We start from the raw sequence: 57,104 nt of genomic DNA, 5'->3' as shown, positions 1-57,104 counted from the left end.
AATGGCGCGGAACATGTCCAGGCGGAGGTTGCGTGAGAAGCCGCAGGATGCTTTGGCGCATGTAAGACCGGCCGCCGCGCCAAACATGAGCGAGATGATTGCCATGGCGGCGAGCATGCCGCCATAGGTGAGGAGCGTGGGCAGGTCGGCTCCGGCTTTGACGCTGTCGATGAGTGAGGCGGTTCCGAAGGGGATGAGCGCCTCAAAGACGACCTCGCCCGTCACGAGAAGCGACGTTGCGATGGTGGCTTTCTTATATTGGCGAATGGAGCCCGCAAGTGTTTTGAAGATATTATTCATCAAGCTCCTCCCACGTGGTACGGATTTTTTGCAGCATGTCGGCAAGCTGGTCCTGCTCTGCGTCAGTGAGCGCGGTGAACGCCTTGAGACGGAATTCCCGGCGGCGCTCATGCTCACGCTGGGCGATGGCGGCCCCCTGCTCGGTGATGCTCACGAGCAACTGGCGGCGATCTTTGGTGTCGCGTATGCGTTCGATAACCCCAGCGGCCTCCATCTTCGAGAGGATCTCGGAGAGGGAACCGGGTTTGAGCTCAAGACGCGAGCCGAGCTCAAGCTGGGAAAGCTTGCCGCCACTGCGGTCGAGCATGCACAGAATGGGCACCTGGCCCGAACGTCCGCCTCCGTGGAAGTGCATGTAGTGACCGCAAAAACCGAGTCCCTCCAAGATGCGCTTGGCACGCTCGGCTTCGGCGGATTCGCGTTCTTCTTCGCTTGTGATCTGGTCGATGGCCGTGGGCCTGGTCGCAGCCTCAAGAACCTCGAGTTCCGGGCAGGATTCGGGCACGTTTTGCAGGGGCGTTTCCGCAGTGTTCGGCGCGGGTGTGGCATGGCGCTCGTTAGAAGCGCTCACGTCTCCGTGTGTTGTTGCCTTCAACGTGTAGCCCTCCTTTTCATCCGTTTTCTTTTGATGCGAATGAGAATACACAGGTGTAAAAAATAAGTCAAGGTACCGAATAATCAGGAACCTAATAAATATTTCGAGAGCGTTAACCGAGAACGCATCAGGCACGTTGCAGCGTTCATTTTCCTATGCAAACAACCGCCCAGTTTTCCGCTCCAAAGTTGCCGTAATGCAAAATGGATATTATTGAGACGTGCGGAAAAACAGGGGGGCACCTTGCCCCAGTCATGCGGATAGGAGCTTCTGATGCCGAGTAACGTCACGATTTCTCAGGGAACATTGAGCGCCGTTATTTCAACTATGGGCGCCGAGCTGAAAAGCCTTGCGCTGGACGGTCGTGAGTATCTCTGGCAGGGCAATCCGAAGTGGTGGGGCAAGAGCGCTCCGGTGCTCTTTCCGCTGGTAGGTGCCACAGGATACGATGTCTTGCAAACGGCCGCAGGTCCAGCGCCCGTGCCCAAGCACGGCTTTGCCCGCGATGTCGAGTTTCATCTCGTCGAACAATCCGAGGATGGCGCGTCGGTGGCCTTCGAGCTGAGCGAGAGCGAATACACGCTTGCTCGTTATCCGTACCCCTTCTCCCTTCGTATGACCTACGCGATTACGGGACCCGCTACGCTCAAGCAGACTTTCCGTGTTGAGAATGCGGGCGACGTTCCCATGCCGTTCTCGGTGGGAGGCCATCCTGCGTTCAACGTTCCGGTGTCTGGCGTCGAAGGGGAGACCTTCGAGGATTACGAGCTGCGTTTTACCGAGGCGTGGACTGCGGATTCCCCCAAGATTTCCGTGGACGGCATCATGTCTTATGCGGATCCGTTCCATGTGCTTCAGAACGCGGATGCGCTGTCCGTTTCGCGCGATCTGTTCGTTTTTGATACGGTGGTGTTCAGAGATGTTCCCGGGGCGCGCATCGAATTGGTGGGAAAGAAGTCTGGCCACGGTGTGCGCGTGGACTTCCCCGATTTTGACTTCGTGGGCATCTGGTCGGCGGCTCCCGATGCGCCTTTCGTTGCCGTTGAACCTTGGACGGGCCATGCCGCGCTCGACGTCGAAGACGACGTTTTCGAGCACCGCGACAACATCACCATTCTCGCCCCCGGCGAGGTGGACGAGCGCTCGTTCGAGATTACGCTGCTGTAACCCGCGATTTTCAGTTTTTGTTGGCGTGCTTTGTTTGCTCATGCACCTCGGTTGACATTGCTTTTGCACCACTCGCGTCCAAAAATGCGCGAAGTGAGAAGTTTTATCGGGGCATGGTGAGTAGACCGGGGCTTTGCACCAAAGAAACTCCAGGTAGCAGAATCGATGTTTTTCTGTGTACTCGGCATGCCCCCGGCAATCTTCTCACTTCGCGCATTTTGGAGCGGAGCGGGGTCGTGCCCTTATTTTTCCTCGATTTTGATTGTCGGAAGATCAAGTTTTGCGGCATTGCGCATGCTGTCGAGCATATGTTGTGCCGCAAGCAGACGCGGGTCGTCGCCGTCGTCAAGGTGAATGGGCAGGTAGGGTTTAACCGTATCGTAGATGAGCTGCACGTATGCTTGGGCGCCTTCGGAGCTGAGGTGTGTGCCGTCTCCGTCGAACAGCGCGTTGTTATTTGCGCTGTAGTTGTACCAGTCGATGAGGATGACGTTCTTATAGCGCTCGGCGGCACGTGCGAACACCTCGTTATTGGGGGCAATCCAGGGCTGCGGGCAGCGGTTGTTCACAAACACGGCGATGCGCTTTTCTCCCACAAGCCCCATGAGCTCGTCGATTTGTGCATCGCTGATGGGGCCGTTTGTGCCAAGCGCAAACACCGCAACACGCCCGCACATGTTCTGGTCGAGCATTGAACGGTAGATTTCCGTACCAGTGGTGAACTGGCGGTTCATTTGGGCGTCGATGTAGCCGTGTTCAAAGGTTTGCTGGAATACGTCGACCGCGCGCAAGGATACGGAGTCGCCGAGCATCGTGACATCGTAGGCGTTCTCGGGGAATCCCGACGAATCAACGGCAGACCCATCGTCCGCGCTACCGTCTTTGATGACGACTTCCGAGCCGCCCTGCTCTCCGGAGTCGCCGCCTTGAAGCATCACGGCACCTTCTTCGCTTAGCGCAGAGGTGTCGGGCACAAAGACAAGTCCGCCGATGGCGACTAGGGTTACCGCGCAGCAGGCTGCCAGCAAGATGGCATTGCGCTTCATCCAAGCTCCAAGCTCGTGCCGGTTGCCGGAGACGCGCTGGAGGAACGAGCTCAAAGCCCCGTGACGGAACGGCGTTTCGATCACGCGATACGAGATGGCGGCAACTGCAACGACGATTGCGATTTGAATCAGATAGACCCACCAAGGCTTCTCGGAGATATCGCTCACAGGGTTCATGAGCAGCAGCAACGGATAATGCCACAGGTAAATGCCATAGGAGCGCTGGCCCAGCCATGCGAGCGGTTTGAGGCCGAAGAGCCTGGCAAGGTTGCTTTCGGGGTGCGCGCAGGCAGCGACGAGCATGACGGCGAACAGCGATGCCAACAGGATGCCGCCGCGATAGGGGAACGCCGTGTAGCCGTTGGTGAAGAGCACGAGCAGGAACGTGCCGAGCAATCCAAGGGCACCAAGCACGTCGAGCAGATTGGCGCTTGGAATACGCGGCGTGTTCGCAGGCTGGGTCTTGCGCATCGTGGGCGCTGGCTGCTTGGTGCGCGCAGCCCGCAGACCGTGCGTTACATGGCCCAGCTGCTTACCGCTCGTCTGCTTGAAGTGCGCGGCGGCAAGCTCGAGGCGCTCGGGAACAGCCTGCAACGGGATGAATGCAAGCCATGCGCCCAGCAACAGGGAGAAGACGCGCGTGTCGGTGCCGTAGTACACGCGACTCGGGTCGGCTGCGGGGTTGTACAGGATTGCCATTTCGAGAGCGGAAATCGCGGCAAGTGCGAGTGCGACGCGGCGGATAGAGGTGCGCGACTTGCCGCTACGCAAGATGAGGAGCAGTAGACCGGGCCAAACCAGGTAAAACTGCGCTTCGATGGCGAGTGACCAGAAATGCGTGAGCGGCGAGGGATCGCCCACCGCGCTGAAGTAGCTCATGTTGTTGAAGATCTGCCACCAATTGTTCAGATAGAGCAGCGACGGAATGATGTCGGGGCGCATCTTGGTGAGCATCACGTGATTGAGCAGCGTGCAAAGCGCAGCGGTTACCACAACCACGACAACAGTAGCAGGGACGAGGCGACGCAGGCGTCGTTTCCAGAAATCTTTAAGGTCGATGCGGCCCGTTCCGTCAAATTCGGTGAGCAGCAGATGTGTGATGAGATATCCCGAAAGTACGAAGAAGATGGTCACGCCCTGCATACCGCCGGGGGCGAACACCGGGTTGATGTGGTAGAGCACAACAAAGGCAACCGCCAGCGTGCGGATGCCGTCGAGCGCGGGGATATAACGGGAGCGGGGTCGCCGCTCTGGACGCTGGAAGCGCGCGCCGTCGGACGCGTCGGCCGCGGTGCGGTCGCCAACGCCGACCTGCTCGCCCTTTACGCCGCCATCAGCAACGCCGCCCTGAACGGCTCGCATATTCTGTTCGTTTTGGCCGAATGGCGACGGAGCAGAGGGCATTAGAACTTGACCTGCGGGACCTCTCGCGCCGCCTCGGCAGCCTCAAAGCCGGTGCGCGGCTTGAACTGGAAAATGCCGGCAAAGATGTTTCCGGGGAACGTCTGAATACCGTTGTTATAGTTCAGCACGCAGTCGTTGTAGCTCTGACGTGCGTAGGAAATCTTGTTCTCAGTTTCCTCGAGCGAGGCCTGGAGCTGCATGAAGTTCGAATTTGCCTTGAGGTCGGGATATGCCTCGGCAACGGCGAAGAGCTGACGTAGGGCTCCGGAGAGCACGTTGTCGGCGGCCATCTTCTCGTCGGGCGTCGTGGCAGAAGCAGCGGCGTTGCGCGCGGAGACAACGGCGGCAAGCGTCTCCTTCTCGTGCGCGGCGTAGCCCTTGACTGTCTCGACCAGGTTGGGAATCATGTCGCTGCGGCGCTGCAGCTGCGTGTCGATGTTTTGCCACGCGTTGTCAACGCGGTTGCGGAGGGTGACGAGGTTGTTGTAAATGCCGGCGATGGCCATGATGATGCCGACAACGATGATGATGCCGATAATCATAGAAATCAAAATAGCTCCGTTCTACAGGAATCTCGGCGTTCCCACGTGTTCGGGCTCTCGAGACTCGCGGACATACTAAATATACCCTCTAAAAGATGCCCAATGATATCTCAATTTGGGATGCATACTCTTCTTCGTCAATCGTCCAGACGCTGTCGATGTTGTTGAGGGCAAAGTGCGCGTAGGAATTGTGGTCGAGGTCCGTTTTAGCGAGCACGTCACCAAAGATTTCTCGTATCTCGGCCTTTTGCCCTTCGGACAGGGCGGCTTGATGATTTGGGTCTGTTGAAATTCCCTCGTCGGAAAAATACTCGACAAGCTCGTCCATCAAGTCGTTCTCTACCTCATAGGATGCGGGGCACCATATGTCGCAGTAGAGGCTCGCCGTGCCATCATCAAAGGTATAAACCGAGGAAACCTTGTACGAGCAGTTTGTGAGCAGCCAGCCGGCGTAGCCGTTGGCGTCGAGGCCCAGCTCTTCGGCGGAGTAGCCGAGTGAATCGGAGAGATTTTTGTCAAAGGCGTCCGCGACTGTGGACCTCTCGGGCCCTTCTGCTGAGGTCAGCTGGTCGAGGCGGGCGCTCACGATATCGACGCACGCCTGTTCATCTTCGTCGTAGACCACGGGATCTGTGCTGTAGTCCTCTTCCATTGCAGGCTCATCGAAAAAGAAAGCAGGAATGATCTGATCGAACACGAGGTCGAAAAGTGCCCCCACAACGTTGACCAGGATAAAGATGATGAGGACCGTCCTAATGACATGAACCGGCTTGTCCGCCGTTTTGCTCGCATGGGCGCGTGCCTGTTTTGCAGCGGCTTTTGCCGCCTTACGAGCCGCTTTGCTGGTTTGACGGTCTTCGGTTTTTACCCGTGCACCAGTGGATTTCGAGATGGGCGCGTCGTAATTGTCACGGGTTTTGACGGGGCTCTTGTACGGGGCATCGCCAAAGGCGCAATCGTCGCCTTCGTTGCCGATATACGCGTCAGGTTCATCCCACGGTAACGTTGGTTCGCCTGCGTTGAATGGATCGACCTCAACGTCGTGCTTCCTGCGCGTTGCCATGGCGAACCTCCCGATATGTTGACCCGTTGGTTAAGTATACCGCCTTCCTGAATGGACTCGACAGGCAGGCGGTCGGTTGGCCGGCAACTCATGGGGGCGAACGACGTTTCGATATTGCATTCGTTGTGGGTGCGCACTTCTTGCTGCGAAACGACCCACGGCGTTGTCCGCCGATCGACGAGCTGCACGATGTCCGTCTGCGGGAACCGCGCGGCCTCTCTGCACGAAGTGCGTGACAAACGGGTATCATTTCTCCATGTGTATTCCTCGTTCTAAGGACAGAACATGCTCTTTGCCATCACTCAGCTTATTAGCGGGCTGATAGGTATCGCCATTTTGGTGCTGTTTGTTGGTGCGGTTACCGGAAACCTCTTTTTCGTGGTCAAACAGCAGCACGCTGTGATTATCGAGCGCCTGGGCAAATTCAAGCGGATCGTTGGTGCGGGCTTCCACGCCAAAATCCCGTTTATCGATCGCAAGGCAGCCACGGTGAGTCTGCGCACCATGAAGAACGGCTTTGACATCGACGTTAAAACCCAGGACAACGTGACCATCGGCCTCGAGGTGTCCGCGCAGTATCACGTGAGCTACGAGATGGGCACGCGCCCCTCGGAGTCCGGTGTGTACAAGAGCTACTACATGCTGCAGCAGCCCGTTGCCCAGATGCGCGACTTCATCACCGACGCGTTGCGCTCTTCCATCCCCGTGTACACGCTCGATGAGGTCTTTGCCAAGAAAGATGACATCGCCAAGGACGTGAACGCCACCGTGTCCGAGCAGATGGACGCCTATGGCTTTACGCTCGTGAGCACGCTGATTACCAAGATCGCGCTGCCGTCCGAGGTCGAGGATTCCATGAACCAAATCAATGCTGCGCAGCGCACCAAGGCGGCGGCGCAGGACTTGGCCGAAGCGGACCGTATCCGTCGCGTGACCGAGGCAAAAGCCGAGGCAGAGGCGATGGAGAAAGCGGGCGAGGGTATCGCCAATCAGCGCAAGGCGATCGCCTTGGGCATCAAGGATTCGCTCGAGATCATTCAAGAGACGGGCGTGGGAAACGACGAGGCTAACCAGCTGTTTATGTTCACGCAGTGGACCGAGATGATGAACGAGTTCGCTAAGAGCGGTCGTGCGAGCACCGTGGTGCTGCCCGCCGATTTCACGCAGTCCGCGAGCATATTCGAGCAGATGGTCACTGCCTCGCAGGCCAACGATTCCGCCCCGGTACCGCCGGTTCCTGCTCCGCCTGCGCCTCAAAAGAAGTAAGGCTACGCGGGCAATGTCGTTGCCTGCATACCGTTTCTTGAAAGGAAAGAGATGAGTTCTTCTCGCAAGTATCTCAAAATCGTTTCGATGGTTACGCTTCTCGCGGCGGTGCTCTGCATCGTTGTCGTCGTTTTGGGTTTTGGCGACCCGCGTGTCGCGTTGGAGAACGCGCCGTTTGAGATGTCTGCCGACACTGCCCGCATCGTACTGTCGCTCGCCGCCGGCTTCGGCGCGGGCATCAACCTGGTGCTCGGCCTTGCCGGTATGCGCGCGGCCAACGTGCCGTCCAGGGTTGGCTCCGCCTGCACGCTTGCCCTTATCGGCTTGGTGGTTGCGCTCGTCAATGTGGTGCTCTGCGTCTTCCAGGGCTTTGGCGTCGACATGGTGCGCACGATCAGCGCGGTGCTCAGCCTGGCGTGCACGGCCGGCGCGTTTGTCTTTGCGAACAGCGTCAAGAAGGAATATGAGGCCTGGCACTAGGCTTGGCGCCTGGCATCTGGATTATCCTGACGCCCCTGAGCGACGCGCTCCCTGCCGCTGGCCAATCCACTGTATTTTGAGGAGCCGCGAGGGGGGCCTCTCAAAAACAGAGATGGTGCAGCATGCTGCGATGGCAAACGATAGCGCAAGAGCGACCAGCGTTTCAGCTACAGGGTCGTCCATGAACGGGAAGGTGTAAAGCGGCGTGTGGAAGGTGAGCCATGCGCGGATAAGGCGATGCAGAATGTACACTTGGAGCGTGCGTCTTCCCAGCGTGGTGAGCATGTTTGTTCGGGATGGGGTAAGCCTCAGGCAGGCAAGCGAGCATATGACGGCGATGCAGAATGTACAGGCGCGTTGTAGCACGCCAATGACCGGTCCCGCTTGGTAGGGGTTGTCGCCATAGACCAAGGGGAAGAACCATCCATATGCGTTGGCGTTGCAGAGGCGCGCAAGCACGATGAGCCCTGCGACGAACACTGCCGCGTATGCGGCGCGCGTATGTCGCACTGCCGGAACGCTTCGGAGATCGAGGTAATAGCCCAGCGCGAAATAGGGCAGGAATGCGGCTGCTCGCCCGATGGCAAGAAAACCATCCGAAAAATCGACAAAGCCGCTCAACAGAGAGATGACAACCGAAAGCGCGATGCCTTTCCGCGCTTTCAACACGCAGAGCAGAGGTATGAGCGCATACCAATAGGCCATGGCGAGCAGATACCAGGGTGCCGAGGTGAAGGCGCAGATGCGCGCGAGCGTAAATCGTGCACCGTTGACATATGCAAGGGCGAGTTGGAAGGCGAAGCCCAGCACCAGGAAGCTGATGATCCGGTTGACGTTGAGTTTGCCGTCGCGGTACGCCCCTTTGGCGAACATGCCGGATACAAATACGAACAGCGGCATGTGGAACAGGTAGATAACGTCGAAACAGGCGCTCAGTACGGGGTTGGAGTTGTGGACGGGGTGTGCGACGTGCCCGAACACCACAAGGAGCATGAGCACTCCCTTGATGTTGTCGTACAGAGCTATGCGTTCATGGGAGATGCCGGTGTTCGTTGTTCCAGCTTGCGTATTAGCTCGACGTCCGGGCAGGGAGATAGGGGTGTTTGCCGCTCTTTCCAGCAACTCGCTCACCGGTTGACCCCTCCAATCGCCTGTTCCTCGCGTCGTCGCGTCGTGCATTCTACTGCGCATTGCGTGCAGTTGCCGCGGTCATGTGTGGGGGCGAACAAGATTCTCGTAAAATAGCAGCGAATAGAGAGTGCGACATGGTGCGCGCTGGAATGCGGAAAGGTGGCTCACATGGAGCTGAAGGACGTCAAAATCGGTTTTATCGGATTTGGCAATATGGCGAGCGCCATGGCGGACGGCTGGTTGGCATCGAACGAGATCGCCGGCGAGCAGATGTATGCATGCTCGGGCTCGTACGAGCGCCTACTGGAGCGCACGGAGTGGCGCAACATGCACGCGTGCAAGGATGCCGCCGAGCTGGTGGGCAAAGTCGACCTGGTGGTAGTTGCCATCAAACCGTACATGATCGAGCCCGTGCTCACGCCCATTGCCGATGCGCTTGCCAACGTTCCGTTCATCTCCGTGGCCGCGGGTTGGGATTGTGCGGAATTCGATAAGGTCTTGCCCGGCACGCGTCACGTGTCGACGATCCCGAACACGCCGGTGTCAATTGATGAGGGCGTGATCGCCTGCGAAAACATCTCGACGCTCGGTGAGGACGAGCGCGTATTGGTGCACGAGCTGCTGGGCTTGCTCGGCACGGTGGTCGAGGTTGAGACGAAGTTGCTTTCGGTGGCGGGGACGGTGGGCGGTTGCTCGCCTGCGTTTATCGCCATGGTGATCGAGGCATTGGGGGACGCGGCGGTGAAATACGGCATTCCGCGCGCCCAGGCATACAAGATGGTGAGCCAGATGGTTGCCGGTACGGCAAAGCTGCAGCTTGCAAGCGGTGTGCATCCGGGCGTGATGAAGGACGCCGTGTGCTCGCCCGGTGGTACGACCATCAAGGGCGTCGCGGAGCTCGAGGCCGCCGGCATGCGTTCGGCCTTCATTCGCGCGATTGACGTGATCGAGGGCTAGAGTCGAGGTTTTACCGTGCCCGGCTGCCTATGGCGTCATAGGACATGGAATTTGGCGGAGCGGCAAAAGGGAACCGCGCTTTTACCTGCCTAAATGTGCGGCAGAGGGGCTAGAACCAGGAGTCCTCGTCGTCTTTTTTGGGGCCGCGGTCGACATAGATCTTGCTCGTGCGTTTTTCGAGCACAGCCGCCGCGATGCCAAAGATTACAAGGCCCGAAAAGAACAGGACTGCCACGCCCTCGCGGGTGCCGAAAAGGAAATTGAAGATCTGATCCATGGTTACGTCCTGCTTTCTTGGCTGAACCGTGTTCGCAAATTTGCCCACCAGTATATACTTGCACTGCACAACCGTCAGTCATGCGCATGCATATACGCCAGAAATTGAACACGGAGGCATCATGCTCGACATCAAATTCGTCCGCGAGAATCCCGAGGTGCTTGACACCGCCATGGCAAATCGCCAGGGCAGCTGGGATCGCGAGAAGTTCTTCCAGCTGGATGAGGAGCGCCGCTCTGTCATCGCCCAAGTGGAGGAGCTCCAGGCCACGCGCAACGCCGAATCCAAGAAGATCGGCGTCCTCATGAAAGAGGGCAAAAAGGACGAGGCAGAGGCCGCCAAGGAAGCGGTGCGCCAGGTCAACGACCAGATCGAGGGCCTGGCCGATCGCCGCAGCGCCCTGGATTCAGAACTTGCCGACTTCATGTGCCGTATCCCCAACATTCCGTGCGATGCCACTCCGGTGGGCGTGGACGAGAACGAGAACCCCGAGCGTCGCCGCTGGGGTGTCCCGCGCGATTTCGCTGCCGAGGGCTTTGAGGCCAAGGCGCACTGGGACCTGGGCACCGACACGGGCATCCTCGACTTCGATCGCGGTGCCAAGCTGTCTGGCGCGCGCTTTACCGTGCTTGCCGGCGCGGGTGCCACGCTCGATCGCGCGCTGCAGAGCTTCTTCCTCAACACGCACATCTCCCGCGGGTTCACCGAGTTCATCCCGCCGGTGATTGTCAATCGCGAAATCATGTACGGCACGGGCCAGCTGCCCAAGTTCGAGGAAGACGCCTATCACACGGGCGTCGACCAGTTCCTGATCCCCACCGCCGAGGTTGCGCTGACCAATCTCCATGCTGGTGAGGTCCTCGACGGTGCCCAACTGCCGCTGCGCTACACCGCCGGCACGCCTTGCTTCCGCGAGGAGGCGGGCTCGGCCGGCCGCGACACGCGCGGCATCATTCGCCAGCACCAGTTCACCAAGGTCGAGATGGTCAAGTTTGCCAAGCCGGAGGAGTCCGATGCCGAGCTCGAGAGCATGGTTGCCGAGGCTGAGTACCTCCTGCAGCAGCTCGAGCTTCCGTATCGCGTGATCTCCCTGTGCACGGGCGATCTGGGCTTCTCCGCACGTCAGACCTACGATATCGAGGTGTGGCTGCCGAGCTACAACGCCTACAAGGAGATCTCCTCCTGTTCGAACTGCGGCGACTTCCAGGCGCGTCGTGCCAACATCAAGTACCGCGACCCCGAGAACTTCAAGGGCACGCGCTTCGTGCACACGCTGAACGGCTCCGGCCTGCCCACGGGCCGCACTATGGCTGCCATCATGGAGAACTACCAAAACGCCGACGGTTCTATCACGGTGCCCGAGGTCCTGCGTCCCTACATGGGCGGCATTGAGAAAATCGAGCCGCTGGCGTAGAAAGCCGCATCGAAAATCAAAGCGCTTACAAGGGCGGTCGCGTTATGCGGCCGCCCTTTCGTCTTCGCTAGCACTTCAATTGGACAAATTCCCTTTCCGAAAACGTCATGTTCATATTGAATACACGAACATATGTTCTATTTTTTGGGTATACTCTTGATACGGGCAGACGGCAGAAGAGGGGAGCAGTTTATGGATGTATTCGATTGCGGAGCGGTATTGTTCGAGAGTGCAGACGATGAGGAGGCGATGCGCATAGAGTGTGCGGTGGCGAGCGATGGATCCCTAAGGGTTATGCAAGAGAGCGACGGCCCGCTTACCGATTGGTGTTTTGAGGAAACGCCCCATCGCATTGAGGTGGAGGTTTCGCCGGAGGGCGTCGGAGAATTGCTTTCCTATTTTCACGTGGATGAGGCGCGCATGCTGCCCGCCGTATTGCGTATGGAGTTCACGGGCTACAACTGTTTTCGTCGCTTGCGTCGGCTGATGAAGGATCTCGAGATTCCCTACTCCGTTTACGAGCATGCAATTGCGCGATAGCGCCGTTGTTCAGATGGGTTAACAAACAGACAGCTTGGTTTTACGACGACGAGATCGGCTGTTTGCCCGTGTGCAGGCAGACATAACCAGTTTGTTTACCTGCGAGTTCTTTGACAATAGCATAGAGGGTGTCCAAATTATAGAGCGTCCTTTGCTCCGTTGTTTTCGATATGGAAGACAGGTGTTTGGAAACGGACTTGAAACTTTACATTTTTCTGAGAAATACCCTTGACTCTCATGGGGTCGTGTGCGAATATACTCCTTGCGTTGCGGCGTTACCTCAGCTGGATAGAGGGTCTGACTACGAATCAGAACGTCACAGGTTCGAATCCTGTACGCCGCACCAGTCGAATTTTAGGGCGCTCTTCGGAGCGCCTTTTTTGTTAGGTTATGCAACATTGGTAAGAGTCGGCAATATTTGTGCAGGTCGGCCTTCTAGGCTTATAGTTGGGGACGTGTTATTACACAAACCTAGGGTCAGTAGCTGTTGTCCCTCGCGGTCGTTATGCCACAAGGAGCAAACATGGACATTTCTCGCAAAACCGATTATGCCCTTCGCTTACTCTCCATGCTCGCCAGCGGTCAGGATGGACTTATGTCCGTCCGCTCGGCTGCTGATCAGGTCGACGTGCCTTATTCGTTTGCGCGCTCCATTCAGCATGGGCTTGTTCAGGCGGGGATTATCGAAAGCCTGCGCGGCGTTCGCGGCGGCATGCGCCTGAAAGTTGACCCCAAAGAGGTGACGATTCGCCAAATTGTCGAGGCAGTTCAAGGTCCGCTCGTCATGAACGATTGCACGGCCGAAGGCGGTGTGTGTGGGCGTATGGAGGGCTGTTGCTATCATCCCATTTGGGTGGGTGCACAGGCGCTTCTCCGGAGCTATTTGGATTCCGTTACCCTCGATGATGTGGTGAACTGCCGTGCGTTCCCTGCGGTCGATCCCAAGTTTGCAAACAGGGACTGCTTCGCTGAATACGCCGGTTGTGCAAATGCTCCTCGCATTTTCAACAACGTCGAGTAGTCTCTCTTTATTTCGTAAGCACCCATAGCAGGAGATCTTATGACGAATGAACCCTTCCGAACGTTGGTCCGTGCGGAGGGAGCTCGTCTCTATCGCGATTTACCGTGGCGTCGGACGCGCGACCCGTACGAGATTTGGCTCTCGGAGGTCATGCTGCAGCAGACGCAGGTGGCTCGTGTACAGACGCGTTGGGCTGAATGGCTCGATCGCTTTCCAAGTGTTTTTTCGCTTGCGGAAGCAAGTACGGCTGACGTTCTAGCCGCATGGCAGGGCATGGGCTACAACCGTCGTGCGCTTGCTCTCAAGGCGGCGGCGGAGGCGATCGTTCGGGATTTTGATGGGGAGTTCCTCCGAGACACGCGCGATCTGGTGTCTCTCCCGGGCATCGGTCCCGCGACGGCTCAGGGTATTCGCTCATTTGCCTTTGATCTGCCTGGTGTGTATCTCGAGACCAATGTGCGCACGGTCTTTTTGCACCATTTCTTCCCGGATGTCCCGGCTGTGCCTGACAAGGAGCTGATTCCGCTGATTGAGGCTGCGTGTCCTCTGCCTGCGGGCTTGGCGAGCGTAGATGATGGAGTTGACGGTGCGGCTAATGCGGGAAATGTGGTTGAAGTTGACGGCCTGCGCTTTGCTCCACCGCAAGATGACGACGATACACCTCGTTCGTGGTACTACGCACTGCTCGACTACGGCGCATATCTCAAGAAGACTGTGCCCAATCCGTCTCGACGCTCCAAGACCTATGCGAGGCAGTCCAAGTTCGAAGGCTCGCGCCGTCAGAAACGCGCGGAAATCGTCAGAATCCTGCTCGATGCTCAGACGCATGGAGAGATGCTTGAGACGCATGCGGTGTGCATACTGCTTAACGAGCAGGAGCTAAAGGCCACGCGTCCTGCGGTTGAGGACGATGTGGTGCTTTCAATTCTGGCCGATCTCAAACGTGAGGGATTTTGCACCGATCGAGATGGTTTGTGGCAGATTTGCTAGGTGTCTGAAGGCCGTTTGGTATCGGGTTGCCTCAAAAGATTTTACCGGCGAGATGTCACGCAATTTGGATTTGAAAAGAATCGTACTTCTGAGTTATGAGTTCCAAAATTCGGGTACACCTTTCTCAGTAAGATGGCGTTAACTTGGCGCCACCGAGTAAGGACGAGTAGATACGGTGCGTCTATTCAGCTAAGTCCCGCGCACCAAAGAAGGAGGCACCAATGGATTTCGAGAACTCTCAGACTAAGAAGAACCTTGAGGCTGCGTTTGCTGGCGAGTCCCAGGCCCACACTAAGTATCGTTACTATGCATCCAAGGCCAAGAAGGACGGCTATGTTCAGATCTCCAACATCTTCATGGAGACCGCCCAGAACGAGTCCGAGCATGCCAAGCTGTGGTTCAAGGAGCTGCATGGTGGCGCTGTTCCCGGTACGCTGGACAACCTGCGCGACGCCGCTGCTGGTGAGAACTATGAGTGGACCACCATGTACGACGAGTTCGCCAAGACCGCCGAGGAAGAGGGCTTCACTGCTATTGCCGCTAAGTTCCGTGGTGTCGGCGCCGTTGAGAAGGCTCATGAGGAGCGCTACAACAAGCTCGCCGAGCGCGTCGAGCGCGGCGAGGTCTTTGATCGCCCGGGCGTGAAGGTGTGGAAGTGCCTCAACTGCGGCCATCTGCATGTTGGCCCGACCGCCCCTGAGATGTGCCCGGTGTGCGCTCATCCGCAGGCTCACTTCGAGGAGCATGTCGTCAACTACTAATTGGTAGTTTTCGGTAACCGAGAAAGCCATATGACCGATTGACCCCCAGCTTGACAAGCGTCATGCTGGGGGTCTTCCTCTATGCGCGCCCCCGCTTGAAGGAGGCTTTTGCATGGAGCTTTTCATTGAGTCACCTCGGCGCGCAAGAGAGCGCGAGGAGTGGAAACGTCGCGCAGGCACAGCACGACAGGCGGCGATTTCCGACTGCATGGATTTGGATGAACCGAATATGCATGCATCCACTGGGGATGATGCTGCAGCCGCTTTGAAAGGGCATGTCGGACGACGCGGTTTTGCATGGAGCCGATCAGGGCGGGATGGCGCGTATTCCGAATCGACGGAAACGGATTCATATGCGTCTTGCGCGGCGGACGCATACCGCGCCGAGCTCGCTTACGACAAGAAGCGAGTTTTCCACTCCAAGCTCGGACATGCTTTGCGTTTGTTGGCACTTGTTGTAGCGGTGCCGTTAGCGGTGATTGCGGTATTTGTTGCTTCCTATGCGCTGACGTTTATTCTCAACGGTGCAAGTCCCGAGGAGGTTATGCTCGCTCTGCAGGGCCTATTTGCCAACGGACGGGACGTGCTCGCCAACGCATTTGCCTCGTGAGCATGGTGCGTTTCGCTTTCCGCTAAGATGGGGACACCGTGCAGGCGCGTATTAAACGCGTTTGCCGTTGGACGCTTGATGCGGAGGGAGAGGCAATATGCCGCGCGAATCGAATGCTGTGAAACGTGAGCGGGCTATTGAGGTGTGCAAGCGCCTGAACGATCGATACGGTCCCGTTGAGTGTTTCCTCGACCATGAGAATCCGTTTAGGCTGGTCATCGCGGTACTGCTTTCGGCTCAGACGACCGATGCCCAGGTCAACAAAGTGACACCTGAGCTGTTCCGGCGTTGGCCTACGCCCGAGGCGATGGCGAGCGCAACGTATGAGGAGCTTTCGGGCGTGATCAGGTCGCTTGGTTTTTACAAAACCAAGGCGAAGCATTGCATTGAATGCGCTCAGATGATCGTTGCCGATTATGACGGCGTGGTCCCCGCTGACATGAAGGAGCTCGTAAAGCTACCGGGTGTTGGACGCAAAACGGCGAACATCGTGCTCAACGTGGGTTATGGCATCGTAGAGGGCATTGCGGTTGATACGCATGTGAACCGTATCGCGCATCGTTTGGCACTTTCTCCCAAAACGCATGAGAAGGAGCCGCTTAAAACCGAGCAGGATCTGCTCAAGATTTTGCCGCGCGAGTATTGGAACGACGTGAACCATCAGTGGATCATGCTTGGTCGTGAGATTTGCGACGCGCGAAAACCCCTGTGCGGGGAATGCCCTCTTGCCGATATCTGCCCGAGCGCACGGTGACGTTTGCGAGGGGCGACACGATGCGACGTGGAGCCTACGATGTTGGAGGCCAAAGCATAGGATCGCGCTGCGTGGGGTTCTACCATGTAGGACCCTAATTACAAGGTTGATTCTGCGGTAGAATAACCGACACAACGAAACGAAATCACCCGCCCAAAAGTATTTTTGGGCGGGTTTTGGCGCTCGATTGCCGATTAAATTTGCCGAGCGTGCACCAGACGAATTGGGAAGTCAAAGAAACGGGAGCGACATGCTGATTCATCGTATCGCTGCGCAACTCTATACCGACGAGTCGATGCAAACAATCGAGTCTGTGCTTGCGGCGGGTGATGACGCGACGCTTGCGGTGTCGCAGTCTGGGCGCACACTTATGGTCGCCGCCCAGTTTGCACGCAATCCTCGCCCGACGGTGTACATCGTTTCGGGGGAGGAGACTGCCGACCGTGCCGCCCGAGCGCTTGCCGCGTACGTAGGATTGGAGCGCGTCGCACGCTTCCCTGAGCGTAAAGATTATCCCTGGAAAAGCACGCAGCCTGATGACGTAATAGTTGCCGCTCGTTGTGCCGCTTTGTCGCGTATTGCCCGGGGCGAATCGTGCATCATGGTGACATCTGCCCGCGCGCTTTTGCGCTGCGTGCCTCCCGTCTCGAGTCGTTATTGGGCTTCGTCCACGTTTGCCGTGGGGCAAGAAGTGCCGTTTGAGAACGTGCCTGAATGTCTGGTGGGCATGGGGTATACGCGAGCCGAGGCGGCGGACGCCCCCGGCCTGTTCAACGTACATGGCGACACGGTTGATATTTGGGCGGCGCAGGCAACGGCGCCGGTGCGCATGGAATTCTTCGGCGATGAGATTGACCGCATCCGCCTCATGGTTCCCTCGACTGGTCAGACCATCGGCGACGAACGGCAAGTTGAAATCAGCCCCGTGCGTGAGCTTGCGCTCACCGATGACGCGGTAAAGCGCATCTCGGCGGCGCTGTACCTGCCCGCCCAGGACGATACGGAGCTTGCCGCCCTGCTCGAGCTTGTCCAGGCACGCGTGGTCACTCCCGAACTTGAACGGTTCTTACCGCTTATGTACGAGAACACGGTGAGTCCGCTGGTGCATGTGCATAAGGACGCGTTGGTGATCCTATCCGAGCCGCGTTCGTTGTTTGACGATTGCGCGCGTGCGTATGAGGATCTTGAACGTCGTGCGGGCGAGGCGAGAATCACGCGCCTTGATGGGTTGTACGTGCGCCCGCAAGAGCTCGACTTCGGTCGTCAACAGCGTTTGAACTATGTGAGCCTTATCCGCGCGGGCGGTTCCGTTACGGCGGAGCTCAAGATTGAGCAGCCTGCACTCGCCGGATCCGACAATCGGTTTATCAGCCGCATTCAGGAGGTGGTCAACAATCGGTTTGCCTGCGTATTCGCCATTCCCGACCGCGGTGCTCGCGAGTCGATGGAACTTACGTTTACCGACGAGTTGATTCCATTTGAGGAGTCGCTGCAGGCCGCACCTGAAAATTCGGGTGTGGTTGGAAAGGGCGAGGTTTCTGTTGCACTGCTCAAGCGCGATGCCGACAAGATCAACGCGCGCGATATCGAAGACGGTTCCCGCATCACCGTGCCCACCATTACGCGCGGGCGCGTGACCTTTATCGATCTGCCCATTCCCTCAGGCGTGGTGATTCCCAGCGCTCACCTGGCCGTTTTTTCCGTTGCCGACCTCAACGCGCGTATGAGCGCCCATCGCGGGCGTGCGCGCAGACGGGTGGATATCACTGAGGTGACGTTTCCCTTCAAGCCGGGCGATTACGTGGTGCACAGCACGCATGGCGTGGCATTGTTTTCCGAAATCGTGCGTCAGGAAGTCGCGGGCAAAGAGCGCGATTACTTCCTGCTGGAGTATGCGGGCGGGGACAAGCTTTATGTTCCGCTCGAGCAGGTCGACCGCATCTCGCGCTACGTGGGCCCGGACGGCGACAGTCCGCGTCTTACGCGCTTGAACACCGCCGACTGGAGCCGCGCGACCACCAAGGCGCGCAAGAGCGCGAAGAAACTCGCATTTGACCTGGTGGATCTTTATACGCGCCGCAGCTCTATCACTGGTTTTTCGTTCGGGCCGGACAGTCCCGCGCAAATCGAGATGGAGGAGAGCTTCCCCTACGAGGAAACGCGCGATCAGCTCGACGCCATCACCGACATCAAGGCTGATATGGAGTCAAGCAAGCCGATGGATCGCCTGCTCTGCGGCGATGTGGGCTTTGGCAAGACGGAGGTTGCTTTGCGCGCCGCGTTCAAATGCGTGGATGGCGGACGTCAGGTCATGGTGCTTTGCCCCACGACGATTTTGGCTCAACAGCATTTCGAGACTTTCTTCGAGCGCTTCGCACCGTTTGGCGTAGAGGTCGAGGTGCTCTCTCGCTTCCGCACACCTGCGCAGCAGCGCAAGGCCCTTGCGGCGTTTGCAGAGGGACGTGTGGACGTGCTCATCGGCACACATCGCCTGCTCTCTGCGGATGTGAATCCGCACGACCTCGGCCTGGTCATCATCGACGAGGAGCAGCGGTTCGGCGTTCAACACAAGGAGCAGCTCAAGAACCTGCGTGAGCAGATTGACGTGCTCACGCTTTCGGCAACGCCTATCCCGCGCACCATGCAGATGGCGATGAGCGGCGTTCGCGATATGAGCCTCATTACCACGCCGCCCACGGGCAGACGTCCCGTTGCGGTGCATGTGGGTGAGTACGATCCCGATGTGGTTTCGGCTGCGATTCGCTTGGAAATCGGACGCGGCGGCCAGGTGTATTACGTTTCGAACCGCGTGAAGACCATCGACGACGCTGTTGAGCGCGTGCTTGAGGCGGCACCTGAGGCGCGCATCGGTGTGGCGCACGGTAAGATGAGCCCGCGCGAGGTCGAAGACGTGATGGTGCAGTTCGCCACCAAGAAAATCGACGTGCTTATCGCGACCACGATTGTGGAAAGCGGCATCGACAACTCGCGTGCTAACACACTGATCATCGAGGACTCGCAACGTTTGGGTTTGGCGCAGCTTTACCAGTTGAAGGGACGTGTGGGCCGTTCGGCAACGCAGGCGTACGCGTACTTTATGTTCCCCGGCGAGATTCCGCTTACCGAAGAAGCGACGGCTCGTTTGACCGCGCTTTCAGAGTTCCAGGATCTGGGCAGCGGTATGCGTATCGCCATGCGCGACCTTGAGATTCGCGGTGCGGGCTCGCTCATGGGCGCCGAACAGCATGGCAATTTGTCGAGCGTGGGCTTCGATTTATTTACGCAGATGCTCGGTCAGGCAGTGGCAGAGGCACGCGGCGAGGTTGGTACGGATGTGGAGCAGGCGAGCGTGGGCATCAACCTGCCGGCTGATTTCTACTTAGCGGAGGACTATGTGCCCGCTGTTGACCAGCGCGTTTTGATGTACCGCAAACTTGCTGCGGCCGATTTGCTCGAAACCGTGGACGAGTTGCAGGAGGAGTGCGAGGAGACGTTTGGAGCGTTGCCCGAGGCCGCCCAAAACCTGTTAGACCGCACGCGCATCCGCATTCGCGCGGACAGGCTGGGGCTCGAGAGCGTGATGCTTTCGGCGGGCAAGCTCACCTACCAGGGCGTTGATGTACCCAAGGACGTTGCTTTCGAGCTGCGGACCAAGCTGGGGGCGGTGAACTTTCCCAAGTCGCGTAAGTTCTCGGTGCCGTATCGCGTGGGCGTGGGCAACGGATCGGGCATTGGGCGCGGTATCAACGCCGATACCGCGAACGGCGGCATGGGACCGGTTCAGGCGGCACTTGCCATCCTCATCCAGCTCGGTGCAAGCGGGGACGACGATTAGGGGCTTGGCGTAAGGTGCTCAGGCGACGGTCGTAGTCGTACGGGCGGTACGTCACGTCGCTAGGCTACTGCGCTTCAAAAAATGAGAGTGTGTGTCTTGATAGCGTGGCACAGTGCCGGAGTCAATCTGGAAGAAATCGTCCAGCATGTACCCAGACTCCAGCACGTTACGTCATCGGATTAATTGTTTTGTTCGGGCGCTACGACTCGAGAGCAATGCCGCAATCGGCCACCCCGACGCGTCGGGTTTCCTGATCCAGGAGCGTTTCCTGATAGAAACCGTAGCCACCTGCGATGTTGGTGCACGCAAAACCGTGCTGCATGAGAATGCGGCAGGCAACGTAGCTGCGTAGACCGCTTTGACAGTAGGTGAGCAGACGCGTGTTGCGCGGCAGTTCGTCCAAGCGATCGCGCAGGTCATCGAGGGGGATGTGCAACGCGTGCGCGATGTGCCCGGCGTCGAACTCATAGGTCGTGCGCGTATCGAGGAAGACCGTTGGGAGGACGGTGTCGGCGTGTTTGGCAATGTCGGCTGCAGCGCTCTCGGCATCTTCGGTTGTGGTGTCGTTCGGGGTGGCGGCGTTCTGGGTGCCGTCCCCATTTCCAGCGGCGTGCAGCGCAAGTGCCTCTTCCCAGGTGAGCTGGTCAACGCGCCCTTCGCGGATGTTCTCAATCACAAAGCCTGCCATGTTCACCGGGTCTTTGGCGGACGAGTAGGGCGGCGCATAGGCGAGGTCGAGTTCGGCGAGATCAGCGGCAGTCATGTTGGCGTGGATGGCGGTTGCCACCACGTCGACGCGCTTGTCCACGCCGTCGGTGCCGATGATCTGCGCACCCAGAATACGACCCGTTGCAGGTTCATATACGACCTTCATGGTCATGTTGCCAAAGCCGGGATAGTACGTGGCGTGGCTGGCAGGCGAGAGGATCACGTGTGCAGCGTCGATACCTGCGGCTTGGGCCGCGCGTCGCGTGAGGCCGGTTGTCGCAACGGTGAGGTCGAACAACTTGAGGACCGATGAGCCCTGGCTACCCATGAAGGTGCTCGCGATGCCGCAGATGTTGTCGGCGGCAATGCGGCCCTGCTTGTTGGCGGGGCCGGCAAGCGCGATGAGCGCGTCGTCGCCCGTTACGTAGTGCTTGACCTGCACGGCGTCGCCCACGGCGTAGATGTCGGGATCGCTCGTGAGCATGTGCTCGTCAACGCGGATGGCCCCGCGGACGCCGAGTTCAAGGCCGGCGTCGCGCGCCAGCGTGCTTTCGGGTGTGACGCCGATGGAGAGAATGAGCATGTCCGCTGCGAGCTCACCGCCGCCCACCAGCTGCGCGCGAGCAGGGCCGCCTTCGCTCTCGATGCGCTCGACCTGCGTGTTAAGCAACAGGCGTACGCCATGCGAGCGCAGGTGATTGTGGGCGATGGCGGCCATGTCCTCATCGAGGGTGGGCATGACGTGGCCGCTGCGTTGGACTACGGTGACGTCCACGCCGCGATCACGCAGGTTCTCGGCCATTTCGAGCCCGATAAACCCGGCGCCGATCACGATGGCGGAGCGCGGCTGCTCGCTTGTTACAAAGTCATGGATGCGGAAGGTGTCTTCGACGGTGCGCAAGGTAAATACACGTTCGCCGTCGACGCCGGGGGTGTTGGGGATCGTGGCGTGTGCGCCGGGTGAGAGGATGAGTTTGTCGTAGCTTTCCGTATAGGTTTCGCCTGTGTCAAGGCGGTGCACCGTGACGGTTTTGGCCGCGCGGTCAATTGCGGTTGCTTCTTGGTTCACGCGCACGTCGATGCGGAAGCGGCTGCGGAAACTTTCGGGCGTTTGCAGCGTGAGCTTGCGGCGGTCGGTGATGGTGCCGCCCACGTAATAGGGCAGGCCGCAGTTGGCGTAGCTGACGTATCCGGTGCGTTCGATGATGACGATTTCCGCCTGCTCGTCCAAACGTCTGAGACGCGCGGCTGCAGTGGCTCCACCTGCGACGCCTCCAATGATGACAACCTTCATGTTCAAGCTCCTTAGTGTGCTGATGGCCCGCTGGAGGGGCGGCGTCCTTGCGTAACGTATGGGTTTCGTATACCCACGCGATGACATTTCATGTCGCAGACGGAGGTGATTTGGCGCTAGAGCGATTGGGCGCACAAGAGCAGCCGGCTGCGTAAGGGCGATTGGGTTCACAAGAGTAATTAGCTACGCAAGGGCGATTTGCCATGTAGGTACGCGAAACGTCTCTGCAACGTGCGCTCATCTCGACCCAGGCACCATTCGTTTCGAAAATCTGAAGATAAAGCAGGAGAGGTGAAGTACACTTTAGCCAGATAAAGCAGTTATCTGGTCAAACATTGTCGCATGAGTGTCGAAAACAGGCGGCTACTCCAGGGGTTTTGATATAGCTTCCGAATTTCGAAACGAATGGCGCTCCGTGTTGAAGTCCTGCAACTCGAGGTGTCTTTCCGAGCATAAAATGGCCCGGCTTCGTAGGAGTCGGGCCTTCTGCACTTTATCGAAACGTGAGAGAAGAGCCTGGTTATTTCTCGATGGGAACGAATTCCCCTGTTGACATGTTCAAGTTCCGGTCGATTTGGCCCTGGACGTTCGAGTAGCGCAGCACGTGTTCACGGGCCTCTTTGCTGCTTGCGTGAATAAACAGGAAGAGAATCTCAATGATGAAGTTGACCGAGTTATGTGAGAACGGAACTCCATATGCGAACAAACGATCACGTTGTGTTGACATAACGAGATAGTTTGCTGTGCCGATGAGGGGTGACTCAGGATTTGAGGTTATGAGCGCAATGGGGACAGAGAGCTCTGTTGCCAGTTTGGTAAGCACGTTAAGTCTGCGCGAAATGCCGGACGAGCTGATAATGACCAAGATGTCTTCTTTTGTCATTGTCGGGATGAATGCAATAGCGTCAGATGCGCTTGAAAACGAGATTCCTGGAAGTCCGATATGCCTCAGCTTGAAAGCCATATTGTCAGCCAACGTTTTAGTGTTTCCAACGCCTGTAACCACAATTGTGCCTGCATTTTTTAGATTTTCTACAAGGTGAACGATTGTTTTTTCGTCAATTTGTGCAACGGTATCAGCGAGCTCAGCAGTTTTACACGTCAGGATGTAATGCAACGACTCCTGAAAACGGTCGAGCGAAATGGTGCCGGTGCTTTTGCCGACTAGGGATGGCGCCGCGGCGTCGCCGTTCGAGCTCCGTGCGAGATTAAGCCGTAAGTCATTAAAGTCTGCATAGCCAAGCCGTTTGATGAAACGTGAGATTGTGGGGCTCGAAATACCGCATTGCTGGGCAATTTCACGCATCGCCATGTGAGGAACATTATTTCGGTTATCAAGAATGAACGCGGCAATTTTCTGATCGGTTTTTGAGAGATTGTCATATGAGGTGCAGAGGGCCTCGATAACGTCACGATTAGTTCCCATATATCGACCTTTCTAAAACGCTCGCCGCCAATTTCCTACCGTTTGCGGAAGGAATGAACTGTTGTTTCATCTGTAGAATACCATATGAAACACAGTTTAGTAGAAACTGATTTGAATGAAACAATGGTACACCAAGATTAAGGGAGGGATTGCATGAGTGCAGGTCAGCATAATAATCCAGCAGTTCTGCATCCTTCCAGTCTGAAGGCGGACACGCGGGGGGAGGGGTCTCCTAGAACAGCCCTTCGTTTTCTTGCCGCGAATGTCTCATATTGGATGGTGGCGGGAGCATACTCTCCATTCCTGAGCTCGTACTTTACGTCGATTGGGCTATCTGCGACCCAAATCGGAGCGCTTCTCATCATCCAGCCCGTCGCTGTTATCGCCATTCAGCCGCTTTGGGCCCGCCTCAGCGATAGGACGGGAAAACGCAAAGCGGTTTTGGCCCTGCTGTCTGCGCTCTCGGCTCTTACGGTCTGGGCGTATTACGCCGGGACCGGCTATTCGGTCGTCCTTATTGCGACCATCGCGTTTGCGTCGTTCTTCTCCGCGCTCCTTCCCCTGTGCGACGCCCTGGTAATAGAGGGATGTTCCGAGCGGGGCATCGAGTTCGCCCGTATCCGCATGGGCGGAACACTCGGCTACGCATTCGTCGTTTTCGTCATCGGTATGTATCTTGAGGGACATCCCGAAGTCCAGTTTGTAATCGTCTCCCTGTTGTGCATCGCATTCCTGGGTGCCATAGTCCTGTTGCCCGCGAAGCCGGGCGCGCCGCACTCGCAGGACCGGGGCGCTGAAGCCTCATGTGCGTCGGCGGCCTGTTCCGATAAGCAGCGGATATCCCAACGGTCCGTGCGCCCTATTTTCGGAGTTTTTCGCACGCGCGAAGTCATCTACGTGCTGCTTTTTGCCCTGGTCAGTCAAATTGGTCTGGGTTTTGCAGGGAGCTTTTTGGGTCGCTACGTCGTGGAGCTTGGATATGGCCAAGGCCTCGTGGGCACGCTCAGCATGATCTCCGCCTTGAGCGAGCTTCCCATCCTGTTGTTCGCCGATGCGATCGTCCGTCGTTTTGGCGAGGTCAAGCTGCTCATCGCCTCGTGTTTCTTCATGGTGGTGCGCGTTGTCCTCATCGGGCTCGGCGTAATCCCGTCCATGGTCGCGGGGCAGCTGATGCAAAGCATCACGTACATGACCGTCTACTATTCCTGCACCCAATACGTCTCAAAAGAAGCGCTTTTCGGTCATCAGTCGCAGGCGCAGGGCATTCTCGTCATGGTCCAAAGCGGCGTCGCCATGCTCGTCGCCAATTTGGTGGGTGGGGTGATTGGAGACGCGTTCGGCATGCGGGCGGCGTTTTTCCTCATTGCCGGTCTGGTTCTTGCTGGAACGCTTGTCGTGTTCTGCGCATATCGGATGAGCGGGGTCGACCGTCAATCGATGGCGACAGGTTGAGTGGGAACAACCGGTCCTGTTGGACAAATCGGCTCTATTGGGCCGTCTGTCAATAGTCGTAGGTGGCAAAAGATCGCAACTGGAAAGGAGATTGCAATGGCGCTTGTAAAGGTAAACGAGCTGCTCAAAGATGCCACGGAGCATCACTATGGCGTGCCGGCGATCAACACATTCAACTTCGAGACGATCAAGTATATCGTCGCGGGTGCCGAGCAGGAACACATGCCGGTGATCGTTCAGTACTATCCGGGATTCAAGGACTACGTCCCGCTTGCACTCGTCTCCGCCATCGCCCGCCATTATGCGGAGCGCGCGTCGGTTCCCGTGGCAGTCCATCTCGACCACTCCGCCGGCTATGACATCGCAGTGGGCGGCATCCGTGACGGATTCCCCTCGGTCATGGTTGACGGCTCCTCCCTCCCGTACGAGGAGAACGTGGCGTTGACCCGCGCGGTCGCAGAAGTCGGCAAGGTCTTCGACGTCGACATAGAAGCCGAGCTCGGGCATGTCGGCGATGGCTCCAACGCAGATGACTTCATCGGCTCTGACATGTACACCGACCCGGATCAGGCGGCGGAGTTCGTCGAGCGCACGGGCTGCGGTTCGCTCGCTATCGCCGTGGGAAACGCCCATGGCCCGTACGTCAAGACCCCGAACTTGGATATGCAGCGCATCAAGGATGTCCGTGCTGCGGTCGAGGTCCCGTTGGTCATGCACGGCTGTTCCGATATTCCCGATGAGCAGCTCCAGGAGACCGTGAACCTGGGCATGAGCAAGTACAACATCGCAACGGAGTACTTCCGCGCCATGTACCGCTCGCTTGAGAAGAACATCGACAGCCAGGTATATGACGGCAACGGCTTCGGGCTTTTCAACGAGATTGGTGCCGACATGACGGCATTCGTTGCGAGCAAGATTCGCCTGCTCAATCCCAACGGCTATTCGCTGTAAAGGGGTGCGGCATGAAAAAGATCCTTGTGGCGTCCCACGGCTATCTTGCCGACGGCATCAAGAGCTCGGTGGGCATCCTCACGGGCAACCAAGACCTCATCACGGCGGTCAACGCCTATGTGGACGAGAGCGATTACACGCCGCGCATCCAGGAGTTCATCGACTCGGTCGCCCCTGAAGACGACGCGGTCATCTTCACCGATATCTACGGTGGCAGCGTGTTTCAAAAGGTAGCGCTGCTCGAGCCCGAAAAGAAGGGCATCGTCCACGTGACGGGCGTGAATTTAGCGGCGGTCATCGAGGCCCTCATTCGCACCGACCCGCTTACGCCCGAGGTGATGGACGAGATCGTGTCTGGCGCCTCGGCTCTCATGCAGCGCGTCAAGCCGGTTTCAGAGCTTGCCGCTGCTGATGAGGACTCCTCGTCCGACGATGGGTTTTTCGAGTAGCACGCTTACAAGTCCCAGAACGAATACGGCGCCAATAAGGCGTATGGAAAGGAGAAATGCATGATTGTCCAAGTTCGAGTCGATGACCGCTTGATCCATGGGCAGGTTGCGTTGGTGTGGAGCAAGGAGCTCAATACCCGACACATCATCGTGGCGAATGATGCGGCGGTGGCAAATGACGCCCTTCGCATGACGCTGCAGATGGCGACGCCTGCGGGGCAGAAGCTTTTGGTGAAGACCGTTGAGGATGCAGCGCGCGTGGCGAGCGATCCCCGCGCGAAGGACATGCGCATCTTCGCGCTCACCAACTGCATGAGGGATGTCCTCGCGCTCGTCAAGGGTGCCCCGGGTTGTGTCGCCGAGGTGAACGTGGCGAACGTCGGCCGGTTCGACAAGTCCGATCCTGCACTCAAAGTACAGCTCAACGACACCATCATGCTCAACCCCGATGAGCTTGCGGCCACCAAGGAGCTTTGCGAGCAGGGTATCCCCGTGTTCCACCAGCTCATCCCTCAGCATGGGAAGACGCCGATTGCGAATCTCATCAAAGCCGCCGAGAAATAGGTCTGGTATTCAGAAGCGGCCCATTCGATACGTGTGTAAGGCCCCACTGGGGCAAAGAGAAAGGGAAAGGAAGCTGAAATGATCGGTTTGGCATGTATGGCTTGGCTGACCGTAGTGATTTGCTACGGCGGCAACTGGCTGCTCGGCCAGTGCATGATTGAGAGGCCCCTGGTGGTCGGCCTCATCGCGGGCATACTTATGGGAGACGTCAAGACCGGCGTCGTCATCGGAGCCTCGCTCGAGGCCATCTTCATGGGTTCGGTGAACATCGGCGGTGCCATCTCCGCCGAGCCCGTTACCGCGACTGCCCTCGCGGTTGCATTCACCGTCGGCGCGGGCATCGACCAGGGCGCATCGATCACGCTCGCCGTTCCCGTGGGCGTTGTGACCGCGTTCGCGTCCATCTTCTTGAATAACATCGTCCTGGCTCTGTTCACCGCGAGCTTTGACAAGCTCGCCGCCGAGGGCAACGAACGCGGCTTGGCGGTCCAGCACTACGTTTTGTGGTTCCTGAAGTACGCCCTCTTCGGCCTGATCGCGTTCCTGGGCGTTTACCTTGGTGCCGAGCCCGTTGCCGCCATCGTCGACCAGATCCCGGCAAATGTCATGGCCGGTCTCAACGCGGTGGGCGCTTTGCTCCCTGCGGTCGGTATGGCCCTGCTGCTTAAGATGCTCTGGAGCAAGGAGCTCGCTGTCTATTTCTTCCTGGGCTTTGTCCTCTACATCTATCTGGGTATGCCCATGATTGCCATTGCGGTTATCGGCGTGGTCTTCGCCGTAATCCAAGCGCTCCGCGACAAAGAGCTGTTCGATCTGGAGCACAAGGGCGTCGCCGTTGTCGCCGCAGGTTCCGATAAGTCCGATGAGGAGGATTTCTTCGCATGAGCACTATGACCAAAACCACGAGCGCCGAAGATAAGAAGATGCTCAACAAGATCTTCCTGCGCTCCTTCTCCGTGTTTGCATCCTGCGCCGGCGGCTCGGTCAAGGGCGGTGCCGACGGTTGGCTCTACTCCATCCAACCCGCGCTCAACCGCTATTACAAGGACGATCCGGAAAAGCTCGCCGATGCGATGCGTCGTCATACCACGTGGTACAACATCACCCAGAACGTCGGCACGTTCGCCATGGGCCTCGTTGCCTCCATGGAGCACGAGAACTCCGAGCATGATGACTTCGATACCGAATCCATCGATGGCATCAAGGTTTCGCTCATGGGGCCCATGTCCGGCATCGGCGATGCCATCTTCTGGGGCGTTCTGCGCGTCATCGCTGCGGGCATCGGCATCAACCTTGCCATGAGCGGCTCACCGCTCGGCGCGATTATGTTCCTGCTCATCTACAACATCCCTTCCATTCTGTGCCGTTATTTCATGACTTACCTTGGCTTCCAGATGGGAACGAACTTCATCTCCCAGCTCTATGAGGGCGGTCTCATGAAGCTCATCACCAAGGCGACCTCGACTGTTGGCCTTGTGATGATTGGAGCCATGACGGCGGCGAACGTCAGCTTCAACACCATTCTGTCCATCCCCGTCCAAGACGCCGATCCCATCATGGTCCAAACGTATCTGGATTCGATTTTCAAGGGCATTATTCCCCTGGGCCTTACTCTGTTCTGCCTTTGGCTGCTCAAGAAGAACGTCAACGTCAACTGGATTCTCGTCGGTGTGATGGTTGCCGCCCTCATCATGGGCTTCGTTGGCATCGTGTAAGTGCGCCAGCACGGTATCATAGGTTATCTCGCAACAGCCGGTTGCCGCTTGGGGAGTCGGCTGTTGTCAGTTGCCGCAATTCCCATATACGAAAGGGGCGTCTATGCGCTACAAGCATTTCGTCAACGCAGATGTCGATGTTTCCGAGGTTGCCGTTGGCACATGGGCGATCGGCGGAGACAATTACGGACCAGTTGATTACGGGGCCTCCGTCGAGGCGATTCGCCGCATGATTGACAATGGCGTCAACCTGGTCGATACGGCACCGTGTTACGGAAACGGCTACGCGGAAAAAGTCGTCGGCGATGCGCTTGCGGGCGGCTATCGCGACCGCGTTCTTCTGTCCACGAAGTTCGGCCTCGTGACCAGCGCGAACGGCTACGATCGCGATTCGAGCTTCAAGAATGTCATGCGCGAGGTCGAAAGTTCTCTCTACAACCTCAAGACCGACCATATCGACTTCTATTTCATCCACTGGCCGGATATGAACACGCCGTTCGCCGAGACCATGACCGCCCTGGAGCTACTTCGCAAGCAGGGCAAGATTCGCTTCATCGGCGTGTCGAACTTCACCGTCGAGATGATTGAAGAATGCAATAAGTACGGCAAAGTCGATGTGCAGCAGCCACCGTTTTCCATGGTCGATCGCCAGTTCACCGACCTTATGAAGTGGGGTGTGGAGCGCGGAATCGATTCGATGACCTATGGCTCCATGGGTGCGGGCATTTTGTCTGGCAAGTTCCGCACAACCCCGGATTTCCCCGAGGGCGATACACGTCTCACGTTCTACGACTACTTCCGTGAACCCAAGTTCTCCAAGGTGCAGGAGCTGCTCAAGGTCATGGACGTCATTGCGGACAAGCACAACGCCCCCGTTTCTCAGGTGGCGCTCAACTGGAGCTGCCAGAAGGACTATGTGGGGACTTCGCTCGTCGGCGTGCGCACCATTCAGCACGCGGATGAAAACTGCGCGGCGTTCGACTGGAAGCTGGATGATGGCGACATCGCCGCGCTCGACGCCGAACTCGATCGTTTGGAACTCTGACATGTCGCGCGAATACACGTCCGATTTGATTGACGTTTTGCAGAACGACTGCCGACGTGTCAACGTCGATGGGCTTGAGGTTGTTGTCAAGCCGGTTCCCGATGACGAACGGGAAGGCGTTGTGGACCCCCGCGTCTTTGCGAGCGCGCAAAAGACCGCGGCGGGCACAGCTGCCTCAATGCCACCCTCGTTGACGAGCCTGCTCGGTATGCGTCGTCGTCCACTTAAAGCGGATAATGATTTAGTATCGAGCGATATCGTTTTTAACGAGTTTTTAGTAGATGCTGACGATCATCTGATTAACGTGTATACATGGGAACCCGCTACACGGACGCGCCCTTCTGCTGTGTTGTTCTATCTCCACGGTGGCGGTTTTACGTCGGGTGACGTTACGCAATATCGTCGTGCCTTGGCGTATATTGCCGAGCAGGCAGATGCGCTTGTGGTTTTTCCTGAGTACCGCCTGTCACCCGAGGCGCGCTTTCCACTTGCTATCGAGGACTGCCTGACGTGTATCCGCCATATCTCTTCCCATGCGGGAGAATATGGTATAGACCTTGCGCGCTTGGTTGTGGCGGGTGACAGTGCGGGTGGAAGCCTGACGAACGCATGCATTCTTGAGCTACCTAAGGGTGCGTTTGCTGCAGCGGTTGAGTTGTATCCGTTAACGGATGCTGGTTCTGAGAGCGAATCATGGAGTTACGATCGATACTTTGCTATTCCCGAGCACGCCGAAGTTGCGCGCGGACGCGTTGATCGCCTGCGCGGCTCTCAGGACATGCTTGGCGTTATGTACACCGCGGACGCAGACAAGCTCTTGGATCCAAAGATTTCTGCTATGTACGCGACGACCGAACAGCTTGCGGCGTTCCCGCCGACAACTGTCGTGAGTGCGGAATACGATTACCTGCGTATCCAAGATGAGCAATTTGCGAAGAAGCTGCAGGATGCTGGTGCGACGGTGACCGCGATTCGCTATGCGGGGTGTGATCACGGTTTCTTTGAGTGGCCTGGCGTGCGACCGCAAACCGAGGACGTTGCGCTTGAGATAGCGAAGATCATCAGAGCCACTGCATAGGCACGTTAGGTTTTGCACATCGTTTGGCGTTACGTTGGAAACAGCGTTTTTCAGCACAGGGTTCCAATTGATCTGACCACAATTCGAGGCGCTCCGTCGCGCAAAGAAAAAGCCCGGCTCCGCGTGGAGTCGGGCTTTCTGCGCTTCAGGAAAACGCGAGGGAAGACGAGTTAGTCCTCGGCGATCTCGGTGATGGCGCCGGCAGGGCAGGCGTCAAGGCAAGCGCCGCAAGCCACGCAGGCGTCACCGTCGGCGACGGTGGCAACGTCCTCGAGCTCGAGAACGCCGGACGGGCAGGAGTCGACGCAAACGCCGCAAGCGATGCACTCGTCAGCATCAATAATAGGATGAGCCATAATAAACCTCCTCAGTTATGCCCGATGCCAAAACCGAAGAGGCAACGGGTCTGTATGTTCAGTAAGGTACCACGCGCCGCGTTTGACGCAACCCCTCACCGCCGTTTTCTCGCTACCGTTCACCGACTTGCTCAATGGCGCCGTTGTTTCTTCGATAAACGACTGTATTTATATGCGCGTTGATACGTTATGGAGATTTTTCCATCGCGGCGCACGAAGCTGAACGTACTTTTGCGCGAAAATCGCAGGTAAACCACCATATCAATATGAACAGCAGAAAATCTTATATGGATTGACTTAGATTTTGTATATTTGTCCGCTTAAGGGGATAAACTATGCCGTGAACAAACGCCGAAGCGCCGCGTGCATCCGCGAGCGAGCGCCACGCAAAACCCAACGAAAGGGATGTAACTATGAGCAAGATTCTCGGTATCGACCTGGGCACGACCAACTCCGCCATGGCGGTTCTCGAGGGCGGCACCCCCACCACCATCGTGAACGCCGAGGGCGACCGCACCACGCCGTCCGTCGTCGGCTTCCGTGCCGAGGGCGACCGCATCGTCGGCAAGGCAGCTAAGAACCAGGCCGTCACCAACCCCAAGAACACCGTCTTCTCCATCAAGCGCTTCATGGGCCGTAAGTTCTCCGAGGTCCAGGATGAGCTCAAGACCGTGCCCTACGAGGTCAAGGAGGGCAGCAACGGCCGTTGCGTCGTCATGATCGACGGTGAGGAGTACACGCCCGAGCAGATTTCCGCTATGACGCTCGCCAAGATGAAGGCCGACGCCGAGAAGTACCTTGGCGAGACCATCACCGAGGCAGTCATCACCGTCCCCGCCTACTTCAACGACGCTCAGCGTCAGGCTACCAAGGACGCCGGCCGCATTGCCGGCCTCGAGGTCAAGCGTATCGTCAACGAGCCTACGGCTTCTGCACTCGCCTATGGCCTCGACAAGCAGGACAAGGAGCAGAAGGTCCTCGTCTTCGACTTGGGCGGTGGCACCTTCGACGTGTCCCTGCTCGACCTCGCTGACGGCGTGTTCGAGGTTCTGGCCACCAACGGCGACAACCACCTGGGCGGCGACGACTGGGATCAGCGCGTCATCGACTGGATGGCCGACAAGTTCCAGTCCGAGAACGGCGTCGACCTCCGCAAGGACCCCATGGCCCTGCAGCGCCTGAAGGAGGGCGCGGAGAACGCCAAGAAGGAGCTTTCCGCTGCTCAGCAGGCCGTTATCAATCTGCCGTTCATCACCATGAACCAGACTGGCCCGCTGCACCTCAACTACACGCTCACTCGCGCCGAGTTCGAGAAGATCACCCGCGACCTGCTCGAGCGCTGCAAGGCGCCTGTGACCAAGGCCCTGAAGGATGCTGGTGTGTCTCTGTCCGAGGTTGACGAGGTCATCCTCGTGGGCGGCTCCACCCGTATGCCCGCCGTGCAGGAGCTCGTCAAGAACATGACCGGCAAGCAGCCCAACATGTCCGTGAACCCCGACGAGGTCGTTGCCAACGGCGCGGCTGTCCAGGGCGGCGTGCTTACCGGCGACGTCGAGGGCATCCTGCTGCTCGACGTGACACCGCTGTCCCTCGGCGTCGAGACCATGGGCGGCATCATGACCAAGATGATCGACCGCAACACCACGATCCCGACCTCCAAGACCGAGATCTACTCCACCGCGGCCGACAACCAGACTTCCGTTGAGATCAACGTGCTACAGGGCGAGCGCGAGCTTGCACGCGACAACAAGTCCCTCGGCAAGTTCCAGCTCTCCGGCATCCCGGCTGCTCGTCGCGGTGTCCCGCAGATCGAAGTCACCTTCGACATCGACGCCAACGGCATCGTGAAGGTCTCCGCTAAGGACAAGGGCACCGGCAAGGAGCAGTCCATCACCATCTCCGGCTCCACTGCGCTTTCCGACGAGGAAGTCGATCGCATGGTCAAGGACGCCGAGTCCCACGCCGAGGAGGACAAGAAGCAGAAGGAGGAAGTCGAGGCTCGCAACCAGACCGACTCCCTGTGCTACTCCACCGAGCAGACCCTGAACGAGCTGGGCGACAAGGTTTCCGCCGACCTCAAGAGCAAGGCCGAGTCTGCAATCGCCGACGCCAAGAAGGCGCTTGAGGGTTCCGACATCGAGGCTATCAAGGCCGCCGGTGACAGCCTGCAGTCCGTCGCCTACGAGCTTGCGCAGATGGTCTACGCCGACGCTCAGGCCGCCACTGCCACGGACGCTCCTGCTGGCAATGACGACGTGGTCGACGCTGAATACGAGGTTGTTGACGACGAGGAGTAAGCGCTCGCTTGCGCGTATGAGTTGGGGCGGTTGGGTTGCCGGCCGCCCCGTTTTTTCAAGGAGACGGACATGAAGATTCCCGTTGAGAACCCTATGGAGGCTTCAGAGCCCGACTTCGAGGTTGTTGAGGATGCTGAGGCTGCAGAGGCCGATGGCGCGGAAGCAGAAGCCACAGAGGCTGCCGACGTTGTCGACGATGCGGATGCCCCGGCAGAGAAAGAGATGGAGGCTGACGTCATGACAGAAGAAGAGATGGTCGAGGCCGCCATTCGCGCGGGCGAGGAAGCCGCCGATAACGATTTCAAGCTCAAGTTTGAGAAGGCGCAAGACGAGCTCACCGAGGTGCGCACGCAGCTTGAGAAGGCTGCGGAGGCGCAGAAGGCCGCCGAGGAAAAGGCTGCTGACGCGGTGAATCGCCATGCACGCCTGCAGGCCGACTGGGAGAATTACCGTCGCCGTACTGCGCAGGAGCGCTTGGACGAGCGTGCCCGTGCAACCGAGAAGCTCGTCGAGGCGTTGCTTCCCGTGGTGGACGATATGGAGCGCGCGCTCGACCATGCGCGCAGCCAGGAGCTCGCCGATGACTTCCGCCAGTTCGTGGATGGCGTCGATGCTGTACGCGAGAAGCTTCTCACGGTGTTCAACCACGAGGGCGTGGAGCCCATCGACCCCAGGGGCGATGCTTTCGACCCCAATATTCACCAGGCAGTGGGTCGTGTTGAGGACGCGTCCCAGTACGACGAGACGGTGAACGACGTGTATCAGAAGGGCTATCGCATGGGCGGCAAGGTCCTGCGCCCCGCCATGGTCACGGTGACCTACGGTGGCGACAAGCGCCCTGCTCCCGAACCTGAGGAAGCATCTAAGGCGGCTTCCGACGAGGCTGCGGAGTAGCCCTGCGCGCACCGTGCGGCACACCGCAAACGTGCGCAGGTAGGTTGAGATAACGCGGGGCCCTGTTCGGTTACGATCGGGGCCCGTTTTACGAAAGGAGGCAGATCTTATGCCTGCAGGCAAGAACTTCTACGATGTCCTTGGCGTGTCGAAGAACGCCTCCGACAAAGAGATCAAATCGGCATTCCGTAAGCTGGCCCAGAAATACCACCCCGACCGCGGTGGTGACGAGGCCAAGTTCAAGGAGATTTCCGAGGCATACGAAACGCTGTCCAATCCGGATAAGCGCAAAGAATACGACATGATGCTGCAGTTCGGCGGCATTCCCGGCACTGGCGGTGCGGGCGGATACGCATACGGCGGCGGTGCCGGTGGTCCGTCTATGGCGGACATCTTCGGCAGCATGTTCCGCGGTGAAGGCGTGGGTGGTGCCTACAGCTCGTACGGCGGCGACTCCGCGGGCTTCGACTTCGGCGACATGTTCGGCGGCGGGGCGCGTCGCGCTCGTAAGGGCAGCGACCTCAAGGCCGTCATCGACGTTTCGTTTGAAGAATCGCTCCATGGCGCCAAGCGCAACATCACGCATCGCATTCCGTCCACCGGCGAACAGGACACCCTCGAGGTGACCATTCCCGCAGGTTGCTATGACGGCATGAAGCTGCGTTTCAAGAACCATGGCGAATACGGTGTCAACGGCGGTCCGCGCGGCAACATGCTCGTGGAGTTCCGCGTAGCCGAGCATCCGCTGTTTAAGCGCAAGGGCAAGACTGCTGACGTGACCATTGACGTGCCGATTTCCATATACGAGGCGGCGCTAGGGTGCACAGTCGACGTGCCAACGCCCAGCGGCAAAAAGCTGCGTCTCAAGGTGCCCGCGGGCACGCAAGAGGGCAAGAGCTTCCGCTTCAAGGACATGGGCATGCCCGATGCCAAGCGCAAGGACCACATGGGTGCTCTGCTGGCGACGATTTCTGTGCAGGTTCCCACGAGTCTCACGGACAAGGAGCGTGCCGCCCTGGAAAAGCTGCGCGAAGCAGACGAGCGTCCGTATCGCGCGAAGTTGTAGCGTGTAGAGTGCTGCCTACTGCATCCTACATAAGCTCGGGCCTCACACAAAGATTGGGCTGTTTTTAGGTATTTGAGACACATTTTCGGGCGCCAAATGCCGAAAAACGACCCAAGATTCGAGAGGGGAGCTCGAGTCGCGGATTCGAGAGGGGACCTCGGATCGCGTCAAGATGCGAGAGGATAACTCGAACTGCTTGCCCGCGTTCGCGCGGTAGGGGATGTGTAGGAGGCCCCGAAGCCTTATCATGGTGAATGGGTTTTGATCGAAGGGGATGACATGGCAGACGAATCGGCTCGCACAAAACCGCTGTATATGATTTCTGTTGCGGCGGAGCTTACGGGCATGCACCCTCAGACGCTGCGTGTATATGAGTCCAAGGGCCTTGTGAACCCCAAGCGTTCGGGTGGCAATACGCGCCTGTATTCGCAGGCCGACATCGAGCGGCTGGAGCTCATCAATCAGCTTACCGATGAGGGCATCAATCTGGCGGGTGTGGTTCGCATCCTCGACATGAAGGAGCGAGCGGAGGAGCGCGAGCGCGAGAATGAGCAGATGCGCGTTCGCATGCGTCAGCTTGAGGAAGAGCTACATGAGCTCAAGATGCAGAAGCGCATTACCGCATTAGCCCCGCGCGACGGCAGCGCCGATCCGGAGAAGGTACTGCGTGGTTTGCTTTCCGGCGGAGAGCTGTAAGGGTCGCTTCCAATCCTTTACCGGCTCCTATTGTTTGCGGCCCCCGTCCGTCCCCTATGGTTTTCTGCGTTTTTGGGGACTCTAAAAGGCACTTGTCCATAGGTAATAGCAGGTGGTTGCAGACAACCGAAAACAGGATGTAAGCGCATAAGGGCGAACGGCGACTGAAATGCCGTTCGTCTGTTCTTTTTGACCGTTTATCTTTCGGTAAAACATCTCGGTATCTACAACAAAACAAATTGTCTATACAACTCAATAAATTGCCATCTACCTGCGGAAATAATAAACCGTACAGCACGCAGGTAATAATAAATTATGTAGTGCCAAAAATAAATTATGTGAACGTTAAACTTCGCATATACGAAATTTTGCTTGTACAAAAAAATAAATGAGCTTAGACTGAAGCCATCGGATGCGCGCATTGTCCAACATTCGAGCAAGGAGCCATCATGGAATCGATCCTCTTTTACGTTCCTCTTGCGATTGGTGTTCTGGGAAACATCCTGTACAACATCTTTGCCAAATCCACGCCCGAAAATGCCAATACGTTCGCATCGCTGACGCTCACGTACGCGGCGGGCATGGCAGCGACATTCATCCTTTATATGGTCACGTCGGGCGGCGGCAACATCGTTGCCGAGTTCGCGAAGGCAAATTGGGCATCCTACGCCCTCGGCCTGTGCATCGTCGGTTGCGACGTGGCAATCATCCTGCTGTACCGTGCGGGCTGGGATCTTAGCGTCGGCACGCTGGTGGGCAATATTTCGCTGTCGCTTTGCCTGGCAGTTATCGGCGTCATCTTCTGGCACGAGTCCCTGGGTCCCATCAAGATCGTGGGCATTCTCGTCTGCATCGCCGGCCTTTATATCGTGAATCGTCCGGAAAAGACTACGGTCGGCTCCGCGGAGCAAGCTCAGCCTCAGAGTGCCGAATCGGAAGTTTAAGACACCAACCGGTCTCAGTGGCGGCATGACGGCAGGCGTTACGGCTTAGGGAACCACGCGTGTTTTGACGGCATCGCAGTTCAAGTCGCAACGCAACCCCATCTCCGTGCAAGTTAAAACGCGCGGCGCTTGTCGTCCGCCACTCCAACGGGCGTCGCATCCATATCCAGATTAAACATCCGTCAAAACATCTTGCGCAATTCCATAACGTGTACGTAAGGAGACGTCATGTCAGTCACACCTGCAGATATCGTCATTATTGCCAATGCCATGTTCCGCGCCACGAGCCGCGATGAAACGCCTGCACCCGGTGGCATCGCCATTGCCGGCGACACGATCGTCGCCGTGGGCACTCCCGAGGAAATAGAGCCGTTCATCGGTCCGGATACCGACGTTCGCCGCTTCGGCGAGGACAAGCTGCTCATGCCCGCGCTCTGCGATGCGCACCTGCACTTGGAGAACACCATCCTGTGCGAATGCGGACCCGTGCTGCGCTTTGTGACCTCCGAGGAGGAGTGCGTTGCAAACGTCAAGAAGTGGCACGAGGACAACCCCGACTCCCACTGGGTCATCGGCTTCGGCTGGCATCAGGCCAACTGGCCGGGCGGCCAGGTCCCCAACAAGGCGAAGCTCACCGAGGCTTTGCCCGACAACCCGGCGTTCCTCATGGACATCGACACGCACTGCGCGTGGGTCAACCAGAAGTTCCTCGACGAGCTGGAAATCACGGCCGAGACCCCCGATCCGGACGGCGGCAAGATCTGGCGCGATGAAAACGGGGAGCCCACGGGATACCTGGAGGAGCAGGCCGCCATCGGCATCGAGCCGACCGTGCTCAAGATGGCCATCTCCGACTCCGAGGTGCGCAAGCAGAAGCTCGCCGAGACCATCGCCCTGCTCAACCGCCGCGGCGTCACCGAGACCTGGGATGCGTTCGACACGCCTGCGACTTGGTATGAGGCGCTCGAGGGTCTTGAGGCAGATGGCGATCTCAATCTCAGGGTGAACACTTGCGTGCTGATCAACGAGGGCGATGACTTTGTGGAGAAGGCGCAGAAGCTCGCCGAGCGCTACGGCGACAAAGAGCGCTTCATCACGTTCTGGGGCTACAAGGTCATCGGCGATGGCGTGGGTGGCGCCCACACTGCCTGGATGGTCGAGCCGTATGCCGACGACCCCACGTGCACCGGTGGCTGCCTGCTCGATCCCGAGGATATGAAGCGCCGGATTCTCGAGTGCGAGCGTTCCGGATTCCCCGTCCACATCCACGCGTGCGGCACCGCGACGGTGCGTCACGGCCTCGACTGCTTTGAGGCCGCGCTCGATCAGGGGCTTTGCGACAAGAGCCGCCGCAATGTCATCACGCACTGCGACACCGTGTGCGCCGAGGATTTCCCGCGCTTCCGCGAGCTGGGGATCGTTGCCGCGCTGCAGCCCGACATGATGGCCCCCACGCCCACCTATGAGACCGACTTCTACCGCCCGTTCTTTGGCGACGAGGTGTACAAGCTCGCATGGGCGAACCGAACGATGTTCGACAACTGCGATTACATCTCGTTCAGCAGCGACTCTCCCGTGGGCTTTGCGGGAACGCTCGACCAGGTGTTCCGCTCCACGCAGCGCGTGTTCAACGACGGCAAGCCCGAAGGCGGCATCAACCCCGAGCAGAAGATCAGCGTGTCCGAGGCGCTGTGGGCATTCACCTGGGGCGGCGCTTACCAGCTGGGCAAGGAAGAGCTCAAGGGCTCGCTCGAGGTGGGCAAGCGCGCGGATATCGCGGTGTTTGAGCACGACCTGTTTACCTGCGACCCGGGCTTGATCCAAAAGACCGAATCGGAGCTCACGCTCATCGACGGCCGCATCGTGTACGACAAGACCGCATAGAGACCGCATAGAGACTGCATTGAGAGGAAACTATCATGTCTGAAGCTGCAAAGAAGCACGGGTTCGCGTATTTCTTCCCCGTCATCCTGATGATCGTGGTCAACGTCGCCTACAACATCGTCGCCAAGCTCACGCCCGAGAACATCAACGCGCTCGCGTCTGTCTTCTTGACCTATACCGTGTGCTGCGTCTTCTCGTTCATTGCGTTTTTCGCCACGGCGAAAGACAAGTCGTACCCGCGCGCTCTTAAAGAGTGCAACTGGTCGGCTCCCGCCATGGGCCTCTCTCTCGTGCTCATGGAGGTTGCGATCCTGCTCCAGTACCGTGCGGGCTGGGACATCAGCATCGCCTGTCTAGTCCTGTACGTGATTCTGGCCGTGTGCCTGCTTGTCATCGGCGCCGTGTTCTATAAGGAGCGTGTGAGCTTTACCCGCATCATCGGCTGCGCGGTTTGCGCCGCTGGTATCGCGCTCGTTATGATGTTCTAAGGTAAGGCGCGCCTCGCGGTATTTGCGATGCCTTTGCAATCAACGTTTGATAGGATGGGGTGCCGAGGACAACGGTGCCCCATCTGCATGTTGGGCGTGCGGGTTTAGCGCGGGGCGCATGAAGGGGGAGGGCCATGGGCACCTATGCCGCTGGCGACGCAACGAAGGAGCGCATCAAGGACGCTGCGCGCAATCTCTTTTTCGAGCAAGGGGTGACGGCGGTCTCCGATGCCGCGATTTGCCGTGCCGCGGAGGTTCAGCGCGGGCTTGTCTCGTATCACTTTGGCAGCCATGCCAATTTGGTCGCCATCATTTACCAGGAGTTTGTCGAGCAGCTTCGCGCAACGGTGAGCAGGCGTTTTCCGGTGGAGGACCCCATGCTCTCATATTGCATCCTTGAGCATCTGCTGCTTGAGGTTCTGTACCGCAACGATGCGTTTCGCCGATTCTATGTGGGCATCATTCAGTATCCGGAGGTTTCGGACGAAGAGGTGCGCGTGCAGCACGAGCAGTTCGTCGAGATCTTGAAGAGCCGCAGCATTCCGGAGGAGTCGGAGCGCTTGAAGATCGCCGTGACGATGTCGCAGGGCATGTTCAACGAGACCGTGCGCTGCATCGATACGGGGTACCTCTCGGGCGATATCAACGAGATCATCGATATCGACCTGATGCTATCCATGTCGCTCATGAACTTTGCAAGCGAATATGCCGAGCAGATGGTCGGGAAGACGCGGGAGATCGTGCGCGGGTATCGCTTGGCGGTGGGGTGTTCCATGCGCCCGCGTATCATCACGGCGAAGTAGGGCGCGCCGATGGGTGATGTGCCTGAGAACGGGGTTGCGGCGGAGCCGGGTGCGGTTGCATTAGGGTTGGGCGCGGCCGTGGCGGAGCCGGGTGCGGTTGCGTCGGAGTTGGGTGCGGTTGCGGTGGAGTTGCGTGGGCGTGGGCCGATGGGCGGGGCGCCTGGACCCGCATCGGTACCGCGTGAATCCGAACTGCGACAGTATCGGTTTTTCAACCATGCCGCGTGTGAGTTCTATCCTTGCCACGATATGCCCGCCGACCAGCTCAACTGTCTGTTTTGCTATTGCCCGCTTTACGCGTTGGGCGAGGGGTGCGGCGGAAACTTCACCTATATAGTCGGTGCGGACGGCGGGCGCATTAAGGACTGCAGCGCCTGCACGCTGCCACATCGCGTGGAAAACTACGATTACATCACGAAGCTCCTGGGTGAGAAGCGCGTTTAGGCAGTGCTGCCGCTTGGGCGAGAAGCGTGTTTAGGCAGTGCGGCCACTCGGCTGTTTGGGTTGTTGCAACCGACTGAATATAACCGCCCGATTGCAATTGCCTGATTACAACCGTCTGACGAACGAAATGGCATCTCAGCGAAAACTATGGTGAAATGAGGGCAATGCAGAGGCGCTCTCGATAGGAGGCATTGCATGCAGCGTGTTACGAGAAAAGTAACGTACAACACCATGGATAAAGCGCATCCGCCGGCGGCGATTGTCGCCTCAGGCGAGACGGTTGAGATTGAGACCGAATTAAACGGCGGTTCCTGGCTTCAAAGTCCTGAGGACCGCTGGGATCCATCGAAGAGCAAGGGGCCGAACCTCTGCACCGTCGTGGCGGTAGAGGGGGCGCAGCCTGGCGATACGCTTGAGGTGGAGATTCTAAACATAGAGCCCGAGGGGGTTGGTTACACCGGCTTTGCAGGGTGGCGGACGAAGTTGAGTCAGCAAATCTGGCCTAATGATTGGGACGTCGTAACGCGGACCGTGACAATCGACGAAGACGGTGTTAATTGGAGTAACCGACTACAGTTGCCCATAAAGCCTATGATCGGCACGATGGGTACGGCACCCGCCGGAGAAGGGCTAACGAATGCATACGCCTACCACACCGGCGGGAATATGGATGTTCAGGAAATCTGTCCTGGCACAACGCTCTATCTGCCCGTTTGTGTGGAGGGGGCGCTCCTACATGTGGGCGATGCTCACGCCATTATGGGTGACGGAGAGATTCCTCATGGCGGCGGAATCGAGTGTCGATCGACGGTCACGTTGCGGTTAACGGTGAAAAAGGGATATCAAGCTCACGAATGGTTGCGGGCTGAGAACGACGAATACATCATGACAATCGCCAACGAGGACAAGATGAAGGATTCTTTCTGCGGGGCAGCCAGAGAGTTGATTGCTTGGATGTGCGACGACTACGGCTTTGAGCCGCAGGAGGCATACCTGCTATTGGGGCAGGTAATGGAGGCTCGCTGCACAATGCTTCACGGGGACGATGGACCTTTTAGTCCTTATATCTGCAAAATCGCAAAAAAGTATTTACACCCGGAGGGATAACAATGCCGAAGACAGCAATTACCATGGGGGATGCCGCGGGCGTAGGGCCGGAGATTATCTTAAAGGCAATGAAGGCACGGCCCGAATATCAGGAACAATGCATCGTATATGGTGCATTTGACGTGCTTCGCCACTATAACGAGAAATGGAACATGGGCCTTACGCTTCAGAAGGTTTCATCCGCTTCGCAATGTGTGGATGGAGTTGTCAACGTTGTTGATCCTTGCCCCATTACGATGAAGGACTTTACCGTTGGCCAACTGAGCGCTCGCTGCGGCGATGGGGCCTATCGTTACCTGGAGGCTGCTGTGCGTGCGGCGCAGTCCGGCGAGGTGATGGCGGTGGTTACAGCCCCCTTGAACAAAGAGGCACTTCACATGGGCGGGCATCTGTATGCAGGGCACACGGAAATCTTGGCGGATTTAACTGGTGCAAAGGATTACGCCATGCTCCTGTGGAGCGACGCGCTCAAGGTAATCCATGTAAGCACTCATGTATCCCTGCGACAGGCTTGCGACCTTGCAACAAGAGAGCGGGTTGCCACAGTCATCCGCTTGGGAGACCAGGTCTTAAAGAGGGCCGGCATCGAAAGGCCTCGTATTGCAGTAGCTGGGCTGAACCCTCACGCCGGAGAACATGGGCTGTTCGGTGACGAAGAACAGACGCAACTGATTCCTGCAATCAACGAGTGCCAGGCCGAGGGAATCGACGTGGTGGGTCCGGAGCCACCGGATACGGTCTTTTTTAAGGGGAGCCAAGGACAATACGATCTCGTGGTGGCCATGTACCATGACCAGGGTCATATCCCGTTAAAGGTTCTTGATTTCAAGAAGGGTGTCAACATGACGGTGGGTCTGCCCGTGATCCGCACGTCGGTTGACCATGGGACCGCCTTTGACATAGCGGGGACAGGCGTGGCCGATGAAGCCAGCCTGCTTGAGGCGTTGAGGATTGCCCTGGCTTTGGCATAGGCGCTGAATTGCGATTCCGCCCTTTATCGAGGTGCCGGTGCCGAAATGGGCGCGCGGTTGAGGCCAGACCGTTGTTGCAAATAGAGGCCCATTTCTGCAACAACCGTCTGGTTTCAACTCTGGATGCGTCGCAATGGTCTGGTTTCAGTCTGCGGTTTGCAACATTCGTCCGGTCTCAAATCTGCAATGAATCAAACTGGACGTGCAACATGTTCAGGTTCAAATTTGACCATACGACAGCTGCTTGCCCCACCTACTGCATCATTTCGCACAGCCGCGCGATGAATTGCTGATAGTCATCGATGCCGGCAAGTAGGGAAATCTGCTCCCGATCGGAGAGAATCGACACCAACGGATCAAATACCTCGTAAAACACCTCTTGGTCGGTTTTGCTAAACGACAGGAGGAAGATAAGGTCAACCTTGTCATCTCCCCAAAAGATGGGTGTCGTGGAAATCATGACCGAAATCGAAGAGCGAGGGCTGGTCTGACGGAGGCTGTGGGGAAGCGCGACGGTACCATACGCAGTGCTCGAAAGCGCCTCGCGCTCAAAGACCTGTTGCTCAAAGTCGGCATTGGCATAGCCCCGCTGAATAAGCCGGTCCGCCATGCAGTGAATGACTTGGTCGCGTGTCGTGAGCGTTGCATTGACGGAAAAGAGTTCGGGCAGGATGAGCCGTTCAAGATGTGCCTTGAGAACAGAGCGACGCTTCTCATGGTGGATATCGTCGACGACATGCTGCAAGTTCGCACGGTCAGACTCTTTGGGGATGATGCCGAGCAGGTGTGTGGGAATCCCATAGTACGAGGTGAGGGGCACTGTGGTTATAAGAAGGTCCGCGCCATGCAGGTGTTCGAGATCGACCTTGTCGGTCACAACGTTGGTGACGATGAGGTCATTTTCAAAATAGCGCTCAAGGAATAGCAGAATCTTCGCATCGACGTTGTAGTACGAAGGGCAAAACAGCACCGCCTTGATTTTATTGGTGAGCTGCTTTTGAGTCTCAAGAGTGCTTCCAAGATGAAAGGCAATATAGGCGATCTCATCGTCGTTGATATACACATTCAGCCGGCGTTGCAAGATGCCGGCCTGTATGACGGCAGTGTCGTACAGAAGGGGGCAGCTGCTTTTTATCTGGCTTGTGAAGGGATTTTTCGACAGGCTACCCGTTCGTGCCCGTGTGATCAGATTTTTGATATGCAATGCAAAGCGAACGAAGAACTCATGGTCGGAAAGGTCGATGCCGGCATTTTCCCGGAGTGCCCCAATCATCTCATTGACTACTTCGAGGCATTCGCCTCCTACAAAGCGCTCGATGTTGTCCCGACTTGCCATGCGATAGTCGAGCATAGTGGTACGTGAGGCAAGCAACAGCGCGAGCTCAGATACCTCCGTCTTGTTGAACTCGACGTCGCCAGCGCTTTCAAGTGCATGCGTAATCGCCCTTGCCATTTCGAGATCCTGTGGGCTTATCGCAGCGTCGAGCATTTGAGTTGATGGAGAATCGACTTGGCCTCTGCCGTTGCGGATGCGGTCGATGGTGATAGCAATATGCAGAATGAGGTTGACGAGAGAATAGTCGTTCGCGAAGCATTGGTTTTCGTCCAGCGCTTCGCGAATGCATACCTCGATACGGGGAACATCGATGTCTGGGAATGCATGCTGAATTATCGTGAGATCGAGGAATCCCATGGCCGTTTCGTTGTACAGAAGATCGGACAGCAGGCGGCGTTTGTCACGCTCGCTGCCAACGAGAAGGAGCTGGTTGTTCTCCATTTTGAGCTCCAGGTGAAGCGGGGCGATTTTCTTGCGGATATCGGCGATGACGTTCTTCACCGTGGAATAGCTCACGTACAAGTGCTCGCAAACATCGAACGTGTCAAGCGCTTCGGGCGCAGCAAGCATAAGATGCAACAGATATGCCACACGTTCTTCGTTGGTTTGGGGGACGTCGCCGGGGATGCCCTGTTGATCAAGCAGCTCTTTGGCGGCTTTGGCGTCAGCGCGATATCCACGCTGGCTGGAGCTTACAGTTTCGGGATTCTCACAATTGATGCGTTGGATGTAGGACTCAACCGTACGGATGGAGATGCCGAGTTTGGCGGACAATTCGCGCGCTGTCACCGGGGCTGTGCTTTGTGCGAGCTGCTGAAGGAGTTGCAGTTCCTTTTCGTTCAACATGACCGTATCCGTTTCGCTGAGGTCTCGCTACAAGATGTCCGTTCGGCTGTTTCAAGCGAGTCGTCTTCGAGCCGATTGCCATACTGAGGTGAGTATCAAACCCCAGTATACCGAGTCTTACAGGGCGACAGAGCACTTCTTCGGTGCAACAAAATGCACCGAACCCGTGCAAACGCTAAGTTTTTTGGTTGCACGCAAGCGGTGCAAAACCTTCGTTGAGCCCGAACTGCCTTATTTGCGAGTATAAGGCCACCGATCGGAAGGGCAGTGCGGACTCGCGTGAGGGTCCTGAGGTTTGAAAGCACGTGGGAGGAGGTTTCGATGCAGGTTTTTGAGTACACGATTACCGACCCCGTTGGACTGCACGCACGTCCAGCGGCAAACCTCTCGCGTATGGCGGCATCTTTGGAATCTGATGTCCGCGTGAAAAAGTCGGGAGGCGAAAAGGACGCGGATGCGAAAAGCATGCTCGCCGTCATGTCGCTGGGGGTTCGTTCGGGCGATATTGCCGTGTTCACGGTTTCCGGCGAGCGCGAGGGACAAGATGCCACGGCCCTGCGGGAGTTCTGCAACGCAGAGCTCTAGGCCGCGCCGGGCTCGTGGGCGAAACGCCGAGCGAGTGCGGATTTTGCATATTCACCTCAGACGCTCGAGATATTGAGAAAGAAGGTCGAAATGGCAGATAAGACTATTTTTCTCTGCTGTTCAACAGGAGCAAGCAGCGGTTTTATGGCAAAGAACATTCGACAGGCAGCGAAGGCGCGCGGAATCGAGGTCAATGTAATTGCCCGTTCTGATTCGGTTATCGAGGATTACATCGAGGACGTTGACGTTATCCTGATCGCCCCACACCTCAGTTACCTCATGGATGATCTTGAAGAGCTCGTCGATGAGTATGACGTTCCCATCGCAATGATTCCCAAGAAAGCCTATGGGGATATGGATGGCGACGTCATTTTGGACCTTGCCCTTGAAGAGATGAAATAGTTCTCGTCTAGATGAACCAACTAGATTAGGGAGTACCTAATGGAAAAGTTTATGGCGTGGATGGAAGAATCCTTCGCACCCAAGATGAACAAGTTGGCCCACAATCCGTGGATCGCCGCAGTTCAACAGGCAATTCTCACGGCGATGCCCATGATTTTCATCGGCTCGTTCGTTACTGTGCTTACCGCTTTCGGCGAGCTCGTCCCTGGGTTCCCGGATTTCTCTCCGCTCAACACCTTCTCAATCGGTCTGCTTTCTATTTTCCTTTCTTATCTTGTTCCTTTCCTCATCATGGAGAAGAAGCGCAACAACAAGACTAAGAAGGAAGCTGGACTTGCCGGCATTGCTCTTTATCTGATTATTTGCGGCCCGGTCATCGATGCGGACGCGTGGACCATCGAGTTCTCGCTGTCCTCCCTGGGCAACGGCGGCATGATCGCCGCTCTTATGGCAGGCCTTTTCACGGGCTTTGTTATGAACGCGTTTGCCAAGCACTCCTTCTTCAAGGAGGACACCGCCCTCCCCGACTTCATCACCGTTTGGTTTGATACGCTCATTCCGATTCTGATCATCATCGCCTGTGGTTGGCTGTTCACCTTCCAGCTTGGCATCAACATTTCCGACGTCATCTATACGATCTTCAGCCCGGTAATTGCCGTTGGTGACAGCTTCTTGGGTTATACGCTGTTCTTTGGCTTTGAGTACGCGTTCCTGTACACCTTCGGTATCTCCACATGGGTCCTGTATCCCATTGAGGTGGCCATTATCATGAACGCTCTCGACGTCAACCAGGCAGCCGTTGCCGCCGGTCAGGTGGCGACCATGGTGAGCGCCTATGGCTCCTCGTACTATTGGTGCATCGGCGGTGGCGGCTGCACGCTCGCTCTCGGCATTCTGATGCTCTTCTTCGCCAAGTCTCAGAAGCTCAAAGTCATCGGCCGCACGACCATTATCCCGTCTCTGTGCAATATCAACGAGCCCTTGGTTTTCGGTGCCCCGATTGCCTTTAACCCGCTGCTCATGGTTCCGATGTGGATTATCGGTTTCGCTGGCCCGGCCATTACGTGGATTGCGCTTCACTTTGGCCTGGTTCCGTGCCCGACGATGCTCTTCTCGTTCTGGTACCTGCCCGACTTCATCCCCGCGTTCGCTGTTGGCGGAATTCGCGGCGTGCTGCTCTTCCTGGTGATCTTTGCCCTTAGCTTTGTGGTCTACTACCCCTTCTTCAAGGTGTATGACAAGCAGTGCTTGGCAGAGGAAGAGGCGGAACGCGAGGAGAAGGAAGCGCTTGCCGCCAAGAAGGCCGCTCGCAAGGCAAAGCGTGCCGCCATCGAAGAGGCATAATCCTATCCGGACGTCAATGGCCGGCGCTCCTGTCCGACAGGGCGCTGGCCTTCTAATTCAGGAGGTTGAAAGATGCACAGTGCAGATGAGCTCAATCAGGCGGCGATGCAGATTATTCTGAGCGCCGGCGATTGCCGCGAGATGCTCAACGAGGTTATCGACATGCTGACCTCAGGCGCAACGGACGATGACGTGGACGTCAAGTTGCGCGATGCCAAAAAGGAGATCGCGAGGGCACACGTTATCCAGACCGACATGATTCAGGAGTCGATCGAGACTGATATCCTCAACACGACTCTGCTGTTCACCCATGCTCAGGATACGCTGATGACCATTAACAGCGAGGTCAACATGGTGACGAACATGATTAAAATGTATCGCGCACTGCGCGCGGGCAGGGAGGGATAGCCGATGGAGAATGCTGCCATGATGCCTGCTAAGGGGTTCCCCGGGTCGTTCCTTTGGGGCGGTGCGATTGCGGCTAACCAGTCGGAAGGTGCGTGGAACGAGGGGGGCAAGGGACCTTCGATCGCCGATATCGAGATCCTTCCGGAGGAGTATAGCCGCCTGGGCTTCCTTGGATTCTCGCATACGGCTGACGAGGTGAATGCCGCCATCGTTGATGAAACGGGCTATTATCCGCGTCGTTATGGAATCGATTTCTATCACACGTATGCCGAAGACCTCAAACTCATGCAGGAGATGGGTTTCAAGTGCTTCCGCACATCGTTCAACTGGGCGCGAATCTTCCCGAACGGCGATGATCCGGAGCCTTGCGAGGAGGGCCTGGCGTTTTACGATCGCATGATCGACACCATGCTTTCGTATGGAATCGAGCCGGTCATGACCATCTCTCATTATGAGATGCCCACCCGTCTTGTGACGGAATACGATGGCTGGGCAGACCGTCGCGTTCTCGAGCATTTCCTGCGGTATTGCCGTGTATTGTTCGAGCGTTTCCATGATCGCGTTCGCTATTGGATTCCGTTCAATCAGATCAACAGCTTGGGCGGATGGGGTGAGTTTGCAAGTCTCGGGTTGGTGAACGACCGTTTTGAGGATCGTCGCCAGGCAACTTATCAGGCGCTGCACAACCAATTTGTCGCGAATGCCAAGGCGGTGTGCATCGCCCACGAGATCGACCCGTCGCTCATGGTGGGCATGATGCTCGGCGACGATCGCAGGTACGCCAAGACATGCGACCCCTCCGACCAGCTGTGTGCTTATCAGCACATGCAGATGAACAACTACTTCTACTGTGATGTTCTTGCTCGCGGTGGTTATCCCGGCTATGCAAAGCGCTTCTTTGAGGAACGCGGGATCTCGTTTGAGGTCACGGAGGAGGACGAGCGGGTCCTGCGGGAGAACCCTGTCGACTTCTTGTCGTTTTCCTATTATTCAACACGCGTTGCCGACCCGCAGGATTTCGAAGTCGGTGCGGACAACCCGCATCTCGAGAAGTCGATATGGGGCTGGGCGATCGATCCCACGGGATTCCGCATCTCGCTGAACGATTACTGGGATCGCTATCGCAAACCGCTGTTCATTGCGGAAAACGGCCTTGGCGCTCTCGACGAGGTGACTTCAGATGGCCATATCCACGACCAATACCGTATTGAGTATCTACGCGCGCACGTCGAAGCGATGCGCGAGGCGATTAAAGACGGCGTGAATGTGTTCGGCTACGCCTCATGGGGTCCCATCGACATCGTGAGTTGCTCGCAAGGCGAGATGAGCAAGCGTTACGGATACGTGTACGTCGATCGTGACGACCGCGGTAACGGTACAGGGAAGCGCATCAAAAAGGATAGTTTCTTCTGGTATCAGAACGTGATTTCTTCCAACGGCGAAGACTTGGGCTAGGTGGAGCGATGAAGAGAGTTCCAGAAGGGTTCCCTGAGGGCTTTTTCTGGGGTGGCGCGCTTGCCGCCAACCAGTGCGAGGGTGCATGGGACGAGGGTGGCAAAGGCCCGTGCGTTGCGGATATTCTGCGCGTGCAGGACACCGGCGACCCCAAGAAAAAGTCGAACAAGGAGACGGCGACCGCCGACATCGACTTTGCCCTTGCCGATACAGGGGGCTGCTACCCCAAGCGTTTCGGTATTGATTTCTATCATACGCACCCCGAGGATCTAAAGCTGCTCGCGGGAACGGGCATGAACAGTCTGCGCATCTCCATCAACTGGGCGCGCATTTTTCCCAACGGGGATGATGCGGAGCCAAACGAGGAAGGTCTTGCCTTCTACGAGCGGCTGATCGACGAAATGCGCAGCAACGGTCTTGAACCGCTGGTGACCCTTTCGCATTATGAGATGCCTCTGCATTTGGCAAAAGCGTATTGCGGCTGGTATGGCCGAGAGACCATGGATTGCTTTGTGCGGTATTGCACGACGGTCATGGAACGCTTGCGTGAGAAGGTGACCTGGTGGATTGTGGTCAACCAGATTAACCTCATTCATCATGAGTCGTTCAATCATCTGGGCATTCCTTCGGACAGTGTTGATAATCTTTGGGAAGCCAAGTATCAGGCCTTGCTGAACGAGTGCGTTGCATCCGCTCGCGTGGTGGCTGCCGGCCATGCCATCAATCCCGATTTCAAGATCGGCATGATGGTATACGATGCCCTCACGGCTTCTGAGACTTGCAAGCCGGCAGATGTCGCCGCCAACTATCAGCACAATCAGATGGAGTGCTTTGCGAGCGACGTCCTTATGCGCGGCGTTGTTCCGGGATATGCATGGCGCTTCTTCGAGGAGCACGGTCTTGATATTGACCTTTCGCTCGAAGATGAAGCGGACTTGCTGGGGGGAACGTCGGACTTCTTCTCGCTCTCGTATTACTACTCCGCGATTTGCTCAGCTGAGAGCTGGAGTAAGGTTGCGGTAAACGAGGATGGGTCGATTCCCAATCCGCATCTAGAGGCAAACGCATGGGGATGGGCGGTCGATTCTCTGGGGTTGCGGACGGCGCTTAACATGTTTTACGACCGTTATCAAAAGCCGATCATCATCGCCGAAAACGGATTTGGCAGTGAAGATGTGCTTGAGGAAGACGGCACGGTCCACGATCTATACCGCATCGAGTACCTGCGCGCTCACGTTGAAGCGACGCGCGAGGCGATTCGCGACGGCGTGGACGTGGTCGGATACTATCCATGGGGTCCGATCGACATCATCTCTTGCTCGTCCAGTGAGATGAAGAAACGCTACGGATTCATTTACGTTGATCAAGACGACTACGGCAACGGAACCAAGCGCCGATACAAGAAAGATTCCTACTATTGGTATCAGCGCGTTACGGCAAGCAACGGAAACGAATTGGCGTAACGGAAACGCAAGTACGGGAGGGCCCTTAATTGTGCCCTCTCGTTTTGTCGTTGGACAAAGGGCTTGCGTGATTCTGGGGCTTGTTGGACAGAATGCGTGTCCGATTCAACTCTGTATCTGCAAACGGACGTGTTAACGCCGGCCCGCGTTGTCCGGGCGCGTATTTTACCCATGAACCAGGTTTTCTGGCAACTTTTGTCAGATTATAAGGTCTGACGTTCATCCCGAGGATGTCTCCGTGCGCGTTCGCGCCGTTTCGCTCGATTTCGATTCGGCGAAACTGCAGGTCGCCGCGATTCGATGCATTGTCTGGATTCGCGTGTGTTCCGCTTTTCGCCCTTGTCCAGTTGTCGGGGCCCTACAATCTGGCAAAAGTTGCCATTTTGGGCCCGATTCCGCGAAAAAATGAGGGGGCGAGTTCATTTCCGGCTTCCGTTTCGAACCGTCGTGTCGTTATTTTGCATGTTAGCCGTCCAGCAACGGATACACATTGTGTCTTGTGAGCCGATCCTGGGCGCGAGTGCTGCGCTTCTGGTGCTTGCTGCTGCGCGCTTTGCGCGTACGCTTCGTGGGTAGCTTCTTGTCCCTCAATCCGATTACTCAGAAAATCTTATATAGAGAGACTTAGATTTTGTATAAAGCTGTCGATTATCGGCAACAATACCTTTTGAGTAAACCATGTCGGCCGCCCCGTAGGGTGGCCGCTCGGGTGTAAGCGCGCAGTTTTGCGGGAGCGTTCCTGCGAGTGAGCATCCGAAACGAGAGAGGTGGAACACCTATGAGAATCGACAAACTGGCCATGACGTCACGCGAGGCGCTGCAAAACGCCATTGGTATCGCGTCTGACGCCCAGGCCGCAGCGGTGGAGCCCGTCCACCTGCTGGCCGCCCTGCTCACCAGCGGTGAGCGTAACATTTCCGTGATCATCGAGCGCATCGGAGCCGACCCCAAGCAGCTGACGGCCGCAACGAGGCAGGCTATCGAGCGCGCTCCCAAGGTCGAGGGCGCTCAGCAGCAGCTATCTAACGACCTGACGCGCGTGCTTGAGCGTGCCGAGAAGAAGGCGTCCAAGATGGACGACAACTTCGTGGTCACCGAGCACCTGCTGATGGCTCTTGCCGAGGACAAGGGAGAGGCGGGGACTATCCTCGCAAACGCGGGCGTGACGCGTGAGCGCATCGAGTCGGTGTATACCGAGTTGCGCGGCGACGACCGCGTTACCAGCGCGGATGCAAAAACCGAGTTCGAAGCACTTGAGCAGTACGGGCGCAACATTTGCGACTTGGCCCGTGCAGGCAAGCTCGATCCGGTGATCGGTCGCACGGACGAGATTCGCCGCACCATTCAGGTGCTCTCGCGCCGCACCAAGAACAACCCCGTGCTCATCGGTGAGCCGGGCGTGGGCAAGACCGCCATCGTGGAAGGCATCGCCCAGCGTATCGTTGCCGGCGACGTGCCCAGCACGCTGCGCGACCGCGATCTCATCGAGCTCGATATGAGTGCGCTCGTGGCGGGCGCCAAGTACCGCGGCGAGTTCGAGGATCGTCTCAAGGCGGTGCTCAAAGAGGTCGAAAAGGCCGAGGGCAAGGTCATTCTCTTCATCGACGAGCTGCACACCATCGTGGGCGCCGGTGCCACCGAGGGCTCCATGGACGCGGGCAACATCTTGAAGCCCGCCCTCGCCCGCGGTGACCTGCACGCCATCGGTGCGACCACGCTTGACGAGTACCGTAAGTACATCGAGAAGGACGCCGCGCTCGCCCGTCGTTTCCAGCAGGTGCTGGTGGGGGAGCCGAGCGTGGAGGACACCATTTCCATCCTGCGCGGTATCAAAGAGAAGTACGAGATCTTCCACGGCGTGCGCATCGCCGACGCGGCGCTCGTTGCCGCCGCCGACCTGTCCGATCGCTACATCGCCGACCGCTTCCTGCCCGATAAGGCCATCGACCTGGTCGATGAGGCTGCGAGCCGCCTGCGCATGGAGCTCGATTCCATGCCGGTTGAGATCGACGCCATTACGCGTCAGCTCACGCAGATGCAAATCGAGGAGCAGGCGCTCATGAAGGAGACGGACGAGGCGTCTGCCGAGCGCTTGGAGGCGCTGCGCCAGGAGATTGCCGAGGTGCAGGAGCGCCTCAACGTGGCAAAGGCGGGTTGGCTCAACCAGAAGAACGCCATCGATCGCGTGCAGGAGCTCAAGGCCCAGCTCGATGAGGCTCGCAGTGAGGAGGAGCGTGCTACGCGCGACGGCGATCTTGCCCGTGCGTCTGAGCTGCGCTTTGCGACCATCCCGAGCCTTGAGCAGCAGGTTGCCCAGGGCGAGGCCCAGCTCGCCGAGCAAAAGGAAGGCGAGGGCGCACTCAAGGAGGAGGTCACGTCCGACGAGATCGCCGAGGTTGTGAGCGCGTGGACGGGCGTGCCCGTGTCTAAGATGATGCAGGGCGAACTCGAGAAGCTCAAGGGTCTCGAGGATGAGCTGCACAAGCGCGTTATCGGCCAGGACGAGGCGGTATCCGCGGTCGCGGCGGCAGTGCGTCGCTCGCGTGCCGGCTTGGCCGACCCCAACCGTCCTATCGGTAGTTTCTTCTTCCTCGGACCCACCGGCGTGGGCAAGACCGAGCTCGCCAAGGCACTTGCCGAGTGCCTGTTTGACGACGAGCGCGCGCTCGTGCGCATCGATATGTCCGAGTACATGGAGAAGTTCAGCGTCCAGCGTCTCATCGGCGCGCCCCCGGGATACGTGGGCTATGACGAGGGCGGCCAGCTCACCGAGGCTGTGCGTCGTCGCCCGTACAGCGTGATTTTGCTCGACGAGATGGAAAAGGCACATCCTGACGTCTTCAATGTACTGCTACAAGTGCTTGACGACGGTCGTCTGACCGACGGTCAGGGTCGCCAAGTGAGCTTCAAGAATGCGATCGTCATCATGACGAGCAACGTGGGTTCGAGCGCGATTGCCGAGCTCGCAGGCAAGGACGATGCGGAGATGCGCCGTCAGGTCGACGAGGCGATGAGCCACACGTTCCGCCCGGAGTTCCTCAACCGCATCGACGACATCGTGGTGTTCCATCCGCTCGGCATGGCGCAAATCGAGAAGATCGTGGACATCCAGCTGAAGGACGTTCGCGCGCGTTTGGCCAAGGAGCGCATGACGCTCGAGATCACGCCCGCCGCGAAGCAGATGCTTGCCGTGGGCGGCCTGGATCCGGTGTACGGCGCGCGTCCGCTCAAGCGCCTGGTCCAGCGCGAGGTGGTTGACGTCATCGCGCGCGCCATCATCGACGGCACGGTGCGCGAGGGCGACACGGTTATGCTCGATGTGGACACCGAGGGTTCGTTCCGCATCGTGTAATGGGGGGGCCGGCATGGGCGGCTGGTTGCGCGGGCGGTTGGCCATCGCTCGAGCTGCGGCCCTTCGTGCAAGTGGCGGCATTCGTCTGAATAGTGGCCCTTCGTTCAACTGACGGACGTCGCGGCACTGGAAATGATTTTGGCGGCAGGTCCTTGCGGGCTTGCCGCCTTTTGTTAGCATGGGTCGAAACTTTGGATTGAAGGCGGAGGGGAAGTACATGGCAGAGGATCGACATGCCACTTCATCACACGACAAAGAAGAACGGCCGCTCGACCCGTGCATTCGCGCGGAAAACGAGGACGACGACGGCTACGATCCGTATTCCGATCGTCGTCCCGAGCCCGAGCCGTTGTTCGAGCGCGATCCGTGGGCATAGCCTGTGCACGTGATGACGGACTTGAGTATGCGATCTGGGGCGAATGAACAAGAGCGTGCGATGACACCTGCCGCGTCTGCCGCGCGTTTTAACTCATCATTCGTGCAACCTTCGTGGGGCGCACGGGCTTCACGTGGCTCGCGTTTTTCTACGCCGATTGGCCGCTTTGCCCCGTCGCCGACGGGGCGCATGCATTTGGGCAACGTGTTTTCCTCGCTGCTCGCATGGCTGTCTGTGCGCAGCGCGGGCGGGTGCATGGTGCTGCGCATCGAGGACCTTGACGATCGCGCGCGAAGCGGTCCGTGGGCGGAACTGCTCATGGATGATTTACGCTGGTTGGGGCTTGAATGGGACGAGGGGCCGTATTACCAGACCGAACGTATCGAGCTCTATCGTGAAGCGCTTGCTCGCCTTGAGGACGCGGGTTTGGTGTATCCCTGCTTTTGCACTCGTGCCGAGCTTCACGCCGCAAGTGCTCCGCACGCAAGTGATGGAACGCCGGTGTATGCAGGCGCGTGCCGTGACTTGAGTGCCGCCGAGGTTGAGGAGCGCGCCAAGGTGCGACGGCCTGCGCTGCGGTTGCGTGTTCCCGAGGCAGGTGATGCCGCTGGCGAGATTTCGTTTGTCGATCGCACATATGGGCCGCAATGCGAGATGCTTGCGTGCGATTGCGGCGACTTCCTTGTTTGTCGAAGTGATGGGGTCTTTGCCTATCAGCTTGCGGTCGTGGTGGACGATGCGGCGATGGGCGTGACGGAGGTCGTACGTGGATGCGATCTGCTGAGCTCGACGGCGCGTCAGATGTACCTGCAGGATTTGCTGGGATATGAACATCCCGAGTACGCACACGTTCCGTTGGTCGTCGCTCCTGACGGCCGCCGTTTGTCCAAGCGGGATCGCGATTGCGATATGGCAAGTTTGCGTGAGCGTTTTGGCACGCCGGAAAAGTTGCTTGGCTTTTTGGCGTATGCAGCGGGAATCGCTCCGAGCGACGAGCCGTGCAGCGCCGCTCAACTTGCGGATGCGTTTTCGTGGGATGCGATTCGCGCTCATCGCGAGAGTATCGTGGTGGGCGAAGGCTTCTTCGGGTAGTTTGCGGAAACTTCGCTACGCACTGTTCAAGCAGGAAAAAGTGCGCTATCATCATCTGGCTGTTCCGGAGAGCTGACCGAGAGGCCGAAGGTGCTCGCCTGCTAAGCGAGTATTCCCCCAAAGGGAATCTGGGGTTCGAATCCCCAGCTCTCCGCCAGTTAGATTTGAGAAGCGGGTCCTCGCGGCCCGCTTTTTTGTTGGCCCGCGCGCCGTTGCTTACGTCGCATGTCAGCCACTTCGCCCCCTCCGAAGCTTTGGGCTGTTTTTCGGCATTCGGGTCTCGAAAATGAGGGTCAGATGCCCAAAAACAGCCCAAGATGCCAAAAGGGGACCCCCTGGTACCTCGCGGCCGTACACCCCTGCGTTTGATATGGGAGGCGGGTCCGTGTGGCCCGCTCTCTTCTTGGCCCGCGCGGCCGCCATGGTCTTGTTTGCGAAACTTCCCTGCGCTGTTCCGCCGTTGCCCATGCCGCCCGTCTATCACCTATGGTCTCCTGCGTTTTGAGGGCGTTATTAGGCAGGAATCCATAGGTAACGGCATGGGGGCATGGGCAGCTGCCGGTCCGCATTTCCATTGTCTATGGTTATCTGCATTTCGGAAGCGTTATAAGGTGGAAATCCATAGGCAATGGGCGGGCCCTGCCGGGTCATGTTTCCGCTCCCTATGGTTTTCTGCCCATGCCCCCGCTTCTGTCCCGGATGTCGTAAACGGGTGCGGCCCCGCCTTCCGGGCCTGGCGGCTCGCGGGTGTTCCCGACGGTTTTTCTGCCTCCGTCCAGAAAATGGCAAAAAATGCCAGATTGTGCGGTCCCGAGGGGCGGCCGGAGGGGAACGGGCGAGCGCCCGTCGAGTTGGGGAAAATGGAGCACCCTCCTGACCTGCGCGTTTTCCAACCATGGAAACATGGGAGTGTGAGTTGAGGGGCATCCGGCCCCTCCATGGGAAGCCTCGGATGTCATAATCTGGCATTTTTTGCCAATTTAGGGCCCATTTGAAAGAAAAACCAGCCGCGCGTGCGTCCCCGGGCCATCCGGAGGGCCCCGCGCCGGCGCTCCCGACCTCGCAAGTCGCCCTTCCGACCAGTCGACGGGCACCCTCGCCGACGGGGGCGCGCCATGGGCGACGCACGGATTCTCGGAATCGCGTTTCCATTGTCTATGGCTTTCTGCATTTTCAGCCCTGCAAAAGGCAAGAATCCATAGGCAACGGCACTGGGGCATGGGCAGTTGTCGGGTCATATTTCCGTTGCCTATGGTTTTCTACAGCTTGAGGGCGTTATTAGGCAGAAATTCATAGGCAACGGCAAGGGAACAGGAGGGAGCGGCTGTCTTTTCGTTGTTCGTGCACGGTCGCATACTTTGCACGGCCCGAGACTCTCGTAGGGGTTTGGCTTTGTCGTTCTCGCACGGTTGCATACTTCGCGCAGCCCGGGACGCTCGTAGAAGCCGGCCTCGTTGTTCGCGTACAATCAGCCGCCTTCCTGTCGAAAGCTACCCTTCTGCGGTTACAATAGGCGCAACGTTTTTCTCTCAAAGGAGTCGCCATGCGGATGGCAAACCGTCATTTCAAGCGTCTGTTCGCTGCCTTTGCCTGCACCCTTTTCCTGCTGCTTTTCTCGTCAGCACCAGCGCAGGCCTACGAATTGCCGCGCGTTCACATA

Annotated in this window: 52 protein-coding genes and 2 tRNA genes (2 of these 54 only partly in view); 43 read left to right on the top strand and 11 right to left on the bottom strand. The window is 57.8% G+C overall.

Annotated features, from left to right (window positions below; genetic code table 11):
• Positions 1–300, bottom strand: the 5' end (the start) of a protein-coding gene (locus C1711_RS04870; protein ID WP_234346259.1) for an ABC transporter ATP-binding protein. Its footprint begins 1,557 nt before the window's first position; the window shows 300 of its 1,857 coding nt (coding positions 1–300); it begins with the start codon at positions 298–300; the stop codon falls past the left edge of the window.
• Positions 293–895: a MarR family winged helix-turn-helix transcriptional regulator gene (locus C1711_RS07855; RefSeq protein WP_234346258.1), complete on the bottom strand. Its 603-nt coding sequence runs from the start codon at positions 893–895 to the stop codon at positions 293–295. Before C1711_RS07855 ends, C1711_RS04870 begins: the two co-directional genes overlap by 8 nt.
• 273 nt (positions 896–1,168) lie before the next feature.
• Between C1711_RS07855 and C1711_RS04860 the strand changes: the two genes are divergently transcribed.
• The gene (locus C1711_RS04860) at positions 1,169–2,062 is read left to right on the top strand and encodes an aldose 1-epimerase family protein (protein ID WP_102338043.1); all 894 of its coding nucleotides are present in this window, start codon (positions 1,169–1,171) and stop codon (positions 2,060–2,062) included.
• A 242-nt stretch (positions 2,063–2,304) separates the two neighbouring features.
• On the opposite strand, the gene C1711_RS04855 is transcribed toward C1711_RS04860, so the two are convergent.
• The 3 genes from C1711_RS04855 to C1711_RS04845 all read right to left on the bottom strand — a co-directional run bounded on the left by C1711_RS04855 (position 2,305) and on the right by C1711_RS04845 (position 6,117).
• On the bottom strand, positions 2,305–4,470 hold the full coding sequence (locus C1711_RS04855; RefSeq protein ID WP_102338042.1) for an acyltransferase family protein: 2,166 nt from the start codon (positions 4,468–4,470) through the stop codon (positions 2,305–2,307).
• Positions 4,471–4,511: 41 nt separating this feature from the next.
• Entirely contained in the window at positions 4,512–5,054 is a 543-nt protein-coding gene (locus C1711_RS04850) for a LemA family protein (protein ID WP_199824881.1), read from the bottom strand.
• An 88-nt stretch (positions 5,055–5,142) separates the two neighbouring features.
• The gene (locus C1711_RS04845) at positions 5,143–6,117 is read right to left on the bottom strand and encodes a hypothetical protein (protein ID WP_102338040.1); all 975 of its coding nucleotides are present in this window, start codon (positions 6,115–6,117) and stop codon (positions 5,143–5,145) included.
• 285 nt (positions 6,118–6,402) lie between these two features.
• Between C1711_RS04845 and C1711_RS04840 the strand changes: the two genes are divergently transcribed.
• The gene (locus C1711_RS04840; RefSeq protein WP_199824842.1) at positions 6,403–7,383 is read left to right on the top strand and encodes an SPFH domain-containing protein; all 981 of its coding nucleotides are present in this window, start codon (positions 6,403–6,405) and stop codon (positions 7,381–7,383) included.
• A gap of 51 nt (positions 7,384–7,434) precedes the next feature.
• Positions 7,435–7,863, top strand: a complete 429-nt coding sequence (locus C1711_RS04835; protein ID WP_102338039.1) for a hypothetical protein — start codon at positions 7,435–7,437, stop codon at positions 7,861–7,863.
• A gap of 21 nt (positions 7,864–7,884) precedes the next feature.
• Here C1711_RS04835 and C1711_RS04830 read toward each other — a convergent pair whose 3' ends face one another.
• Positions 7,885–8,994, bottom strand: a complete 1,110-nt coding sequence (locus C1711_RS04830) for an acyltransferase family protein (RefSeq protein WP_234346256.1) — start codon at positions 8,992–8,994, stop codon at positions 7,885–7,887.
• 168 nt (positions 8,995–9,162) lie between these two features.
• On the opposite strand from C1711_RS04830, the gene proC reads away from it, so the two are divergent.
• Entirely contained in the window at positions 9,163–9,951 is a 789-nt protein-coding gene (gene proC / locus C1711_RS04825; RefSeq protein WP_102338037.1) for a pyrroline-5-carboxylate reductase, read from the top strand.
• A 109-nt stretch (positions 9,952–10,060) separates the two neighbouring features.
• Here the strand turns inward: proC and C1711_RS07795 are convergent, their stop codons facing one another.
• On the bottom strand, positions 10,061–10,228 hold the full coding sequence (locus C1711_RS07795; RefSeq protein WP_199824841.1) for a DUF6724 family protein: 168 nt from the start codon (positions 10,226–10,228) through the stop codon (positions 10,061–10,063).
• Between the two features lie 121 nt (positions 10,229–10,349).
• Between C1711_RS07795 and serS the strand changes: the two genes are divergently transcribed.
• The 9 genes from serS (at position 10,350) to mfd (ending at position 20,153) form a co-directional block, all read left to right on the top strand.
• Entirely contained in the window at positions 10,350–11,642 is a 1,293-nt protein-coding gene (gene serS, locus C1711_RS04820; RefSeq protein WP_102338036.1) for a serine--tRNA ligase, read from the top strand.
• 192 nt (positions 11,643–11,834) lie between these two features.
• Positions 11,835–12,182 carry a hypothetical protein gene (locus tag C1711_RS04815; protein WP_102338035.1) on the top strand — a complete coding sequence of 116 codons (348 nt, stop codon included), beginning with the start codon at positions 11,835–11,837 and terminating at the stop codon, positions 12,180–12,182.
• A 269-nt stretch (positions 12,183–12,451) separates the two neighbouring features.
• Positions 12,452–12,528: transfer RNA gene (locus C1711_RS04810), tRNA-Arg, on the top strand.
• A 177-nt stretch (positions 12,529–12,705) separates the two neighbouring features.
• The gene (locus C1711_RS04805; protein ID WP_102338034.1) at positions 12,706–13,203 is read left to right on the top strand and encodes an RrF2 family transcriptional regulator; all 498 of its coding nucleotides are present in this window, start codon (positions 12,706–12,708) and stop codon (positions 13,201–13,203) included.
• Positions 13,204–13,242: 39 nt separating this feature from the next.
• Positions 13,243–14,193, top strand: a complete 951-nt coding sequence (locus C1711_RS04800; RefSeq protein ID WP_102338033.1) for an HhH-GPD family protein — start codon at positions 13,243–13,245, stop codon at positions 14,191–14,193.
• 221 nt (positions 14,194–14,414) lie between these two features.
• Positions 14,415–14,954 (top strand): rubrerythrin, encoded by a 540-nt coding sequence (rbr, locus tag C1711_RS04795; protein WP_102338032.1) that lies wholly within the window; start codon positions 14,415–14,417, stop codon positions 14,952–14,954.
• A gap of 112 nt (positions 14,955–15,066) precedes the next feature.
• On the top strand, positions 15,067–15,564 hold the full coding sequence (locus tag C1711_RS04790) for a hypothetical protein (RefSeq protein ID WP_102338031.1): 498 nt from the start codon (positions 15,067–15,069) through the stop codon (positions 15,562–15,564).
• Positions 15,565–15,661: 97 nt separating this feature from the next.
• Entirely contained in the window at positions 15,662–16,318 is a 657-nt protein-coding gene (gene nth / locus C1711_RS04785) for an endonuclease III (protein WP_102338030.1), read from the top strand.
• A gap of 250 nt (positions 16,319–16,568) precedes the next feature.
• Complete coding sequence (gene mfd / locus C1711_RS04780) at positions 16,569–20,153, top strand: transcription-repair coupling factor (RefSeq protein WP_102338029.1); 3,585 nt, start codon at positions 16,569–16,571, stop codon at positions 20,151–20,153.
• Between the two features lie 199 nt (positions 20,154–20,352).
• Here mfd and C1711_RS04775 read toward each other — a convergent pair whose 3' ends face one another.
• Positions 20,353–22,155 (bottom strand): FAD-dependent oxidoreductase, encoded by a 1,803-nt coding sequence (locus C1711_RS04775; protein WP_102338028.1) that lies wholly within the window; start codon positions 22,153–22,155, stop codon positions 20,353–20,355.
• Between the two features lie 520 nt (positions 22,156–22,675).
• Positions 22,676–23,581, bottom strand: coding sequence for a MurR/RpiR family transcriptional regulator (locus tag C1711_RS04770; RefSeq protein ID WP_102338027.1), 906 nt, complete (start codon positions 23,579–23,581; stop codon positions 22,676–22,678).
• 153 nt (positions 23,582–23,734) lie between these two features.
• On the opposite strand from C1711_RS04770, the gene C1711_RS04765 reads away from it, so the two are divergent.
• From C1711_RS04765 to C1711_RS04730, 8 genes are all read left to right on the top strand, one after another.
• Positions 23,735–25,033 (top strand): MFS transporter, encoded by a 1,299-nt coding sequence (locus tag C1711_RS04765; protein ID WP_102338026.1) that lies wholly within the window; start codon positions 23,735–23,737, stop codon positions 25,031–25,033.
• Between the two features lie 96 nt (positions 25,034–25,129).
• Positions 25,130–25,984, top strand: a complete 855-nt coding sequence (locus C1711_RS04760; RefSeq protein ID WP_102338025.1) for a class II fructose-bisphosphate aldolase — start codon at positions 25,130–25,132, stop codon at positions 25,982–25,984.
• Positions 25,985–25,995: 11 nt separating this feature from the next.
• The gene (locus C1711_RS04755) at positions 25,996–26,433 is read left to right on the top strand and encodes a PTS sugar transporter subunit IIA (RefSeq protein WP_102338024.1); all 438 of its coding nucleotides are present in this window, start codon (positions 25,996–25,998) and stop codon (positions 26,431–26,433) included.
• A gap of 60 nt (positions 26,434–26,493) precedes the next feature.
• Positions 26,494–26,997, top strand: a complete 504-nt coding sequence (locus C1711_RS04750) for a PTS system mannose/fructose/N-acetylgalactosamine-transporter subunit IIB (RefSeq protein WP_102338023.1) — start codon at positions 26,494–26,496, stop codon at positions 26,995–26,997.
• A gap of 78 nt (positions 26,998–27,075) precedes the next feature.
• The gene (locus C1711_RS04745; RefSeq protein ID WP_102338022.1) at positions 27,076–27,882 is read left to right on the top strand and encodes a PTS mannose/fructose/sorbose/N-acetylgalactosamine transporter subunit IIC; all 807 of its coding nucleotides are present in this window, start codon (positions 27,076–27,078) and stop codon (positions 27,880–27,882) included.
• Positions 27,879–28,712 carry a PTS system mannose/fructose/sorbose family transporter subunit IID gene (locus C1711_RS04740; RefSeq protein ID WP_102338021.1) on the top strand — a complete coding sequence of 278 codons (834 nt, stop codon included), beginning with the start codon at positions 27,879–27,881 and terminating at the stop codon, positions 28,710–28,712. Before C1711_RS04745 ends, C1711_RS04740 begins: the two co-directional genes overlap by 4 nt.
• A 103-nt stretch (positions 28,713–28,815) precedes the next feature.
• Positions 28,816–29,757, top strand: coding sequence for an aldo/keto reductase (locus tag C1711_RS04735; protein ID WP_102338020.1), 942 nt, complete (start codon positions 28,816–28,818; stop codon positions 29,755–29,757).
• Between the two features lies 1 nt (position 29,758).
• Positions 29,759–30,835 carry an alpha/beta hydrolase gene (locus C1711_RS04730; RefSeq protein WP_159060053.1) on the top strand — a complete coding sequence of 359 codons (1,077 nt, stop codon included), beginning with the start codon at positions 29,759–29,761 and terminating at the stop codon, positions 30,833–30,835.
• A gap of 170 nt (positions 30,836–31,005) precedes the next feature.
• Here C1711_RS04730 and C1711_RS04725 read toward each other — a convergent pair whose 3' ends face one another.
• On the bottom strand, positions 31,006–31,191 hold the full coding sequence (locus C1711_RS04725) for a DUF362 domain-containing protein (protein ID WP_102338018.1): 186 nt from the start codon (positions 31,189–31,191) through the stop codon (positions 31,006–31,008).
• A 413-nt stretch (positions 31,192–31,604) separates the two neighbouring features.
• Here C1711_RS04725 and dnaK point away from each other — a divergent pair, with 413 nt between their 5' ends.
• The 11 genes from dnaK (at position 31,605) to pdxA (ending at position 42,785) form a co-directional block, all read left to right on the top strand.
• Positions 31,605–33,488, top strand: a complete 1,884-nt coding sequence (dnaK, locus tag C1711_RS04720) for a molecular chaperone DnaK (RefSeq protein ID WP_102338017.1) — start codon at positions 31,605–31,607, stop codon at positions 33,486–33,488.
• A 69-nt stretch (positions 33,489–33,557) separates the two neighbouring features.
• On the top strand, positions 33,558–34,382 hold the full coding sequence (locus tag C1711_RS04715; RefSeq protein ID WP_102338016.1) for a nucleotide exchange factor GrpE: 825 nt from the start codon (positions 33,558–33,560) through the stop codon (positions 34,380–34,382).
• Positions 34,383–34,491: 109 nt separating this feature from the next.
• Entirely contained in the window at positions 34,492–35,448 is a 957-nt protein-coding gene (locus C1711_RS04710; protein WP_102338015.1) for a DnaJ C-terminal domain-containing protein, read from the top strand.
• A gap of 279 nt (positions 35,449–35,727) precedes the next feature.
• Entirely contained in the window at positions 35,728–36,144 is a 417-nt protein-coding gene (locus C1711_RS04705) for a heat shock protein transcriptional repressor HspR (protein WP_102338014.1), read from the top strand.
• A gap of 449 nt (positions 36,145–36,593) precedes the next feature.
• Positions 36,594–37,088: an EamA family transporter gene (locus C1711_RS04700; protein ID WP_102338013.1), complete on the top strand. Its 495-nt coding sequence runs from the start codon at positions 36,594–36,596 to the stop codon at positions 37,086–37,088.
• Positions 37,089–37,316: 228 nt separating this feature from the next.
• Entirely contained in the window at positions 37,317–38,972 is a 1,656-nt protein-coding gene (locus C1711_RS04695) for an amidohydrolase (protein WP_102338012.1), read from the top strand.
• A gap of 35 nt (positions 38,973–39,007) precedes the next feature.
• Positions 39,008–39,460, top strand: coding sequence for an EamA family transporter (locus C1711_RS04690; protein WP_102338011.1), 453 nt, complete (start codon positions 39,008–39,010; stop codon positions 39,458–39,460).
• Positions 39,461–39,594: 134 nt separating this feature from the next.
• Positions 39,595–40,263 (top strand): TetR/AcrR family transcriptional regulator, encoded by a 669-nt coding sequence (locus tag C1711_RS04685; RefSeq protein ID WP_102338010.1) that lies wholly within the window; start codon positions 39,595–39,597, stop codon positions 40,261–40,263.
• Between the two features lie 9 nt (positions 40,264–40,272).
• On the top strand, positions 40,273–40,707 hold the full coding sequence (locus C1711_RS04680) for a cysteine-rich small domain-containing protein (RefSeq protein ID WP_234346255.1): 435 nt from the start codon (positions 40,273–40,275) through the stop codon (positions 40,705–40,707).
• A 195-nt stretch (positions 40,708–40,902) separates the two neighbouring features.
• Positions 40,903–41,814: an acetamidase/formamidase family protein gene (locus tag C1711_RS04675; RefSeq protein ID WP_102338009.1), complete on the top strand. Its 912-nt coding sequence runs from the start codon at positions 40,903–40,905 to the stop codon at positions 41,812–41,814.
• A gap of 2 nt (positions 41,815–41,816) precedes the next feature.
• Complete coding sequence (pdxA, locus tag C1711_RS04670; protein ID WP_102338008.1) at positions 41,817–42,785, top strand: 4-hydroxythreonine-4-phosphate dehydrogenase PdxA; 969 nt, start codon at positions 41,817–41,819, stop codon at positions 42,783–42,785.
• 253 nt (positions 42,786–43,038) lie between these two features.
• Here the strand turns inward: pdxA and C1711_RS04665 are convergent, their stop codons facing one another.
• Positions 43,039–44,967 (bottom strand): BglG family transcription antiterminator, encoded by a 1,929-nt coding sequence (locus C1711_RS04665; RefSeq protein ID WP_102338007.1) that lies wholly within the window; start codon positions 44,965–44,967, stop codon positions 43,039–43,041.
• A 321-nt stretch (positions 44,968–45,288) separates the two neighbouring features.
• On the opposite strand from C1711_RS04665, the gene C1711_RS04660 reads away from it, so the two are divergent.
• From C1711_RS04660 to C1711_RS04615, 11 genes are all read left to right on the top strand, one after another.
• Positions 45,289–45,552, top strand: a complete 264-nt coding sequence (locus C1711_RS04660; RefSeq protein ID WP_102338006.1) for an HPr family phosphocarrier protein — start codon at positions 45,289–45,291, stop codon at positions 45,550–45,552.
• Between the two features lie 90 nt (positions 45,553–45,642).
• Positions 45,643–45,954 carry a PTS sugar transporter subunit IIB gene (locus C1711_RS04655; protein WP_102338005.1) on the top strand — a complete coding sequence of 104 codons (312 nt, stop codon included), beginning with the start codon at positions 45,643–45,645 and terminating at the stop codon, positions 45,952–45,954.
• A 39-nt stretch (positions 45,955–45,993) separates the two neighbouring features.
• Positions 45,994–47,298: a PTS sugar transporter subunit IIC gene (locus C1711_RS04650; protein WP_102338004.1), complete on the top strand. Its 1,305-nt coding sequence runs from the start codon at positions 45,994–45,996 to the stop codon at positions 47,296–47,298.
• Between the two features lie 72 nt (positions 47,299–47,370).
• Positions 47,371–47,706: a PTS lactose/cellobiose transporter subunit IIA gene (locus tag C1711_RS04645; RefSeq protein ID WP_102338003.1), complete on the top strand. Its 336-nt coding sequence runs from the start codon at positions 47,371–47,373 to the stop codon at positions 47,704–47,706.
• Between the two features lie 3 nt (positions 47,707–47,709).
• Complete coding sequence (locus tag C1711_RS04640) at positions 47,710–49,161, top strand: glycoside hydrolase family 1 protein (RefSeq protein ID WP_234346250.1); 1,452 nt, start codon at positions 47,710–47,712, stop codon at positions 49,159–49,161.
• Between the two features lie 8 nt (positions 49,162–49,169).
• Positions 49,170–50,624, top strand: coding sequence for a glycoside hydrolase family 1 protein (locus C1711_RS04635; RefSeq protein WP_102338002.1), 1,455 nt, complete (start codon positions 49,170–49,172; stop codon positions 50,622–50,624).
• A 778-nt stretch (positions 50,625–51,402) separates the two neighbouring features.
• Positions 51,403–53,976, top strand: a complete 2,574-nt coding sequence (gene clpB, locus C1711_RS04630; protein WP_102338001.1) for an ATP-dependent chaperone ClpB — start codon at positions 51,403–51,405, stop codon at positions 53,974–53,976.
• Between the two features lie 217 nt (positions 53,977–54,193).
• The gene (locus tag C1711_RS07730) at positions 54,194–54,352 is read left to right on the top strand and encodes a hypothetical protein (RefSeq protein WP_159060052.1); all 159 of its coding nucleotides are present in this window, start codon (positions 54,194–54,196) and stop codon (positions 54,350–54,352) included.
• Between the two features lie 60 nt (positions 54,353–54,412).
• Positions 54,413–55,444 (top strand): tRNA glutamyl-Q(34) synthetase GluQRS, encoded by a 1,032-nt coding sequence (gluQRS, locus tag C1711_RS04625; RefSeq protein ID WP_102338000.1) that lies wholly within the window; start codon positions 54,413–54,415, stop codon positions 55,442–55,444.
• A 66-nt stretch (positions 55,445–55,510) separates the two neighbouring features.
• Positions 55,511–55,601: transfer RNA gene (locus C1711_RS04620), tRNA-Ser, on the top strand.
• A gap of 1,392 nt (positions 55,602–56,993) precedes the next feature.
• Positions 56,994–57,104, top strand: partial view of a DUF2207 domain-containing protein gene (locus C1711_RS04615; RefSeq protein WP_102337999.1) — the 5' end (the start) only. The gene runs 1,812 nt beyond the window's last position; the window shows 111 of its 1,923 coding nt (coding positions 1–111); it begins with the start codon at positions 56,994–56,996; its stop codon lies off the right edge, out of view.

The sequence above is a fragment of the Collinsella provencensis genome (assembly GCF_900199705.1).
In the GTDB taxonomy this organism is placed as follows: Bacteria; Actinomycetota; Coriobacteriia; order Coriobacteriales; family Coriobacteriaceae; genus Collinsella; species Collinsella provencensis.
This window is presented reverse-complemented; position numbering and strand designations above follow the sequence as displayed.

What these genes read in the sequence shown, in the direction of transcription:
- C1711_RS04800 (WP_102338033.1), top strand. Translation starts at nt 13,243, where the DNA reads ATGACGAATGAACCCTTCCGAACGTTGGTCCGTGCGGAGGGAGCTCGT.
- pdxA (WP_102338008.1), top strand. Translation starts at nt 41,817, where the DNA reads ATGCCGAAGACAGCAATTACCATGGGGGATGCCGCGGGCGTAGGGCCG.
- gluQRS (WP_102338000.1), top strand. Translation starts at nt 54,413, where the DNA reads ATGACACCTGCCGCGTCTGCCGCGCGTTTTAACTCATCATTCGTGCAA.
- C1711_RS04715 (WP_102338016.1), top strand. Translation starts at nt 33,558, where the DNA reads ATGAAGATTCCCGTTGAGAACCCTATGGAGGCTTCAGAGCCCGACTTC.
- C1711_RS04805 (WP_102338034.1), top strand. Translation starts at nt 12,706, where the DNA reads ATGGACATTTCTCGCAAAACCGATTATGCCCTTCGCTTACTCTCCATG.
- rbr (WP_102338032.1), top strand. Translation starts at nt 14,415, where the DNA reads ATGGATTTCGAGAACTCTCAGACTAAGAAGAACCTTGAGGCTGCGTTT.
- C1711_RS04685 (WP_102338010.1), top strand. Translation starts at nt 39,595, where the DNA reads ATGGGCACCTATGCCGCTGGCGACGCAACGAAGGAGCGCATCAAGGAC.
- C1711_RS04655 (WP_102338005.1), top strand. Translation starts at nt 45,643, where the DNA reads ATGGCAGATAAGACTATTTTTCTCTGCTGTTCAACAGGAGCAAGCAGC.
- C1711_RS04680 (WP_234346255.1), top strand. Translation starts at nt 40,273, where the DNA reads ATGGGTGATGTGCCTGAGAACGGGGTTGCGGCGGAGCCGGGTGCGGTT.
- C1711_RS04635 (WP_102338002.1), top strand. Translation starts at nt 49,170, where the DNA reads ATGAAGAGAGTTCCAGAAGGGTTCCCTGAGGGCTTTTTCTGGGGTGGC.
- C1711_RS04860 (WP_102338043.1), top strand. Translation starts at nt 1,169, where the DNA reads ATGCCGAGTAACGTCACGATTTCTCAGGGAACATTGAGCGCCGTTATT.
- proC (WP_102338037.1), top strand. Translation starts at nt 9,163, where the DNA reads ATGGAGCTGAAGGACGTCAAAATCGGTTTTATCGGATTTGGCAATATG.
- dnaK (WP_102338017.1), top strand. Translation starts at nt 31,605, where the DNA reads ATGAGCAAGATTCTCGGTATCGACCTGGGCACGACCAACTCCGCCATG.
- C1711_RS04730 (WP_159060053.1), top strand. Translation starts at nt 29,759, where the DNA reads ATGTCGCGCGAATACACGTCCGATTTGATTGACGTTTTGCAGAACGAC.
- C1711_RS04815 (WP_102338035.1), top strand. Translation starts at nt 11,835, where the DNA reads ATGGATGTATTCGATTGCGGAGCGGTATTGTTCGAGAGTGCAGACGAT.
- C1711_RS04710 (WP_102338015.1), top strand. Translation starts at nt 34,492, where the DNA reads ATGCCTGCAGGCAAGAACTTCTACGATGTCCTTGGCGTGTCGAAGAAC.
- C1711_RS04755 (WP_102338024.1), top strand. Translation starts at nt 25,996, where the DNA reads ATGAAAAAGATCCTTGTGGCGTCCCACGGCTATCTTGCCGACGGCATC.
- C1711_RS04855 (WP_102338042.1), bottom strand. Translation starts at nt 4,470, where the DNA reads ATGCGAGCCGTTCAGGGCGGCGTTGCTGATGGCGGCGTAAAGGGCGAG.
- mfd (WP_102338029.1), top strand. Translation starts at nt 16,569, where the DNA reads ATGCTGATTCATCGTATCGCTGCGCAACTCTATACCGACGAGTCGATG.
- C1711_RS07795 (WP_199824841.1), bottom strand. Translation starts at nt 10,228, where the DNA reads ATGGATCAGATCTTCAATTTCCTTTTCGGCACCCGCGAGGGCGTGGCA.
- C1711_RS04770 (WP_102338027.1), bottom strand. Translation starts at nt 23,581, where the DNA reads ATGGGAACTAATCGTGACGTTATCGAGGCCCTCTGCACCTCATATGAC.
- C1711_RS04695 (WP_102338012.1), top strand. Translation starts at nt 37,317, where the DNA reads ATGTCAGTCACACCTGCAGATATCGTCATTATTGCCAATGCCATGTTC.
- C1711_RS04650 (WP_102338004.1), top strand. Translation starts at nt 45,994, where the DNA reads ATGGAAAAGTTTATGGCGTGGATGGAAGAATCCTTCGCACCCAAGATG.
- C1711_RS04845 (WP_102338040.1), bottom strand. Translation starts at nt 6,117, where the DNA reads ATGGCAACGCGCAGGAAGCACGACGTTGAGGTCGATCCATTCAACGCA.
- C1711_RS04675 (WP_102338009.1), top strand. Translation starts at nt 40,903, where the DNA reads ATGCAGCGTGTTACGAGAAAAGTAACGTACAACACCATGGATAAAGCG.
- C1711_RS04840 (WP_199824842.1), top strand. Translation starts at nt 6,403, where the DNA reads ATGCTCTTTGCCATCACTCAGCTTATTAGCGGGCTGATAGGTATCGCC.
- C1711_RS04665 (WP_102338007.1), bottom strand. Translation starts at nt 44,967, where the DNA reads ATGTTGAACGAAAAGGAACTGCAACTCCTTCAGCAGCTCGCACAAAGC.
- nth (WP_102338030.1), top strand. Translation starts at nt 15,662, where the DNA reads ATGCCGCGCGAATCGAATGCTGTGAAACGTGAGCGGGCTATTGAGGTG.
- C1711_RS04725 (WP_102338018.1), bottom strand. Translation starts at nt 31,191, where the DNA reads ATGGCTCATCCTATTATTGATGCTGACGAGTGCATCGCTTGCGGCGTT.
- C1711_RS04850 (WP_199824881.1), bottom strand. Translation starts at nt 5,054, where the DNA reads ATGATTATCGGCATCATCATCGTTGTCGGCATCATCATGGCCATCGCC.
- C1711_RS04745 (WP_102338022.1), top strand. Translation starts at nt 27,076, where the DNA reads ATGATCGGTTTGGCATGTATGGCTTGGCTGACCGTAGTGATTTGCTAC.
- serS (WP_102338036.1), top strand. Translation starts at nt 10,350, where the DNA reads ATGCTCGACATCAAATTCGTCCGCGAGAATCCCGAGGTGCTTGACACC.
- C1711_RS04760 (WP_102338025.1), top strand. Translation starts at nt 25,130, where the DNA reads ATGGCGCTTGTAAAGGTAAACGAGCTGCTCAAAGATGCCACGGAGCAT.
- C1711_RS04645 (WP_102338003.1), top strand. Translation starts at nt 47,371, where the DNA reads ATGCACAGTGCAGATGAGCTCAATCAGGCGGCGATGCAGATTATTCTG.
- C1711_RS04640 (WP_234346250.1), top strand. Translation starts at nt 47,710, where the DNA reads ATGGAGAATGCTGCCATGATGCCTGCTAAGGGGTTCCCCGGGTCGTTC.
- C1711_RS04660 (WP_102338006.1), top strand. Translation starts at nt 45,289, where the DNA reads ATGCAGGTTTTTGAGTACACGATTACCGACCCCGTTGGACTGCACGCA.
- C1711_RS04700 (WP_102338013.1), top strand. Translation starts at nt 36,594, where the DNA reads ATGGAATCGATCCTCTTTTACGTTCCTCTTGCGATTGGTGTTCTGGGA.
- C1711_RS04835 (WP_102338039.1), top strand. Translation starts at nt 7,435, where the DNA reads ATGAGTTCTTCTCGCAAGTATCTCAAAATCGTTTCGATGGTTACGCTT.
- C1711_RS04775 (WP_102338028.1), bottom strand. Translation starts at nt 22,155, where the DNA reads ATGAAGGTTGTCATCATTGGAGGCGTCGCAGGTGGAGCCACTGCAGCC.
- C1711_RS04705 (WP_102338014.1), top strand. Translation starts at nt 35,728, where the DNA reads ATGGCAGACGAATCGGCTCGCACAAAACCGCTGTATATGATTTCTGTT.
- C1711_RS04740 (WP_102338021.1), top strand. Translation starts at nt 27,879, where the DNA reads ATGAGCACTATGACCAAAACCACGAGCGCCGAAGATAAGAAGATGCTC.
- C1711_RS04790 (WP_102338031.1), top strand. Translation starts at nt 15,067, where the DNA reads ATGGAGCTTTTCATTGAGTCACCTCGGCGCGCAAGAGAGCGCGAGGAG.
- clpB (WP_102338001.1), top strand. Translation starts at nt 51,403, where the DNA reads ATGAGAATCGACAAACTGGCCATGACGTCACGCGAGGCGCTGCAAAAC.
- C1711_RS07730 (WP_159060052.1), top strand. Translation starts at nt 54,194, where the DNA reads ATGGCAGAGGATCGACATGCCACTTCATCACACGACAAAGAAGAACGG.
- C1711_RS04735 (WP_102338020.1), top strand. Translation starts at nt 28,816, where the DNA reads ATGCGCTACAAGCATTTCGTCAACGCAGATGTCGATGTTTCCGAGGTT.
- C1711_RS04690 (WP_102338011.1), top strand. Translation starts at nt 39,008, where the DNA reads ATGTCTGAAGCTGCAAAGAAGCACGGGTTCGCGTATTTCTTCCCCGTC.
- C1711_RS04750 (WP_102338023.1), top strand. Translation starts at nt 26,494, where the DNA reads ATGATTGTCCAAGTTCGAGTCGATGACCGCTTGATCCATGGGCAGGTT.
- C1711_RS04765 (WP_102338026.1), top strand. Translation starts at nt 23,735, where the DNA reads ATGAGTGCAGGTCAGCATAATAATCCAGCAGTTCTGCATCCTTCCAGT.